A 57,671-nucleotide genomic window follows, 5' to 3' on the forward strand; every position below is an offset into this window, starting at 1 on the left:
ATACTACAGGCCTTTTATCAGGTCTGGCACATTTTATTCCTGTTGCCGCAGGAACAGAATAGCCTATCGAAAGCCACGATGCTTGCGCTATGAATCCGTTAGGTTCTGCAATACGGATGCCTTGAGCACCCAACAGAGGAAAACCCGCATCGGCAACCACTATGTGTCTCTCGTCTATAAAATTATTGATTCGCTTAAAAAATGTATCATAAGTAAGCACCGGTTTCCCTTTTTTTATTATCCTGTCATCAGCTACAAAAAACGATTCAGGTAACTTCTTCGCATCATACATTTCGTAAGCACTAAATTTAACTTTAGTAAGTTCGTCTTTCAGGAATAGCATAAAATCTCTTAGCGATACATTGGCCACATAAGAAGCACCAATCCTTACACCGCTGTGATTGGCAAGTACAGTATCTTCTTTCCAGACATCAAACCCTCCCAGATTTTTGCCGGTGGTCCATACGCCAAGGCCAATTTTTAACTGCGCTTTTTCGAATTGTTGCTTGACATCTTTTGGCGATGCCTTGCCATTAAAAACACCTTTAAACTTAGGATGGTTTTCGGATACGATTGATTTCCCGAGTATAGAGGTCACAAATTCAGTATCGGTACTTTCGATCAGGTCCAGGAATTCCTTTTGAATACCGTAGCGCTGGATTTCAATACCGCCCCAGAAAATAATTTCTTTTCCTCTTGCCATTGCAGCTACTCTTTGAGCGGCCTTGCGCGCACTTGTTTGACACTTAGACGCCTCTCTTTCTGCCAATGGAGTGACAGGCGGATTGCATTCCATTCGCCATATATCTTCAAAAACTTCAAGATAAACCGGTCTTCCATATAAAATACAGGCATTTAAAACTGCATCAATTTTATAAGGAGCATCTGATGAACCTGTGACTTGTTCTGCCGCAACGGTAACGTTTCGGAACACATTGATGTTACTGTACATATCACCCGTCATATGTGATGCCAACATGCCCTGAACGAGACTTCGTTGCTGGTCTTTGTTGGTCGGAGCTCCATTAATGACAAGCACGGGACAGTGCTCTACATAAGAACCTGCAACTGAATTGAGTAGTGTAAATGCTCCCACGCCATACGTTACCGCTACTGCAGCGAAACCGTTTAGGCGTGCGTAGGCATCAGTGCAATGCCCGGCGTTTATTTCATTGGTGTCGTTAACGATTTTAATTTTTGCATTTTTGTCTTCATGAATCGTATTTAAAAACGGCGCAGTATAATTGCCTGCAATTCCAAATAAATGCGTGAGCCCTAATTGTTCCAGTCGTATTTGCAGGTATTTTGCAACGGAGATTTTTTTCTGTGACATCTTAAATTGGGTTATTCAGGTTACCAGTATTTTCATTGACTTCGAGTGCAGTGCGAATTCCGGACTCGATGGCACCTTCGATCCAGGCATGTTTCAGAGAAGTATGCTCTCCCGCAAAATGTGCTTTTCCATTCCATTCAGTTGAGATGATATGACGCTGCAATAATTGTAACTGGCCGGGATTAAATATTGCCGCTTCACCATAAGCATACGGGTCGCGCATCCAGCTTTGTGTTGCGGCACCAATCAATTTTCCCGCTTTGTTTTTCCGGTCCTTAATGCTTGAGGTAATTACAGCAAGGTTGATAATGCGCTGCTGTTCCTTCTCGTCATCGGAGTGCATGATGGCGAGGTTTTTAAGCGCATAAAAATACCTGTCGTCGTCGTCCATAGAATCCCAACGGCTTGCTTCGTCAGACCAGCAATAAGACGCCAGCACGACACCATGTCCTTTACTCCCCAAATCATTGCTCGGATAATAGGTAAAACGATTTGAAAAATCAGTAATCGTACCGCCGCCAACAATATTATAAGGCGCTTCCTGCCACCATTTCTCACGAAATTCGAGCAATATTTTAGTAGCAGAATCGTAGTGCAGTTCGCGGATTGCTTTTCGTTTATGCTGCTTAAATTGTGGTGTTACGTACACATGTCGTAATGCCGAAAAGGGTATGGTGACAATCACTTCATTAAATTCCAAATCACCGACCGGCGTTTTTAATGCTTTGAACCCTGCGTCTTCATAAAACTGAAAGTCACGTTGCACTTCAATATCCACTTCTATCTTTACCTTGTCGTTAATGAGTGTCATTTTGGTCATCCTACAGTCAAAATAGGTATTTTCTTCGAGACTATGCGCTTTAAAGAACGCATTTGGCAGTACGTCGCTTCCGCCAACAATCTCTACAAACCGGGTAGAATCCTTGATGATATTTTGCTCAATAAAACTCTGGATAAAATCATAGGCCATCCTGGACTCCAGATTTTGCATGACCCCAATCATCTCGATGGCATTCTCTGAATACATCGAATTTTCCTTTAAGAAACGACGCATCGAATATTCTCCGTAGCGCTCGATTAACAAAGGCCAGTTTTTCTTAGGATCTTCTTTAATAAAATCCTTAAGCGGATTAATGAGATTAGCCATTAACTGGTCGGCACGCATGTTTTCGCTGCTACCGAGATGAAAGTCCAGTAGTTTGTTGACATCGACAGTCGTAGTTGTATTTTTTGGGATATATTCATTTTGAACAACACGTTTGCGGTTAACGTAGAAAAGGGAATTTCTGGTCACCTCCGGCTCCGGTTTAGTGGGGTCTGCCTGATGTGCAATTGCCTGCTCCTTATCGACAGACAGATAATAAAAAGGCTCGGTTTTGAGCCCGAGTTTATCAATGTATTTGAGCACCATATGGTGTATGGTTGGGATGCGCATCGCACCGGCTTCGCCATACACACTGTCGTCTTCAAAATATTTTTTGCTTTTAGAATTCCTGAAAGTCTTGATTCTGCCGCCAACACGTGTGTTTGATTCGACTATCGTAACATTATGGCCAGCCTGTTTTAACAGAGCTGCAGCTACCATTCCCGCCATTCCGGCACCAATGATTAATACGTCTTTTGGTTTATTCGTACGCGGGATTCCGTTGTCAATGTACTTTAAGTATTGCTGGACAATATGGTCGTCGTCTTCGTCGAGTAAGCCGTGTAAATAGTTTTCCATGATCAGGTGGTTTAGTTTATTGGTTTATTCTTTTAGCGAATGAAATTCTTTAACAAATAAAGTCAGTAAAATCGGAATTTTTAAGCGTAATTCTACCTGTTTTTATATTGTAGCATACGGTATTTTTAATTTTTACAGATCAAAAGCACTTTTTTTATGGCAGCAATCCTATTTTATTGTTTTACTCCATTTAAAATTGTAATCCAAAGGCGATACAATCAAAGATGGCTAACCTTCATTTGTATGATTAGGAGATCGTCTTTCTGCTATAACTATTTCAGAAACAAAGTTTATTAGTGGACTTTCTGGTTTGTTTGAAGAATAATAGTTAACTTACTATGTCTGTGCATGAATTTGAAAACTGCATATTTTTTTTAGAAAAAGCATGGGTTTTCTCCAGACCAGCTTTCTTAAAAAAAATAACATATAGGTCAGAAAAAATATTGTGAAATTCAAAAGGCCATAGGAAAACCGAACAATTGCAGTAAAAGCTAAAAAAATTGAATGATGGAAATAAATGTAATTGATCTATTAGGAAAATGGAATTTAGTTTCCTTTAAAATGGCTTTTGGTTCTATAAAGTGGAACTGGGGTAGAAATGCAAAGGGAGCAATTACTTATGAACCAAATGGAAAAATGTCTGTTGAAATCAGAGCGGAGAAATCTGCATTTCCTTATATCAGTAATTTAATTTTTAATAATATTCTTTCTTATAGTGGAAGGTACAGGATTCACGATAATCTGGTTATTCATAGTATTGAGTATTCTTCTCAAGAATCCTGGATTGGCACAGATTTAATCCGGGAGATTGAAGTGCTTAACAAGAAGACATTGGTTCTGCGAGGTCGTAGTAAAGTTTTTAGTGTTATCCTTTCGTGGACAAAACCTTAATCAGAGGAATTTGTCTGCCTTGAGTAAATATCATAAAGAAACAAGTTTAAAAAATGTACTTGTTTTTATATCGTAACATCTGTAGCCTGCAAGCGCTCCAGTTCAATTTGAGCAAGATAAAAACTATAAGTAGCAGTTATTAAATCTGATTCTGCAGTTCTTAAGGCATCTTCTGTAATATTGAGCTCTATTCTTGTTGAGGTTCCATTTCTATACTGTTTTTCTGTAATTTGATAGCTCTTTGTTGCAGCTTCTACTACCATTAATTGTTTTTTTACGCTCGTCGATGATTCCGTAATAAGAGCAATAACATCTGCTATATCTGACGCTAATAGTTTTTTAGCAACCTGTATTCTTAAGGTAGCTTGAGTATTTTCATATTTTGCTGTCTGTACTTTTGATTTTATGGCATTACCCAGCATTATTGGAATATTCATTTTTATTCCAATGTAAGATGTATTTGGATACAGAGATTTGTCATACTCTAAACTATTTGCTTGTGTTTGAATAGTATATTGTCCAACTGCCTTGATGGTAGGGAAGGCATATCGTTTTGCCATTTCTACATTTTTTGCCGTCATATCCTCATTAAACTGCAAAATTTTAATACCAGGCTTATTTATAGCCGCATCATTATAGATTTGCTCAGCATCTGGAATTATGGGAAGTTCAGTATTGGTATATCTTAAAGTATCGGTAAGTATGATATCCTGTTTTAAATGGGCTCCCATTAATAAATTTAAACGTGATTTACCGGATGTTAAAGTATTTTGCAGTTTTAGTATATCCGGTTCAATTCGGTAGTAGGATGCAAAGGCGCTCAAAGTGTCGGCTTCAGAAATTTTGCCTTTAGAAAAAAGAAAGCGGGCATCTTCTAATATTTTACGATTTCTTGTCAGGCTTTTATTCTGTAATTGTATCTTTTTTTCCAGAATGACAACTCTTAGGTAAACCTGTTCCACTTCTGTCCGCAGATCAATTTTACTGGCATTATATTTTAATTGGCTTTGTTTTTCCTCAAGCAGATTAATTTCGTGTCTTTTGTATTCTGGAAGATTTAATATTGGCATCTCCATTAGTAAGTCTGCATTAGACTGATCTTTTCCGGAAGGACGTGAATAGCCGACTAAATTGGATCCTGCAATAGTATTAAAAGCAGCTGGTTGTTGAAAATAATGATTGGTCTGAGTGTTAATTTCTACTCTTGGTAATAACGTGCTTTTTTCAAAAATTGTGTTTTGCTGAGCAATACCAATAGCAATAGAATCTACTTTTAGTTTTCGATTGTGTTGAATTGCAATTGCAATAGTTTCCTCAAGAGAAATCTCTTTTTGCGCTAATAGCGATTGCGTTCCAAATAAAATAAACGCGGCTACTATCAAAAATAAAAGTCTGAAAGTAAACTGGTAAAACTTTTGTGTGCTGTAATGTTTCATAACTTTTTGTGGTTACTCTAATTAATTTTTATAGATATGCTAGAAAATAAAGCCTGAAAAGTATCAGGCTTTACTCAGGAGACTAATTAGATGGCTGTCCAAAATCCATCATTCTTAGCACTTGGGATATATTCTTCAGCAAAAATATTGGGTTGATAGCCTTCTGCTTCAAACAGGTATCCTATAGATTCATCCACAAGCGTTTTTAACTGCTCCTGATCAATCCCTAAAAGTTTTCCTGCCGATTTTAAGATGCGTCCCCCAACCATTACTGTGTCTACATTACTTCTATCAGCAGCATGTACTACAGCTCCTATAGCATTTAATGCAGGATAAATATTGATGTCGTCTGTACGTAATAAAACGATATCTGCTTCTTTACCTGGTTTTAAACTACCAGTTTTGTCTCCTAATCCAGCTACAATAGCTCCGTTTATGGTGGCAGATTCAAGGATATCCTTAACACTCATATGATGTAGTGAACTTTTATCACCATTATATCTGCGATTTTGTCCAAAAGCACGCTGTAATGAAAAAGCAACACGCATTTCGGTAAACATATCACCGCCATAAGCGCTTTCAAGATCAGTTCCAATTGCTGGTTTTAATCCGTTTTGTATAGCTCTGTCATAAGGGAATACACCTTCCTCCAATGCATATTGTGCATCAGAACGCGGATCAATAATTACCTTAACTCCAGATTCACTAATTATTTGCCAGGCTTCGTCTGTTAGTCCTGTAACATGATTAAAGATATTGTCTGGTCCCAGCAAGCCTTCTTTTTGAAATGATGGTAATAATGCAGACATTTCGGCTCCAAGCATTTCAGTTATAATTGGCAGATTCAATTTTCTCGCAACACTCCAATTGTCTCTGTCGGGTTGAGAAAACATAGCCAATTGAACCAATTGGTCTTTTGATTGAAAACGTTCTTTCTGTAGGCGTTCCAAATCTTCTGGCCAATGGTTTTCCCAATCCCCCGCCAGAGGTTTTCCCGGAGCATACAAAGCTCTAATTCCTGAATCTTCCAAAGCATCAATAGAAAATTCACTATGAGCTGCTGTTCGGGCATTGTGCGAAGCATCAATTACAGTTGTAACTCCGGAATCAATACAACTTATCATATTTAATAGTGTACCGGTGTACATATCCTTTGGGCGATAGTGTCTTGCAAAAGCAAAGTGAATATCACTTACATAATCGGTTAAATTCTCTACATTAGGCATTAATCTTCTTAAAGAACCTTGCCAGGCATGTCTATGGGCATCAATAAGTCCGGGAATAGCAATCATTCCTGTAGCATTAATAATTGTAGCACCCTCGGCTTCCAGATTGTGACCAATAGCCTCGATTTTACTATCTGTAATCAATATATCCCCTTTAACGAAATTTCCGACAGCATCATCCATGCTAATAATTGTAGCTCCTTTTATTAATATTTGGCTATCACTACTATTTGTGATACTATTGTTTTTTATTCTTTTCATTTTATTTAATGTTATTGTTATTTTATTAATTAAGCGGTTTTTAATATTGCCATTTTTGTTGATTTTTTGCGCTCAATACTAATTCTGATCAGAGTCATAATTATGGCGACACACCCAAAGAAAAGTGCCACATAAGGCAATTCATTAACACCATAAGCTGCAATTACAGCTCCTCCCGTCAGTGTTCCAATCGTAATTCCGAAATTTGCAAATGAGGCTGCCATTCCATTGGAAAATTCCAAAGCACCAGGCGCAGCAGAGCTGATAGAAGAGGTCGCGATTAAAAATCCGGGAGCATAAGCCACTCCCCACAAGGTGATTAATGGGACAATCCAAAAGATTGAGATGCCGGACAGGTACAAAAAGATTGGTATAATAATATTACAAGCTGCAATAAATCCTATTGTTGTTGCAGGGATATTTCTGCTTAACACCTTTCCAGCCAGCCAGGTTCCTGCCAAACCTGCAATACCAAAGAGAAACATGAAATAGCTAATGGAAATTGCGTTAATCTTCTTTACATCATAAAGGTATCCGGCAAAATAGCTATAAAGTGAAAATTCTGCCGCAAACATAAATAGTATCATTAAAAGACTAAGTATTACAGATGGATTTTTAAGGATTTTTACCTGACTTCCAATTGTGGGCTTGACTTTTACAGGCATTGCAGGCATTACGCGATATACACATAGTAATGCCAGGAGACATATGACAGATTGGAAAACAAATGAATACTGCCACGTGAATAGGGAAGCTAAATAAGTTGCCAATGGTATGGTACTTACCGTTGCGATGCTAACACCGCTTAAAGCAATGGCCATCATTTTGTGCTGATCTTTTTCCTGGGCTACATTAATAACTGCTGCAATTGCTGCCGCATAATAAACAGAATGTAAAAATGCAGGTAATATTCTAATGGCTAGCAAAAGCCAAAATGGCGGTGAAAAGCTTGAAACAACAGAGGCTATCAAAAACAGGGTTAAACTTGCCATCATCACTTTTTTTCTATCGAAGCCAGAAGATAATAAGCTCATAAAAGGACCGGCAACAGCGACAACAAATGCAAAAGCACTCATTAGAATTCCCGCTTGATCCATTGTGATTTGATAATGTGCTGCTATCTGAGGCATGATACCAATTACAGCAAATTCTGCAGTAAGGATCCCAATAACTCCCAAACAACTGGCATAGGCTATTTTTTTCATTTTATTTTTATTTAATTAATTGTGTTTCTGCTAGAATTAGGCATAGGGAATCCGTATCCAAAAAAAATGGATAAATGAATACGCAAGTAATTCACAAAATAAATTGTATACCTACGGGCTAATAAGAGTGATTGATTTTTTTAGTATTGAACTTCTGCTGCGTCCTTATTGACAAATAAGTTCCAAAATTGTTCGGCCACCATATCAGGAGTATGTGTGGTGCTTTCAGCATTCATGTAATTATTTACAGTTAAAGTGCCTACATATATCCCGTCATCCTTCAAACGCTCATTTAGTTGAATTGCCAGATTACGAATACCTGCTTTCCCAATAGAAAGTGATCCATACATTGGATGTGGATAAGAAGAAAGTCCTCCGCCGGTAATTAATACGCTTCCCTTGTTTTTCTTTAAATCTTCGTATAAAAATTTTACGGCATCGAGAGCTCCGCCAACATTTACTTTAAAATCCTCAGATAAGGATTCAGAGGATGCTGTTAAGATATCTTGTTCTTTAAATAGTGCAGCATTGTATAATAATACATCAACACCTCCAAGTTTTTGTTTTAAGTCATTAATAGCAGATTCTAAAGAAATTTTATCGCCGGCATCTGCAGCAAAAAAGTAAGTTGTATAACCTAAGTTAGAAAGTATTGTAGAGAGTTTATTCCCGTTTTCAGCATTGCGACTTATTAGTCCGATTTGATACCCTTGTTCACCAAATTTTTTAGCCACTGAGATACTTAGACCTTTTCCGGCACCAATAATTACGATTGATTTTTTCATGATATTATTTGTTTAAATTTCTTAAGCAAAGTTACATCGGGTTAACCGTTGCTAAATTACACCAAACAAATAAAAGGATGCGAAATTCAATCAAATTCCGCGATAGCCTTTTGGCGTTTCTCCTTCGTTCTTTTTGAAAAAGTTGATAAAGTGTGGTAACTCTTCAAAACCCAAACTCCATGCAATCTCAGATATTGACCACTGTGTATGTTTCAACAGTATTCTTGCCTCCTGCATAATTCGTTCAGAGATTATAGTTGTTGTTGTTTTACCTGTGCTTTCTTTCATTACTTTATTTAAATGGTTTACATGAACAAGTAAGGATTGAGAAAAGTTTACAGGAAAACGCATATTGAGTCTTTGTTTGGTGGATTCTATTGGGAATTGGCGCTCCAATAACTCAGTAAATTGTGAGGAGATTCTTGCTGCACCACTTACAGCTTGTTTTACAATTGCAACCGACTGTATTTTTAATGCTGAATGTATGATCTCGAGAGTTAAATTACTTAAAACGTCATACTTATAATAATAATCAGACTCAATTTCAAGAACCATCTTATTGAAAATAGCATAAAATTGTTCATATTGTTCTTCTGTTAGCGGTACAACAGAATGATTGATATCTTTAAAAACAGGATAATCCTGAAAATACTGTACTGCAGAATTATGAAAAAAATCAGCGGTAAAGATGCTAAATACTCCGGATTGATTGTCGTCCATAGGTTCCCAATGATATGGGGTCTGAGGATTGGCAAAGACAAGAACATAGTCTTTTATATGGGCTATTTTATCGCCATAATAATACTTGTTATGTCCTTTCATCAGGCTTATTTTAAAGAATTCTTTACGTCCAAAAGAAGAACACTTAGACTTTGCTTCTCCAAGATCTTCTAATGGAAATACATTAAAATGCCCTGCCTGTTGTTTTATGTGGTGCGGTACAAGATTATTATAATAATCATAAAATCCGTTGATACTTTGTGAATTTTCCATGATGCAAAGTTATAAAAAACAAATATTATCAATTTCTTTTTTTAATGTTAAAATAGAAGTCGATAACAAAAACTAACCAAATTTTATTAGTTTAACTAAAAAAAATCGGGGTATGGAGTAGTAAATTATTTTTTATCTAAATAAATACATTTAAGTTGTTAACTGTCACTTTTCGAGTTTTTATTTAAAATTAAGAAAGAAGCCAATTGTGTGAATATGGATTAAAAACAGATTATTTTATACTAATGCCATATCTGTTTTCTTAGCAATATTAGTTCAGATTATACTTTTAATATAGAAATAAAAGTCTTTTAATAATATGGAATAGTGAGTAAAATAAGCTGTCTTTAGATTTCAAAAAGTAGTGAACGCACTTTTTTAAGATTTTTGTATTCTTTTAATTATAAGGGTTTATTTATTGTTATATTTGTTTAAGAAATCACAAAAAAATACCATAGCAAATGCAAAAGAATGTTTTAGTTGGCTTGAAGAAGCATGAAAGCAAATTATTAAATATCTGGACCAGACTTTTATTAGAAAAAGGGTCAACTGATGGTGCAACTGAAGAAGAAGAATCAAAAGAATTTACCTCTCTTTTATTAGACGCTCTTTCAAAAGAAAATGCTGAAGATCTTCATTCAAAAGAGTTCGACAAGGTTTATGACTTAATGATGGGTATTTCAAGTTCAAGAGCGAAACGCGGTTTCTCTCCTCGTGAAAATGCACAGTATCTTATTTCATTTAAGGAAGCAGCTTCTCAAATTTTATCAGAAATAGAGAAAGATGCTGCACGCTTATATGATGCAAATCTTCAATTAGGAGCTTTAGTAGATAATATGACCATCATGACGTTTGAAGCGTTTATGAGAGGGCGCGAAGATGTTATTTCAAGACAAATTGATGAGATCAGCGAGATTTCGACCCCGGTTATCAGAGTTTGGGAAGGTGTGGTAGCATTACCTATCATAGGAACATTGGATAGTTCAAGAACTCAGGTGGTAATGGAAAATCTTTTACAACAAATTGTGGATACAGGAAGCTCAATTGCCATACTTGATATTTCAGGCGTACCTGCTGTTGACTCACTTGTAGCACAGCACTTAATCAAAACAGTCAGTGCAACACGACTAATGGGGGCAGAGTGTATCATTAGTGGTATCCGTCCGGAAATTGCACAGACAGTGGTACATTTAGGAATCGATCTTACAGGAATTATTACAAAAACATCTCTTGCCAGCGCTCTTCAGACAGCTTTTGATATGCTTCAGCTTACTGTTGTGAAAAGAAAATAATTAATAAATATGGAAAGAATTCCTATACTTAAGATGGGAGATTTTTTGTTGGTTACGATACAAGTAGATTTGTATGACCAACTGGCAGAAAATCTTGAATCTGATCTAATAAATACTATCAATAAATACAGCTCAAAAGGGGTATTAATTGATATCTCTGCAGTATCAATAATTGACTCTTTTATGGGGCGTATTTTAGGTAACATAGCTGTAATGTCAAAAATTATGGATGCGCAAACAGTAGTAGTGGGTATGCAGCCGGCAGTCGCTATTACACTTGTTGAACTTGGGTTATCATTAAACGGCGTGATCAGTGCTCTTAATGTTGAAAAAGGCATGGATCTTCTTCGCGCAAAAATGTATAATGGCGATAACGACGAGTTTGCAGATGATAACAACGACTACTAAAGAAGAAGTACCAATTATAAAGGAACAGGATGTGGTACCATTGCGTAACCGCGTACGCGATTATGGTATTAAAGTAGGAATGAGTATTCTAAATCAAACCAAATTAATAACAGCAACTAGTGAACTTGTCCGTAATCTATTAAAATATGGCGGTGGCGGTAAAGTAATTGTAGAGGAAGTTAATAATGGGCGTGATTATGGGGTACGAGTAACTTTTATTGACAATGGACCAGGGATTGCAGATATTGATCTTGCTATGAAAGACGGATATAGTACCGGAAAAAGTTTAGGACTGGGATTACCCGGTACCAAAAGACTCGTTAATGAATTTAATATTCACACAGAATTAGGAAACGGAACAACTGTTACCATAATAAAATGGAAAAATGGATAATACTTTTTCCAGTTGCAAAATTGATGACCGTAGCCTTATTGCTTTTATAAAAAGGGAAATTCATAATCTTGCACTTCAAATAGGTTTTACTCCGCATCGCGCTGCTGAAACAGATATTATTGTTGCGGAACTTACCTCAAACATTATTAAATTTCCCGGAAACGGCGAACTTTTATATCGCAGTCATCAAACTGATGGTAAAAAAGAGATCGAGATATATTGTCTCGACAATGGAGCAGGAATTGAGAATGTGTTCAAAATAATGAGTGATGGTTACTCAACTTCTAATACTTTAGGACAGGGTTTGGGAGCTATAAAAAGATTGAGCAATGAATTTCAAATTTACTCCATGAAAGGCTGGGGTACGGTTCAATATATAAAAATTTGTGATCACGCTGATTTTAAGATTGCTCCTGCGGCTCCGGGACTGAATTTTTCTGCTCTTAGCGTAAATTATCCCGGTGAAAGAGTTTGTGGAGACGGTTATCATATTAAATATACGACAAAAGGGTTTCAAATATTTGTTGGGGATGGTTTAGGTCACGGATTAAATGCTCATGGAGCAGTTGAAATGGCGATAAATGCTTTTAAAGAATCCACATCAAATGAAACTACGACAATATTGAGAGAAATTCATGATGCGGTTAAAAAGAGCAGGGGACTTGTCGCTACAGTTGCCTCTGTAGATTATAAGACACAAACCTGGAATATTTGCGGAATTGGTAATATCAATACCCGAATTTACAATGGTCTTGAAAATAAAACCTATACGCCGTATAATGGTATTTTAGGACATAATATTCCAAGAACCCTTAATAGTACAATAGTTCCTTATCAAAAGCATCAAATAATTATCATGCATAGCGACGGCTTGAGAACAAGATGGAATCTTAATGATTTAGTTTCAATTATAAAACAGAATCCCAGCATAATTGCTTCCTCTTTGTTAAAGGACAATATCAGAGGTACGGATGATGCAACTGTTTTAGTCGGGAAAATAAATTAGGCAACATGAAAGAAGTAGTTAGAATAAATTTAGATAATGAAATGGACCTAATACTGGCCCATAAAAGATCTATGAAAATAGCTGAAATGTGCGGAATGCCAACTTCGGCTCAGACCAGATTTTCTACTGCAGTATCTGAAGTTGCGAGATGTTCAATAGCAAACGGAAAAGATTCTGTTCTTACGCTGGGTATCAATGTGATCAAAGCGACACAAAAAGAGATTGTTGCTATACTTACAGATTCGGTAGACTTAAAAAGATGCAATCCGGAAGCTTTTAAATATGCAGCAAAAATTTCAGGTAATATTGAATACAGCTTTGCAGATAATTATTCCATCACAACTTTAAGTCATCAGGTTACTTCACCCGGACTTTTATCAGATACAAAAATAAAAACACTTGCGGATTATTTTAAATACGAACCACCCGTTTCACCATATGATGAAATAAGAAAAAAAAATATTGAGCTTATTGCACTTTCTGAAAAATTGGGTGAAAGTGAAAATAGGTACAGGCAATTAGCCAATACTATTCCGGTACTGATTTGCATTGTAAATGACCGAAACAATATTTTACTGGCGAACGATTCGCTGAAACAAATTTTGGAAGCAGTATTTCTTAATTTTGATAAAAGAGAGATAAGTTCATTTATTCATCCTGATGATATTGATGTTATCATTGAGAATTGGAATAAGGTCAAGAAAAACCGATCGCAGTTTTCCGGTGAAGCAAGAATTAAAAAAGGTTCATCATACATATGGCATTTGATATCAATTGTTCCTAATTCTACAGAGGATGGAACTTTTAATAACTGGCTTATTTATTTTGTAGATATCAATGCCCAAAAAACGGTTGAAGAAACGCTTAAAAATAACTCGGAGCTGAAACTGATACAAAGTGAATTAGAAAATGCAAATTCTAAATTGGTATTCAAAAATAAAGAATTACAGCAATTTGCTTATATCGCTTCTCATGATTTGCAAGAACCTCTGCGTAAAATAATGATTATGTTGTCCCGGGCCGGAGAACATTTTTCAGAACAACAGAAGACAGAATATTATTTTGATAAAATGACCAGTGCGGCAGGACGAATGTCCAGCTTAATTGCTGATGTTTTAAATTATTCACGCGTAGATAATAGGGAATTAAAATTCACTGAAGTAGATCTTGATGAAATCGTCACGGAAACCATGAGCGATTTAAGTCTGATAATTGAGGAGAAAAATGCAATTGTAAACGTTGGCAAATTACCTGTTGTCTCAGGCTTGAATGTTCAGCTTAGGCAGCTTTTTTTCAATTTAATAAACAACGGACTAAAATTTAATAGTACACAGCCTATTGTAACTATTACATCTGGTGATGCTGCACACTCCGCTATTTCTATAGATACTTTCAGTCCCGAAGGCAAGTATCACATAATTACTATCGCAGATAATGGAATTGGTATGGATAGTGAATATTCTGGTCGTATTTTTGACATGTTCCAGCGTTTACATCAGCGTGATCAATATGGTGGTAATGGGATAGGTCTTGCACTGTGCAAAAGAATTATAGAAAACCACAATGGTATTATCAATTTTACCAGCCAGCCAGGTAAAGGGACTACATTTTTTATCTATCTTCCTAAATAATAGTTGTTTTCAATTAAATGCGGTTTAAAATTTGGCCGAGAAACAAGAACGTGCTAAAATATGTACTTTCAGTTCTTTAATACCAACAAAAACCCGACAGATTTTTATAGCCTGTCGGGTTTTATTTTTAAACAATATACTTTATTTATTCAGCCGCTACAATGTTTACGGCGTTTAAGGCTACTTCATTAAGGAGGCAATCTGCTTCTTTTTCTTCTGCCAGTGTTTGGGTTAAGAATTTGGCTGCATCGTTTTCTCCAAGTGTTTTGGCAAAAGCTACCAGTGTTCCGTAAGTAGCAATTTCGTAGTGTTCAATTTTTTGCGATGCGGCTATAATTCCTGCATCTCTTACAGCGCCGGGTTCTGTTTCCTCCAGAATGCTGTCTCCTTCCTTTAAAAGTCCCGCCATTGCTTCACATTTTTTTCCTTCTGCTTTTTCCCCCAAAAGATCAAAGACATTTTCCAGACGTGCCACTTGGTTCAGGGTTACGGCATGGTGTTCTTTAATAGTTGATGCGAGAGCTGCAGAGGTAGCATTGGCGGCCATTTTTGGCAAAGCACTCACCAGGGCATTTTCTGCCCAGTAAATATCTTTTAGACTGTCAATAAACAATTCCTTAAGTTCTTTTGCTGCACCGCTTACGGGTTGTACAATAGTTTGTTTGCTGCCTTTTACAGTAGTTTTTGTATCGTTTTGTTTTTCTGAATTTTTCATAAAAAATAGATTTTAGTTGTTTGTTAATTGTATAGGTTGGTTTCTCTTTCCCAGAATCGGTGCTTGCCCATTGCGGAGATAAATTCCTGCGCAAATTCTGCACTTGCAACCTCACTGGTAATGATAAGACCCTGATCTTCATTGGTGATTTTAGAGGCAAATGGTGCAGCATTCAACACGGCAGAAGCAGCTCCGTCGGCTCCTATTACCTTGCAGTGTTTATAAGCATCATTTAAAAACTCATTGACATCATCGCTGTCGGTAAGTACACTCAGGCCTAATCCGTCCGGAATATAAACAGCATCAAAAAGTACAGATGATTCGGTAAGAAAACTGAAATCTACATGAATCTCCCCATCAGCATCTGTCAGTATCGATCCAAGATGAGGGGCAATAATACAGCCTTTGGCATCTTGTTTTAATAAAGCACTTTTGATATTCATGACGGCGGCTTCAGAAACTCCGTCTGCTGCTATAATAGCCACTTTTCTCGAGGCAATTGTAGAGGAGTTGGTTGGGTTTTTAAGCATCGTTAACGCATTAGAAGAATCCACAGATGATTTTATTGTTTTTGGTTCCTGATTTCCATTTTCATTTTCAGGAGATACACCATGATTTAAAGGTGTTTCCAAAACAGGAGGAACTGTAGCGCCAAGGCCGATAGCTACTTTTTCAGCTAAATCCCTGTCTACCTGAGATAAGAGGCCAAGCATTCTGACGCGTATAGCGGTAGTTTCTACCTTACCCAATTCAAAACGCAATGCTTTGATGATATGGCTTTTTTCTGTTGATGTCTGACTGTTGAAGAATAATTTAGCCTGTCCGAAATGATCTGAAAAACTTTCACTTCTTTCCCTTACTTTATGAGCATCAATACGTTCTTCAAAACTTGAAAATCCACCTTCGGCAATTTTAGCCTGATATGGACATCCGCCTCCCAGAGAATTGGGATGATAACTTACACGGCCTGTGTTTATTTCCTGGCGCATGTGTCCGTCGCGTTGATTATTGTGTACAGGAGCTACACTTCTGTTAATTGGAATTTCGTGGAAATTTGGACTTCCCAGTCTGGATAATTGCGTATCAGTATAAGAGAATAAACGTCCTTGTAATAAAGGATCATTAGAAAAATCTATTCCGGGAACAACGTGTCCGGGGTGAAAAGCAATCTGCTCTGTTTCTGCAAAGAAGTTATCCGGATTTCTGTTGAGCACCATTCGCCCCACAATAGTGACTGGCACAAGTTCTTCGGGAACCAGTTTGGTAGGATCAAGCAAATCAAACTCATATTTGTTTTCGTCTGCTGAAGGTATGATCTGCACACCTAATTCCCATTCCGGAAAATTCCCCATTTCGATTGCTTCCCACAAATCCTGTCTGTGAAAATCAGGGTTTTTACCCGAAATTTTTTGCGCTTCATCCCAAGCGACCGCATGCGTTCCCAATTTAGGTTTCCAGTGAAATTTCACAAAAGTGGATTCGCCTGCTTGATTGATTAATCTAAAAGTGTGTACCCCAAAACCTTCCATCATACGATAGCTTCTCGGTATAGAGCGGTCTGACATTACCCACATAATCATGTGCATAGATTCCGGCATAAGGGATATAAAATCCCAAAAAGTATCGTGTGCTGATGCGGCTTGCGGAATTTCATTGTGGGGTTCTGGTTTTACGGCATGGATCAGATCCGGAAACTTGGAGGCATCCTGAATAAAAAACACAGGGATATTATTACCCACTAAGTCGTAAATGCCTTCCTGAGTATAGAATTTAACAGAGAAACCGCGAACATCACGTGCTAAATCTGTAGATCCACGTGATCCTGCAACGGTAGAAAACCTTGTAAAAACAGGTGTCTTCAGTCCTTTTTCCTGTAGAAAACCTGCTTTTGTCAATTCGGGAATTGGGTTGGTGACCTCAAAAAAGCCATGAGCTCCAGAGCCTCTTGCGTGTACAATACGTTCCGGAATTCTTTCATGGTCGAAATGTGTAATCTTTTCGCGAAGAATAAAATCCTCTAATAAAGAGGGGCCTCTTTCACCTGCCTTTAAAGAATTATTATCATCGTTAATTCTAACGCCCTGGTCAGTTGTTAAAAACTTGTTAGTACCGTCAGATTTGTTGATAGACAGATCTCTCTGCTTTTCATCTTGTAAATTTTCCATATTGTGAAGTGTTATTGGTTACAAATAAAGCCTGAATCAGAAGTTGATCATCTAACTTCTGTAAAAAAGAAGATAAATTCTTAGTTGTGTTTTTCAAGCAATTTCAAATGTACCTATTGAATATGTGATGAAGTTACATGATTATAATTCCTACATTACACAATTATCATTAAGTGGAGTTTCTTAATAAACAGCTAGTTATGTTTAGTTCACGATTTCTTAAATCAAATCAAATAATAATATAATAAAGCGGCGCAATCTTGTAAATTATTTACATATCGTCATATTACTTTTAAATTATTAAAATTGAAATGAAAATTTAATTAACCCTTAAGTATCAAAAATATGTTTAAGAAAGGTCAAAATGTACAGCAGGAATTTGGTAATCAGGTGATGAAAATAATTGATTTCGAACCGGATTTAATAGAAAACGTCATTACCCAGTGGGAAGATGAACAAGGTACAATTGTTACCGGGAAATTTATGGAGTCACAGCTTTTACCGGCAGACAACTGAGTGATAAAATTAAATATTTTTATACTTTAATATATAGTATACCAAAAAAAATTAAAACTGATTCACAACCCCAAAATATCCCGATGTTTTTGCCAAACAGTTGTACCATCATTGTAACGGCGCAGCAGCTGTACAATCGCATGCTAAAACCGAATAAAAATTTTTTTAAAACGAATGAATCATGCATACCATCTCACCTTGGGCAGCAACTGTGCATGCCGATTTAGAAAACAACTCCGCAATTTGGGAAAAGGATTTTCAAAACTATATTTTTCAGGTCTATAATACAGGCGATTCTTTATGGATCGTGGTCAATTGGCCGGATAAAGGAAAAATCGCTTTTCGGGCCGCTTTCGGTATGAACAGTTGTTTTGAAGTAACCAATTTATTTGATGATGGTGAAGTACTTATAATTGCTTTAGAAACAAGACTGGGTAAGTACAGTACTTCTATTTCATTTCCTAAATCTGATAGTACTTTACTGCATTATACAACAACTTTTAAGGCCAACCTTCCTTTGGTAATTCCGTTTTGGCCGAGGGATATTATTCCTTTAACACAGAGTGGAAATATTGAAAATTCACATGGACATATTCATGTGAACCAGGAAGGCTCCCGTTCAGGAATTGTTTTTGCGAGCATGACCAAACCAAAAACGGGCTCTATTTTCTATTTCCAGGATCTTGGTTCTCTCAGCGACTATTGTCAGGTGACTGAAACTTCACTGGATGATAGTGTGGGAGGAAGCTGGCCTGAAATTGGTTTCCAGTTACCGGTTGCGCAAAACAATCCATTGCCTTCGGATAAGTTGTATATAATTTCGGATGCTTATGTTTTATTTTCCGAAAAAATTATAGAAAATGAAATTCAGGAAACACTTCAATTTTTAAACCATTTAGCAGAAGTTTACTGTGTATTACCACATCCTGAAGTGATCTATCATAATTGGCCGGAAATTACCCAAAGATGCCTTGAAGATCTCCAACAAAACAAAGGCTGCTGGACCCAGACAAAAGGCACACCGTATCTCAATGCCTATATGTGCGATTACGATACGCCCGCAGAGGTTATGGTGCAGCTGGCTGTTTTGATGCCGCTTAATGAATTAAAGGACTGGTACGGCGAAACGCCTCCGGTTTATGATGATCTGCTTGATGGTCTTGATGCTTTTTATGATCCAAAAGTAAAAACTATAAACCGCTGGCTTCCTGAATTAAGTCAGAAACTCGACAATTCCGAGATACAAAAGCAGGAAATGGTCATGGATGCCTGGTATCTGCATCATCCGCTTATGAATCTTGCCCGACTTGCTTTGAAAGGGGAAAAGAAAGCAGAAGAACTGCTTTTAAAATCGGTAGAATTCGCCATCAAAGTCGCCCATCATTTTGATTACCAGTGGCCGGTATTTTATAAGATGGATACCCTGGAAGTAATAAGAAAAGAGACTGCGCCTGGAAAAGGAGGAGAAAAAGATGTGCCCGGATCCTATGCGCATCTGATGTTGCTGCTGTTTCATCTAACCAACGATAAACGTTATTTGAATGAGGCTGAGAAAGCCGTGAAAAAACTAACCGGACGAGGATTTGATATTTTTTATCAGGCTAATAATACAGCTTTCTCTGCCGGGGCTTTACTGGAATTATACAAGATTACCGGCAAGCAGGAATATCTGGATTTGAGTTATGCCTGTATTGCAGGGCTGTTCAAAAATATGCAGATATGGGACTGCCAATACGGATATGGAAAAAATTACCCGAATTACTTTTCTGTTTTCCCTCTTAATGATGCACCATACACAGCAGCATATGAGGAAATGGAAGTATATGCAGGGCTTTCAGAGTATTTGATACAGTCTTCCTCAATAGATCTGCTTCCTTCTCTTAAAATTTTAATACCGGAATTTTTAAAATTTGCCATAAGCAGGTTCCCGTATTATTATCCTCCAAAACTTCCGCAGGAAATGATATCAGAGGAAGTAAAAACAGGTGAGATAGGTAAAGAATTGTGGATTCCGCTGGAAGACCTGTATAATGGATGGAAAAAAAGCGGACAGGTAGGACAGGAGGTATATGGCGCCGGAGTAGGTTTTGGGGTCCTGACAAGACAATACCATAAAGTAAAAGGAGAAGAGTTTTTATTTTTTACCGATTACCCGGTCACCGGATGCAAAAAAGTAAAAAATAGTATTACGCTGACCGTTTTAGGTTGTGCTGATTTTGAATGCAATTTCAGTATTCTTTTTTCAGGGAACGATAAAAAAGACATCGAAGTATCGTATCAAAAGAATTTTATACTACCGGTAAAAAACACTGCCCGCGCAATGCATTACAAGATTCCGGGAAACAGCACCATTAAAATAAAATGGTAAGTAAAAGAATGCTAAAGAAAAAGATGAATTAAATCCATTTAATTTTGCGAAAGATACCAAAGCGATGGCAGCATCTTTGTTAAAAGCATCAAAGTAAATTTTGAATTAATGAAATGCAGGGTGAACAGAGCTGTAATTGAAACCTGTTTAGGCAAGAATATAGTATTGTTAATAATGGAGTTATGTTTATAATACGAAATAACTCTTAAAAAGTAAGTGTTTTGTATGTTTAATTGTATAAGATAAAGTATGAATATTGTAACCGACTGTAAATCAGTATTGGTACATTTGAATAAGTATGAATTAAAATCTAAATTATGAAAACACAATTTACAACAAAAATAGCACTATTGATTATGTTGGCAGGATTGGCTTTTTCATGTAAAAAAAATGAAAATGTACCTGCAAAGAATTACGATAATAAAGCTGATACCTCCGCCACAACAGTAGATACCGTTTGAACTATGGAGGATACAATAAACAGCAGCAGAAATGGCACCACTGGGGCGACCGGTGAAGGCTCAACAGGATCAGGCGCCGAAGGAACTACCCAAAAGGGCAATACTTCTGTCAGAACAGATTCAACAAGCAGTGCCAAAAGCACCAAGGGTAAATAATTTTGCCCTGGTAGGTTGATTATTTAATGTTTTTTACTGCCTGTAGCGCCTGATATCGCTACAGGCTTTTTTGTATTGAAACCCGGTAAAAACATTTTAAAAACCTAAATTTAATCCTGCGTTAGAAAAATTGCCTATTAAACTTCAAAAAAGTACAAGCGTCATAAGAATTTTTTGGCAAGTGTTGAGCCAAGTAATATTAACGAATTGCCAAATTGACATCATGACTCTGAAGTTCTGATGTATTTACAAGACCAAATGAGATTCACTATTAAAAATAAAAGTTATGAAAGCACTGCTGATAGGAGCCACGGGCTCAACTGGAAAATTTCTCTTAAATGAGCTCATACAAGATGATGATTATACTTCGGTAACTATTTTTGTAAGACGTCCAACAGGAAGAACTCACCCCAAGTTGTCTGAACACGTTGTTGACTTTTCTAATTTGAGTCAATACAGTGAACATATCACGGGTGATGTTCTGTTTTCTTGTTTAGGAACTACTCTGAAAGAAGCTGGTTCGAAGGAAAAACAGTGGGAGATCGATTTTGAAATTCCGGCCACATTTGCCGCAATTGCAAGACAAAACCGAGTAAATTCAATTGTTTTGGTTTCTTCATCTGATGCGTCGCCAAAAAGCAGAATCTTCTATTCAAGAATGAAAGGAGAACTGGAGACAGCGATTGCAGAACTTGATTTTGGGCAGTATATAATATTTAGGCCCGGACCTCTTCTGCGCGAAGGAAGTGACAGGACCGGAGAGAAAATACTGGTCAAAACATTAGGCTTTTTCAACGGAATCGGATTGCTGAAAAATTACAAACCTCTGCCGACAGAAGTACTGGCTATGAAGTTGGCCAAAGCACCCTGGAAATTACCGCAGGGAACTTCAGTTTTAAAACTTCAGGAAATTGCTGCGTTTTAAAATGGAAGTAATACAAAAAGAGTATACAAACATTACTTTGATTGATATTTGATAAACTGGATAAAAATATGGACGAGTTAATAGCGCAATTTGAAATGAATTTAAAAGCACATCTTGAAAGGACATTTGCAGCTTCCGCTGAGCAGGATTTGTTCTGCTATTTTCCGATACAGAAATTAACAGTCCAGTATTTACTTGGTGCTTAGATTATGTGGTACAAACTAAGTAAGAATCTGAACAAAATATTACAAACCAAAAACAAGCAAATTTTTGGACTACTTTTGAATTTTTCACATTAGTAGTACATATGAGTTTGTGAATTTCGTAAAACATTATTTTCAATATTATTTTTTTATTAAAAAAGTAAGATTGAAAGAAAAAGCTTAGAATTGTTTTCATGTTATTAATGTCTAAATTCAATGTTGTCAGAAAGTTAACAAAAAGTTTCGAAAAAAGATTATAAATAAACGGAAAAAAGTATTGTAAATACTGATAAACCAACTACTTTTGCACCCGCTTTGAGAAACAAGCGAAATTAAAAAAGAAGACACGTTCGTAGACATATTGAATTGACAGCCGCTTTAACAGAGATGTTAGGGCAAAAGAATAAAGAGTAAGATAATCGAGAGATTAGAAAAGAACCGATAGAGACTGATTCGAATAACAATACGATCTGATGCAAATCAGATCAACAATATACGATGAAGAGTTTGATCCTGGCTCAGGATGAACGCTAGCGGCAGGCTTAACACATGCAAGTCGAGGGGTATAAGTCTTCGGATTTAGAGACCGGCGCACGGGTGCGTAACGCGTATGCAATCTACCTTTTACAGAGGGATAGCCCAGAGAAATTTGGATTAATACCTCATAGTATAGCAGTTTCGCATGAAACCACTATTAAAGTCACAACGGTAAAAGATGAGCATGCGTCCCATTAGCTAGTTGGTAAGGTAACGGCTTACCAAGGCTACGATGGGTAGGGGTCCTGAGAGGGAGATCCCCCACACTGGTACTGAGACACGGACCAGACTCCTACGGGAGGCAGCAGTGAGGAATATTGGACAATGGGCGCAAGCCTGATCCAGCCATGCCGCGTGCAGGATGACGGTCCTATGGATTGTAAACTGCTTTTATACGAGAAGAAACACTACTTCGTGAAGTAGCTTGACGGTATCGTAAGAATAAGGATCGGCTAACTCCGTGCCAGCAGCCGCGGTAATACGGAGGATCCAAGCGTTATCCGGAATCATTGGGTTTAAAGGGTCCGTAGGCGGTTTAATAAGTCAGTGGTGAAAGCCCATCGCTCAACGGTGGAACGGCCATTGATACTGTTAGACTTGAATTATTAGGAAGTAACTAGAATATGTAGTGTAGCGGTGAAATGCTTAGAGATTACATGGAATACCAATTGCGAAGGCAGGTTACTACTAATTGATTGACGCTGATGGACGAAAGCGTGGGTAGCGAACAGGATTAGATACCCTGGTAGTCCACGCCGTAAACGATGGATACTAGCTGTTGGGAGCAATTTCAGTGGCTAAGCGAAAGTGATAAGTATCCCACCTGGGGAGTACGTTCGCAAGAATGAAACTCAAAGGAATTGACGGGGGCCCGCACAAGCGGTGGAGCATGTGGTTTAATTCGATGATACGCGAGGAACCTTACCAAGGCTTAAATGTAGATTGACCGTTTTGGAAACAGAACTTTCGCAAGACAATTTACAAGGTGCTGCATGGTTGTCGTCAGCTCGTGCCGTGAGGTGTCAGGTTAAGTCCTATAACGAGCGCAACCCCTGTTGTTAGTTGCCAGCGAGTCAAGTCGGGAACTCTAACAAGACTGCCAGTGCAAACTGTGAGGAAGGTGGGGATGACGTCAAATCATCACGGCCCTTACGCCTTGGGCTACACACGTGCTACAATGGCCGGTACAGAGAGCAGCCACTGGGCGACCAGGAGCGAATCTATAAAACCGGTCACAGTTCGGATCGGAGTCTGCAACTCGACTCCGTGAAGCTGGAATCGCTAGTAATCGGATATCAGCCATGATCCGGTGAATACGTTCCCGGGCCTTGTACACACCGCCCGTCAAGCCATGGAAGCTGGGGGTGCCTGAAGTCGGTGACCGCAAGGAGCTGCCTAGGGTAAAACTGGTAACTAGGGCTAAGTCGTAACAAGGTAGCCGTACCGGAAGGTGCGGCTGGAACACCTCCTTTCTAGAGCCTCGAGTGTTAGCAGTAATGCACGCTGAGGAAAAAAGAAGAAGCTTTAAAGGTTTTGATTTTAAGACTATTTTACTCTTGCTGTTAGTTCAAATAATAAATTTTAAGAATAAGAGTGTCTCGTAGCTCAGCTGGTTAGAGTACTACACTGATAATGTAGGGGTCGACAGTTCGAGTCTGTCCGAGACAACTATTTTGCTCTTAAAAAAAGGAAATTCTGGAAGTTGGAATTCACCAAAAGAGATTAGAGAAGAATTCAAGAATCTAAAATCTGAATTCTACAATCTAAGATTGAAAAATGGGGGATTAGCTCAGCTGGCTAGAGCGCCTGCCTTGCACGCAGGAGGTCAACGGTTCGACTCCGTTATTCTCCACAAATTTAGTCGAAAGACTAAAGTCTGAAAGTCAAAAGTATGACTTTATGACCTTAGGCTTTACAACTTTCGACATAAATAAAGTTCATTGACATATTGAGATAAGAAAATAATAAAAAGTAGAAAGCGTTTTTTGTTATTGTAGTAATACAAAGAACAAAAGACAAAAAAAAACGGTCATATTAATTTATGATTGGTACAATAAGCAAAATAAGGGCGTATGGGGGATGCCTTGGCTCTCAGAGGCGATGAAAGGCGTGATAAGCTGCGAAAAGCTGCGGGGACGGGCACACACCGATTGATCCGCAGATACCTGAATGGGGCAACCCACTATGTTGAAGACATAGTACACCGATAGGTGGGCAAACCCGCTGAACTGAAACATCTAAGTAGGCGGAGGAGAAGAAAACAAAAGTGATTCCGTAAGTAGTGGCGAGCGAACGCGGATTAGCCCAAACCAATGATGTTACGGCATTGTTGGGGTTGTAGGACCACGATATTTTATGCATGCAGAACCGGAAGTTACTGGAAAGTGACACCATAGAGGGTGATAGTCCCGTACGGGTAATAAATGTAATAGATAGTGGTATCCTGAGTAGGGCGGGGCACGTGAAACCCTGTCTGAATTTGGCGGGACCATCCGCTAAGGCTAAATACTCCTGAGAGACCGATAGTGAACCAGTACCGTGAGGGAAAGGTGAAAAGAACCGTGAATAACGGAGTGAAATAGATCCTGAAACCATACGCTTACAAGCGGTCGGAGCCCTTTCGTGGGGTGACGGCGTGCCTTTTGCATAATGAGCCTACGAGTTAACGTTGCTGGCAAGGTTAAGTGGTTCAGCCACGGATCCGTAGCGAAAGCGAGTCTGAATAGGGCGCTTTAGTCAGTAGTGTTAGACGCGAAACCGTGTGATCTACCCATGGGCAGGATGAAGCTGTGGTAACACATAGTGGAGGTCCGAACCGGTTGACGTTGAAAAGTCTTCGGATGACCTGTGGGTAGGGGTGAAAGGCCAATCAAACTCGGAAATAGCTCGTACTCCCCGAAATGCATTTAGGTGCAGCGTTAGTTATAAAGTTATATAGAGGTAGAGCTACTGATTGGATGCGGGGGCTTCACCGCCTACCAATTCCTGACAAACTCCGAATGCTATATAATGTTCACTAACAGTGAGGGCTTGGGTGCTAAGGTCCAAGTCCGAGAGGGAAAGAACCCAGACCATCAGCTAAGGTCCCCAAATATATACTAAGTTGAAAGAACGAGGTTTGTCTGCCCAGACAGCTAGGATGTTGGCTTGGAAGCAGCCATTCATTTAAAGAGTGCGTAACAGCTCACTAGTCGAGCGGACGAGCATGGATAATAATCGGGCATAAGTATATTACCGAAGCTATGGATTTAGAGTTTACTCTAAGTGGTAGGGGAGCATTCTAACAGGGTTGAAGGTGTGTCGTAAGGCATGCTGGACTGGTTAGAAAAGAAAATGTAGGCATAAGTAACGATAATGCGGGCGAGAAACCCGCACACCGAAAAACTAAGGTTTCCACAGCTATGCTAATCAGCTGTGGGTTAGTCTGGTCCTAAGGCGAACCCGAAAGGGACAGTCGATGGCTAACGGGTTAATATTCCCGTACTACTAATTACTGTGATGGGGTGACGGAGTGATGAAAGCGCCGCGAACTGACGGAATAGTTCGTTGAAGTACCTACCTATAAGATGCGCAGGCAAATCCACGCGTCTTGGGGAAATACGATAGTACTCGGAGTCTTCGGACAAAGAGATAGTGCGCCTAAGGGCTTCCAAGAAAAACCTCTAAACTTCAGGTAATTAGTACCAGTACCGTAAACCGACACAGGTAGTTGAGGAGAGAATCCTAAGGTGCTCGAGAGATTCATGGCTAAGGAATTAGGCAAAATAGACCTGTAACTTCGGGAGAAAGGTCGCCAGCGCAAGCTGGCCGCAGTGAAGAGGTCCAGGCGACTGTTTATCAAAAACACAGGGCTCTGCAAAATCGTAAGATGAAGTATAGGGCCTGACACCTGCCCGGTGCTGGAAGGTTAAGAGGAGATGTTATCTTCGGAGAAGCATTGAATTGAAGCCCCAGTAAACGGCGGCCGTAACTATAACGGTCCTAAGGTAGCGAAATTCCTTGTCGGGTAAGTTCCGACCTGCACGAATGGTGTAACGATCTGGACACTGTCTCAGCCATGAGCTCGGTGAAATTGTAGTAACGGTGAAGATGCCGTTTACCCGCAGTGGGACGAAAAGACCCTGTGCACCTTTACTATAGCTTAGTATTGACCTTGGATAAATGATGTGTAGGATAGGTTGGAGACTGTGAAGTGGCGTCGCCAGGCGTTGTGGAGTCATTGTTGAAATACAACCCTTTGTTTATCTGAGGCCTAACCCCGTTTTGCGGGGGACATTGCTTGGTGGGTAGTTTGACTGGGGTGGTCGCCTCCAAAAGAGTAACGGAGGCTTCTAAAGGTTCCCTCAGTACGCTTGGTAACCGTGCGTAGAGTGCAATGGCATAAGGGAGCTTGACTGAGAGACATACAGGTCGATCAGGTACGAAAGTAGAGCATAGTGATCCGGTGGTTCCGCATGGAAGGGCCATCGCTCAAAGGATAAAAGGTACGCCGGGGATAACAGGCTGATCTCCCCCAAGAGCTCATATCGACGGGGGGGTTTGGCACCTCGATGTCGGCTCGTCACATCCTGGGGCTGGAGAAGGTCCCAAGGGTTGGGCTGTTCGCCCATTAAAGTGGCACGCGAGCTGGGTTCAGAACGTCGTGAGACAGTTCGGTCTCTATCTACTGTGGGCGTTAGAAATTTGAGTGGATCTGATTCTAGTACGAGAGGACCGAATTGGACAAACCTCTAGTGTATCTGTTGTTCCGCCAGGAGCATCGCAGAGTAGCTACGTTTGGAAGGGATAAGCGCTGAAAGCATATAAGCGCGAAACCCACCACAAGATGAGATTTCTTTTAAGGATCGTGGAAGATGACCACGTTGATAGGCTATAGATGTAAAGGCAGTAATGTCATAGTCGAGTAGTACTAATAATCCGTAAGCTTATGTACACCCTTTCCCGATAGCCTAGGCTATCGGGAGAAAACTTTCTAAAAATAGTAAATAAAAGTACTTTTCTTTATCTCAGTATGTTAAGATATTTGCCCGTCGCGGGCAGTCTTTTAGTCAAAAGATAAAAGTCATAAAGTCGAAAGGCTTTATAACTTTAAGACCTTTGACTTTAGACTAACAACCTTAAGGTGGTTATTGCGGCGGGGCTCACCTCTTCCCATCCCGAACAGAGTAGTTAAGCCCGCCTGCGCAGATGGTACTGCAGTTATGTGGGAGAGTATGTCGTCGCCTTTCTTTTAAAGAATCCTTCCCGATTTATCGGGAGGGATTTTTTATTTTACAAATACTGCAGTTATGCGGGAGCCCCGATAGCTATCGGGGGTCGTCGCCTTTCTTTTAAGAATCCTTCCCGATTTATCGGGAGGGATTTTTTGTTTTACAAAATACTGCAGTTATGCGGGAGCCCCGATAGCTATCGGGGGTCGTTGCCTTTCTTTTAAAGAATCCTTCCCGATTTATCGGGAGGGATTTTTTGTTTTACAAAATACTGCAGTTATGCGGGAGCTCCGATAGCTATCGGGGGGTCGTTGCCTTTCTTTTAAATAATCCTTCCCGATTTATCGGGAGGGATTTTTTGTTTTACAAATACTGGACTTATGCGGGAGCCCCGATAGCTATCGGGGGGCGTCGCCTTTCTTTTAAGAATCCTTCCCGATTTATCGGGAGGGATTTTTTGTTTTATATGGGTTGGTAGTTTAACCGCAAGGATCGCAAGGAAGTTTTAGAATCTACTGAAAACCGCAAAGTTCGCAAGGCTTAATTTTAGATCTTTGCGAACTTTGTGTTTTTATTTTGCGGTAAAAAAACTATTTATCAGGTTTTTTTGTTTTTATATGGGTTGGTGATTGAACCGCAAAGTGCGCAAGGGAAAGCTTATAAACCAGCCTTTATAAATTATATCATTATAATTCAAGTTTACCTCATTTTTTTGTAGTAAAAAAGACACTCTCTCCATCAATCACATTGGAGATGGATTGATAGCCACAATAAGAGAAAGTTTCCTGAAGATCCGGAAGACAAATAAGATAGGATCAATTCATATAAAATAGACTAAACTATCCTAAGTAGCTTATTAAAACAAAACTACTTTTTTTGACACTTCTTTTTCGCGTCCAATGAGGCGGAAATATAACATATCAAGTATATAAATAGCTAATTTAAATTTTAGCACCTTACTATTTCTTTATACAAAAACTCATAGCCTGTTTTATCTGTCCTGTATCTAAAAAAAGCTTACTCATGACATTTTTTAATGGCATAATGCTATGATAAATTAGATTTACTTGAAAATTATAATAAAGCAGATTTATTTCTGAATAGTTGTTTTTATTAATCTCTAAAAAGATAAAAAAAATGTCATATCCAAACGTTCCGGTTCTGACGCATCAGGGGATAACTTTTAGCTTTAGAATTTTAAAAACATCGAAAAATGAATCCGAAAGGTGGTTGCTTTCCAAAGTCTATTATACTGCAGGCAGTATGTTTTGAGCTTAGGTTTACATTAAGCTATCGGGATATGAAGAGATCATGAAAATGAGAAGATTGCATGTTGATCATGCTACCATTTAGCGCTGGGCATATAAGTTTGCATCTTTAGGCCCAAGAGTAATAAACATTGATAAAAGTGATTCTAATATAGCCGCGATCCAAGTTTATAGCAAGCGTTCGTTTTCAAAGATTAAAATCCGACAATATAAATATCTTAATAGCATACAAGAACAGGATCATCGTTTTATTAAGTAACGTATGCAAAACGGATTCGGCTTTATAAATTTTGAATTTGCAAAGAGAACTCTAAGCGGTATTGAGGTTGTTTATATGCTTAAAAAGGATCAGATGGTTAAACCAGGGATATCTATGATTAGTTCATTCTGTGAATTAGGGGATAACTTTAAAATTGCTAAAATTCTTATATTTTATTCTGGCAAATGCGACAGAATCAAGTAAACCAGTTATCAAGTAAAATCAATTATTAACAAACTAAATTTATAAAAAAATGGCAAACATTAATGGTAAAATTCAGACCGACGTCATTATCCTGGATGACACTTATGACGTGTCCGTTGCGATTCCGACAAGTACACCAGTTGTGGGAGTTAATCCTTACACCTTAACAATTTATAATGAAGCAGAAGTTGCTCTGACCCCAGCAACAGAAAACGTGGCTATGTTAGCCCATGTTGCAGCATCTTACAATGTTGATTCCAAAGAGACATTTCCTGATAATTTTTATCTGGAGCTTAGTCCGCCGGCATCTATCCTGCCCAATATCAAAGACAGTACTGACCCTACGAAGACTACATTTGCAATTAAAAATATTGCAATTCAGTTTGCTACAGGTGCTTATGTAGATGCAAAGGAAATACCTGGTTCAGTAAAGGGTACCAAAGCATAAGCAGAATACTGTTTCTTAAGGATTTCCAAAAAGTGAACCGAAAGGCTACTTGTTTTCTAATAATAGCAAGTCACTTTTTGGAAATCTTTTTTATTAGTAATTCATTTATCCATTTTTATTTGATCTAATCTCTAGTTATGAATTCAGATACGCAAAATATCGGAATTGGCACCACAATCATAGCTGATGATATTCCTATAGTTTTTCAGGCATCGTTTAACAGTACTACTTTATCTATTGAGGTAAAGAGCTGTAAATTTGACCTTGTCGAGACTGTAAAAGAAAGGTTTAACAGCCTTAACGTCATCATACCTGAAGGTTCCAGTAAACTTTCCGTCGCTAAATTTAGCGGTGCGATATCCAGAACAGATCAGAATAAGAAACCAAATACAAATGGAGAATACCGCCTGATAAAATTTGCAGGCGAAATGGAGGAGATAACCATTCCTATTCCCATTCTGAGTGACATTAGCATAGATAAAGCTTTTTTCTATTATTTGTATCTTAGTCCAAGTGCTGCAAACAGTCAGTCCAACTTTAAAGATCAGATCATATTCCTTGGTTGTAATCTTTCGATAAAACAAAATACAAAACTTTTTGAGGTTCTCACAGATGCGAAGCTAAGAGCAGCTTATTTCTTATCCAACAATGCATCGGTCATATACTTTGCTTTTTCCGGAAAAATCAATGTAGGCAAAATTATAGAAGCAATATTTAGTGTTAGCACACTAAACCTGACGATTGATGTTGAAAGTGCAGGGATATTCAGGGTAGCTAAAACAGCTGCTAAAAAAACGATTCCCGGTAAGGAAGGAGCCCCGGATACAATTGTTCCCGAGGTTACTTACCTCGACGCTTTGCGCCAGATTGCAAGTCTTCAAAATAAGTCTGAAGGACCTGCCGGCGATTCAGATGTTACGAGGTACATGCCTTCTACGTTTCCGCTGGCTGAAAAAACAATAATTGAAAACGGAACACAAATAACAAAAGTTGGCATACGTGCCGGCAATGAAATAGATACTGATTTTACGGCTCAGTTTACCGCAGCATTTTCAGGCGAAGATGTTACGGGTATTTGTTTCTGGGTAATGATTAATTTCAATCAGATATCATTATTCGGGTCCCTGATTACGATCGGCTACAAAAACGACCAGGTAAATTCATTAATTCTATATGGATTTAAAACGGAAAATAAAAAAAGTGGTACTCCCGAACCTGTTACAGCTGCCTATTTTTATGCACAGCTGCCGGCCATAACATTCCTCAACTTTTTAACATTAGAAGGGCTGAAGGGAAGACAGGGAATACTTTTTAAATATACTTCAAATAAAAACCAATACGAACTGAGCGGCAGCATAACCTTTACTGCTTTTGAAAAATCATTCGTATTTGGTGGCGACTTATTGGTCAATGATGACAAGCTCGTTGCGACCGTCGATATTACTATAGATTCGCCAAATCAAAGCATCAATAAGCCTTTGGGGATGACCGGAATTAATTTCGGGAGATTGTATCTGTGCATCAATAAAACATTTGCTAAAAAAGCAGAAGGCACACAACAGGAAGTCAAAGAAAAACTGGATCTGGCTATAGGCGGCTATATAGATTTTAATTTCAGCGACGTAAAACTTCAGCTGCAGGGGAATGTGGTGTTTGAAGATAAAGAAGCCCGTTTGGTACTGGTATCGCTCAATGCTAAACCGCCATTAACCCTAAATCAATTTGTTAGAGAGGTAATACAAAAGCCTTGGGAATGGGTTGATCAGGTCACTAAACAGATCGGATTTATTTCCGGTACGATGTATTATCTGAGTGTGCCGGAATCCGTAAAAGATAAAAAAGATTATACTTTTTCCTATACTAATCCCCTACAACTCGACCAACCCCAAAATTTAGATGGTTCTACTGGTGCAGGAATCCCTAATGCATTAACCGTATTTAAGCCCGGCTATAATATACATGCCGATTTATTGCTGTTTGAAAAATATGTGTTTGTAATTGATCTGTCTGTACAAACTACTGGAATTACTCTTTCAGGTTCTTATGGAGGTACTTATGAGAACGGTAAGGTTACAAGTGCTACAGTTATAACAGCCTTTTTTATATCGCTGGAATCTCCGGTACTTTCAATAGGTACAGTAGGAGGGAATAATTTTGAAATAAGTATAAGTAATCTCAAACTCTTTGGAACTACGATTGGCAACAAAATCATCGCCAAATATCAAAATGGAATTTTTACAGGAACTTATAGTCTTAATAATCCAAGATTTGGGTTTGCATGGCAATGGACAAAAAAACAAGGTTCTGGAGGATTTTCCATTACTAAAATTGATGGCATCGATACTCAAAAATTGGATTCTATCGCTGCGTTAGTCCAAAAACTGAACAACATGACAGGTAGCGGAGGCTGCGAAAGCATTGTAGATAATATGTTTGCAGAACTCAAATCCAGTTTCAGTCCTGCATTGCAGGAAGGAAAAAGTCCTACTGACAATGGTGATGGAACTATGCTTATGCCGTTGCAAATAAACTATACCTTTTCTGTTGGTGATACAACTATCATGAGCGACAGTATCAGGATGGATTTAAATGTGACAATACCCACATCAATTGGCAGCTTGCCAGGGGCGATGATCGAAACGCTTGTTTTAAATATGGCAGACATCGTTGAACAGCTGCTAAAAAGCCCTACATTTTACAAAGCTATTGCTCTTGAGATGGCTAAAAAGGGCGCAGCCAAGCTGGCAGCAAGGATGCTCTGCAGAGCCGCCGAAGAAGTTGCAAAGGATTTGGCTCAGGCACTTTCAGAAGCTTTAGCAGAAGGACTTATAACAGCAGGACTTGAAGGATTAGTTGAACTTGGTGCAGGAATTACCGCAGTATTCGCTGCAGGGATTGCCGGAGCTGTAGGAGGACTTCTGGGTATTCTTGAAAAAGTGTGGGATGCAATCAAAAAAATATTTGGAGGTGACGATGGAAAACAGGAGGCTCAGGATAAACTGAATACTATTAAAGTACCCGTACAGCAGCTTATATCATCTCTCGATTCCAGCCTTGAGAAAATGGCTGCTACGATACAGGTAAAATCGTTAGAAGCTGGCATTAACAATCAGGGTGATTACACGTTGAGTTGGGATTTCCCTGTTCCTTCAGCAGATTTAGGAGAAAACCCGCATATCGTCTATCAGTTAAATTTTTTAGGAGGAGAAATAGGTTCCAGAGGTATACCTTCAAAAATACCGCCGACAGGTTTCGTATCAATGCAAAGCACTTCATATAATAAAGCGTGGTCAGAAATGTTACAGGAAGACCCTGATTTCAGGATGAATGCATCAATTCAAACTTCTATAACCGGATATACCTTCATGACCCCACAGGCAGAAAGTAATCTTCAAAGTACTATTAACACATTAAACCAGATTGGTGACAGCCTCGATGGGGCAGTAGCATTCAATAATGAGCTGAAAGCATTTGTAGAGAAAATGAGAGGCTACAATAAAAATGGTTTGACTTCTAAAGTAATATATGCTACCCAGACCGGCACGAATACCGAATTTAGAATTGGGAAAGCAGTAATAGGGATAAATACCAGAATTACATAAAAATTATCATCGTGCGCAACCAAAGATATGCGTCATTAAAATATAGAAATCATGGCTGATATTATACCATCTATCATCGAACAAATGTATTACGCGGGGCAGCTGCTTCAGGTTGACGATTTCAACCGGGAGCAGGATTTTCATATCCAGTACCGCAATTTTGGCAATCAGCAACTGCTCTCTTCAGGGGTGCTTTCGGGTTTGACAGTCAATACAAGCGGTTCGGCTATTAACGTAAGCTCTGGTGCGGCGATTGATATAAATGGAGCTTACATATTGCTTACAGCGGACAAATCCTATGCAGTAACTTCGGCTGATGGAGACTATCAGTTTGTTATAAGTTATCAGACAGTTCCTGTACCAGGCACCGGAAATCAGCTGAAAAGTGATCCGGTATTAAGCCTGATTGCTACCGGAAAACCAATAAATAGCGGTATACTACTTGCTAATGTGACAATTACCAATAAGGTTATATCTAAACTGGAAGGTGCTGCATTGGCAGTACAGATACTCTCTTCAAGAGTTCCTGAACAATCGATTCAGAATCTGGATGCTTCAGTAATAACAAAAGGTATTTTCGACAAAAATCGTATTCCGGATCTTCAGAACCTGAAAGGACAATTAACCCTATCACAGCTTCCTGTCATACCTAATAACGACAATGCAATAGTACAAAACTCTTTTACAGCAGGAGTACTTACCGGATTAACCGTCAGTAATACAGATAAGATCGTACAATTGACAACTGGAATTGCTATAGATGCTACGGGAAACCAGATTATTCTTGATAATACTGCAACCTATAAGAACAGCGTTATAACAGCCCAAAATGGAATTTTTTCGATGGCTATGAGTGATGCAGTTTTTCAGGATAAAACATGGTTGCTGCTGATTTCTCCAAACACAGCCAATTCAGGTTCACCAATTCTGGAATTTGTCGAAAACAAAACCAAAGATAAGATTGTTCTCGCTACAGTTAAAGTTACCGGAGGACTGCCTGCAGTAAATAGTAACGATAGGGAAAGTGTGGAACTTAAAACAAACAGATTACCTGAGCTGACTCCTGATATCCTGCCTGATATTAAGGATTTGAAAGGTAAGGTAGCCATAATACAACTACCAGGTCTTGGAGAGATGACAGGCAAGCTAAATCCTGGACAAGTACCTCAAATTCAAGAACTGCAGGGACAGCTTACTGTAGCGCAATTGCCGCCGGATATAGTTGGAACTAAAGAGTATCTTACTTTTTTTGTCGATCAGGCAGTAGTGGGTGAAGGGGCTAAAATTCAGTTTTCCTGGAGCACAGATAAAGGCGTTGACAGTGTCTCACTATCTTATTTTTCAGAAGTTGGGATCAACAATCTTAGCACGGGAGATAATGCTATAAAACTTACAGACGAAAGTTTTCCTTATACTATTCTGGCGACTACAACATTTACCCTTACAGCTTTGATAAAGGGTATTATAGTAAGCCAGAAGCAATTAACGATTACCGTATTTACCTTGCTGGAACTCGCCCGGCTACAGTTTTCAAACAAAAAATCAGCCAACGATTGCATTGCTCTTATCCTAAAACAGTTTCCATCGGTCACTGCTAATGATTCGGCTGTAGCATTGGCAAAAGCGGGTTACAAATCCACTGAGACGGCAGGTGCTTTAAAAATTGGTTTCCCTAAGCTTACACCGGCACAGGTCGCGGAGGCACTTTCGGCAGCCTTTGGGAAAACAACACCCGCTGACCTTGCCAGATCAGACAAAGAGAAGGGACTGACAAGTATCGAAGCAGGAGCAAATCTGGTATTGCAATTTCCAGGAATAAGCGCTATAGATTTTGGTGTTTCTCTTGGACAGGCAGGCTATAATGCAGAACAGCTTGGCCCGGCATTAAAACGATATTTCCCGAAACTCTCCCCTGCGGAAGTAGCTAATATTTTTCGCCAGAGTTATAAATAAATAAATCATTAAAACCAATCAATTATGGAAAATCTTAAAATTTTAGAGGAGCAATTACTCGCTTACAAAGAAAGCGGTCTGGGACTTCAAAAAGCTGTAGAAAAATTAAAGTCCGGCGGTTTAGGTGCAGGTATCGCAGCAACAGCTACAATCACAATAAGTCCTCAATTGCTGGCGACTGCCTTAAGCGTAATATGGAAGGGAGTAACACCTTTGGAGATGGCTCAGGGACTAAAAGCTTACCAAAACGATCCGAAATTTGTTGCCGAAGGACTCAAGTCAGAATTTGGGTTTCCGGATTTGACAGCATTGGAGCTAGGAAAGATATTGCTGGATCCAACGATATTCCCCAACCTTTCCAAAGAAGATATGTTTGTGGTGCTCACCGCAGTAAATTTTACTCCCGATGTCATAAATGCTGCGATTGCAATATTATATAATATTACAACAAGTTATGCATTGAACCTTACAAGCAATCCATCGTACCTGAGTGCACCGGCCAATCCGGCCTATAATTTCAGGACATCCGACTTTTCTCTTCAGGTATGGGTTAGAACTAAAGGAACGGGTACAGTGATTTCAAGGAAATCAACTCAGGGAGGCCCCGGAAACGGAGGATTTCTTTTGGTTATAAAAGCAGATACCTCTATTAAATTTGCAACCGACAATGGTTTTGGATTTTATGAAATAAATTCAGTTCCTTCAGGAATAAATGATGGCAACTGGCATTTCCTGACCGCTGTGAGACGTTCAAATGTATTAGAACTTTATGTAGATGGTAAGCTGATACCGTCTAATCCGCGTTCTAATATTTCCCCTCCAATTGATGTAAGCAATAATCTTCCGTTGATGATTGGTAATGTTGCCCAGTCACAGGAGCCATTCCGTCAGTTCACAGGAAGTCTGGACGAGGTAAGGGTTTGGAATCGTTCGTTATCTGCTGCTGAAATTGTAGCAAATATGAATAAGCCGCTTGCAGGAAATGAAGCAGGACTAGTAGGCTATTATACTTTCTCTGCCCAAAACGGCAATGATAGCTCACCAACAAAGAATAGCGCTACACCAACAGGATCTGTTTCCTATGTTTCTCCGGGTGCTATCTCATAAATTGCCGCTACGACTAAAATTGAACCAAAAACGATAGAACTATGCCATCAGAATTCAGGATATATACAATCGATACTTTCGGGGATTACATAATGAATACCGACTTTTCCCGTAAAATATGGTTTTTACAGAACCATCATACCTGGAAACCCGGTTATAGTCACCTTATACCAGGTCGTGATGAGCGCTATTGGCTCGAATCTATGCGAACGAGCCATATTAGGGATAGAAAATGGGCTGACATTGGGCAAAACATTACTACATTTCCTTCAGGAAAAATAGCCGTGTGCCGTCCGATAAATAAAATTCCGGCAGGTATTACCGGTGCCAATACGGGAGCTATATGTATGGAGCATTTTGGGAATTTTGATCAGGGCGGTGATGTCATGACCCAATTGCATCGTGATGCTATAATCGCTGTAAATGCGATCTTGTGCATGAAGTTTGATCTTGTTCCTTCGACATCTTCAATTGTTTATCATCATTGGTTTAATAGTTCAGGAAAGAGATTTAGTCCGGAGACGATAAATTCTGGAGAGGTGCAGCGAAAAGCTTTGCAAAAGAGTTGCCCTGGTACTAATTTCTTTTTGAAGGAGGGTAATGACTTTAAAGGCAATACGCTACTGTCGGCGGAAGCTAATTTTTATCCTCTCATTCGTGAACGTATGGCTGCAAGAAATACTGAACATTCCTCGCTTGTAAGAATGCAGGTAGATGCTTCGGGGCTCAACGTAAGGAAAGGCCCGAGTACCGAATTTGCTGCTATAAGAGCATTAAGGCGAGGGAGTATAGTGCAGGTATACGAGAGTGTGAATGGATGGAGCAGAATCAACCAAAGCGAAGAGGAATGGGTACGCTCGGCATATCTAAGCAATTTCTAAATTATCGGTTTTATCTTTGTTTGCCATAATTTCGCCCAAAATCAATCATAAAAAGAAGTAATCAAGACAATATGAAAAGAAATGTCGCATATTTGAATTCCTGGCTTTTTCGGGCGGATGTCTATATTTAAATCATTCTGTAAATTAGAGGGTTAACTTTAAAAATTACTTGAATTCTTACATTTGATTCTGATAGATGCGACAGAACCAGATCTCATGTTTCTGTGTCCAATTTTAGGGATGAACTCCATTGTCTAAGCGTGCCATAATTTGGCCAAAAAAAAAATTTGTACCTCAAGATTCTGAAGTACAAATTCATGCAGAACATCGCATAAAATCCAAAAGAAAAGTAAATAAAAAACTAGTTAAAATATTGATTGAAGATATTTTAACTAGTTTACTTGTAGTTATTTTGTTCTGCTATTTCAATCTCTTTTTATATGGCAGAGGCGACAGAGCCCATTTTAGCACGTAATGATCGATTAAACTGATTTTTTCAATTAAAGATTTCATCTAATAATATATTTTGTATAATTAAATTGTGCGCAATTTAATTATGCTGTATCTTTGCATTATTATTATGATTCAAATAATTTTAATAATCGAATGTTTAATTTATAAAATAATAACAATGTCGCTAATAGAAGATTTAAACTGGAGACATGCCGTAAAAGCGTATGACTCAACAAAAAAAGTATCAGAAGAGGATGTAAATAAAATTTTGGAAGCTGCAAGATTAGCTCCTACATCATCTGGTTTACAGCCTTTCCGTGTGATTGTTGTAGAAAATCAGGAATTGAAAGAGAGGATGGTTAAAGGTGCATTAAATCCGGAAGTTATGAGAGATTGTTCTCATGTATTGGTTTTTGCAGCATGGGAGAGTTATTCTAATGACAAAATCGATAAAGTTTATGATCATCACTCTGATGTTAGAGAATTACCAAGAGGTCGTTTCAGCAGTTACACTGATCAGATCAAGCAAATCTACGGAGCTCAAACTCCTGAACAACATTTTGCGCACACAGCAAGACAAACCTATATTGCATTAGGCTTGGCAATGGCTCAGGCAGCCGAACTGAAAATTGATTCTACTCCGGCTGAAGGTTTCAGTAATGAAGTGGTAGATGAGATTTTGGATCTAAGGGAATTAGGTCTAAAAAGTGTTACGCTTTTATATCTGGGATACAGAGACACCGAAAAAGACTGGCTCTCTCAAATGAAGAAAGTTAGAATTCCTATAGAGGAATTTATTATCAGAAAATAGTCCTTTAATTGTACTTTTTTGTCATTAGATTATGGAAAATTACCCCCCACCCCAATTGGAAGATCAACTTTGTTTTCCGCTTTACGTTATCGCAAAAGAAATTATCAGTCTGTACCGACCATTTCTCGATGAGATTGATATTACCTATTCGCAGTATCTTGTGATGATGGTGCTTTGGGAGAACGATGGCTTGACTGTAAACCAAATTGGCGAAAAACTATATCTTGACAGCGGAACCTTAACACCGCTTCTGAAAAGACTTGAAGTTAAGGGATTTGTTATCAGAAAAAGAAAAAAAGAAGACGAAAGAGTAGTGCAGGTTTTTTTAGCTGATGAAGGAAGAAAATTACAGCAAAAAGCGTGTGAAATTCCTGTAAAAATGCAGGAGAAACTGAATCTAACAACAGAAGATCTATTCGAACTCAAAGGAACTGTTCAGAAAATTTTAAATAAAATTAAGAAATAAAATGAAAACATTATATACAACGAGTGTAACTGCAAAAGGCGGAAGAAACGGACAAGTAAAAAGTGAAAACGGAATTTTGAACCTTGAGGTAAGAATGCCCAAAGCTTTAGGTGGAGCCAATGATGACTTTGCGAATCCGGAAATGCTTTTCGCAGCAGGATATTCTGCATGCTTTGATAGTGCACTGAATCGTGTCATCAGTTTATCAAAAACTCAAACGGGGGAAACGTCGGTAGCTGCAAAAGTAAGCATCGGGCAAAATGAAGACGGTGGCTTTGGCCTGGCAGTAGAATTGGATGTTAATATTCCGGGAGTTTCTATTGAAGAAGCTCAGGAACTGACGGAAAAAGCTCATCAGATTTGCCCTTATTCAAATGCGACAAGATCTAATATTGAAGTTAAGCTTTTAGTAACGAATCACTAAGATTAATTTCTTTAAATTATATAAATCTGCTTCTTTTTCGATGCAGATTTTTTTATTTAATGAGGATTTGAGTAAAATAGTTGTGGGATATTAAGGAATGAAAATATTGACTTGTTAATAGAAAAGTTATCAATTCCAAATTTATGCAACTCAACATCCAATCCAGTATTTTTCTAATCCGTCTTAAATTTTTTTTGGTACAATTGGAGTCAGCTCCAAATTTAAATTGGCTGCTCAAAATTACATAAGAAAAAAAGTTACATCAATTTTGGCAGTATGGAAATCATGCAGAAGAAATTTATACAAATAAATTTATGTGGTCAAAATTAAATTACAAACATTTAAATCCTGAAGAGCAGGCTTTGTTTATAAAACATCAGAATATATTTATTCCAGTGCAAGCACTTATGTTAATAATTCAAGATTGTTGATTATAGAAAAAGCCGACAACCCTGTAATTAATGTTTTAGATTCAAAATCACGTATAATCTTTATTAGTATCGTCTTAAGTCACGTATTTTTGATGGATTTAAGGTTTTAAGACTTTTAAAAAATCGCTAAGTCGAAGACATTTGCCAGCGATGTTGAGGAACACTTTGCATAGCGGGAAGCATTGTATAAGGTGAAAAAATATTCTTACTTTTACTTCATTCTCATTTCATGTTAGTGTTAATACTTATTCATCAGTAAAACAGGTAGTTATGTTTGTTTTTTATATATTAAAAGATTAAATTTGTAGGAGATAAAATATATTTAATAATTCAGATTAATATAATTTATTAGAGAACTACATCCTAGCCAAAGATATTTTGAATAGTAAAATAAAGTGTATCCGATCTTCAAAGACATTTTTATTTTAAATTACAAAATCAAGTTATACTCCTTTTTAGTTTACAAGCAGATAACCAGAACAATCTATCAATTTGTTTTACCATTTAAAATAAATGAAATGCAAACAATTGCGTGTAAAGTTTTGGTCTTTTTCTAGTCATATCTACTTTATTAATTAATTCTACTTTTTAATAATTATAAAAAATCTTTACCATGATTGACAAAACTAAACCCGTGCACAATTATTTGACAGACAAAGAGATTGCGCCAATACTCAAACTATCTAGAAAACAATTCGTTGATAGCTTAAAAAAAGATTACAAAATCGTTAATGATCAAATTCAAACAGCTCTCAAGCACATTAATGAATCAGACGATTACGCCAAGATTATTTGGCGTGTGCAGCAAGATAACTTGCATGATAAACAATTTTTTGACACAGAATATTTAGTACGCGGTATAACAAATCTTAAGATGTTTTACTCCTTAGAAGTAATTGATGGGAAAAATTTGCATTCGTTGTCCAAAACCTTAGATGTGTTTTGGCACGCTCATCAAAATTTTAGTTTTGACTATATGAACTTTTGCGATAAAGTTTTTGGTCCAAATCAATTTCTTCATCACTTGCCAACCGATAAACGTGACAGATCCATACAAGAAGCAATGGAAAGACGTTATACATATACTCAAGCTATAATGGATAAAGTATACAGTGTTGATAAAACGTTTTGGGGTAAAGATATTATTATATGCTGTAGTTATTGGTCTCCGATTCCGGAGGGTTTTATCTTTTGGAAGCCAGCGTTAATAGCAATGGAGCCACCATGCAATATTTATGCTGATAGAGTTTTGAACGAAGAATTGAAGAAGAATACAAATTTTGTTTTAGATGGTTTTTCATCGATGAAAAGAGGTATTTGAGATTTAGGCCGCTTCTTGAAAATTTACGCTCCAAATAGTTCTCTTGAAAAGCTGCGCAAAGTCTAGTCTGGACTTTGCGCAATTTTATTGCTTCTTATAAATTGCAAACCTTATAAAAGTCTTTGAATTTTTCTATGCGCAAGAATAACCTCGCTCTCCGAAGAGCTCTTATGGAAAGCTGCGGCAATATGGGGGAATGAAAAATCTATCTATTTAAAAAATACTGACTCATAACCTTAGATGGTCAATAACTTACAGTTTGTTTAATCATTCATTCCATCATAATAAACATGTATTTTTGACTAGAATTTCCTGAATTTATTCATATTGTTTTTTGGTAAATCCAGTTTCGTTTAAGAAGAAAAATCCTTTCCATTTTATTTTTTTAATAGAAATTTCTCAAAATACCGGTGAATCATAGGTGTTGGGCAACGTTTATTTCTATCGCTTTTTTTTAAGTAAATTGTTAAAAACAACGCTCACTTATTAGGTCCACGGATTTTTTACCATTAATTTACCTAATTCGTTTATATCAAATTTCACTTAAATTCTATAATAAATTACCGTTATAGTAAATGTAGTAAACATTTATGGTCTAATAGTTTTTAGTATTTTTACAGTATAATTCAAATTTAGAAAATATATGCTGATCCATGCTAAAATCCCGATTTCCTATCTTTTTAATAAAGTAAAATATGAAATTTTCTATGTATTAATAATTGGAAGCCTGGTTCATTATCTTACCACTCAATTTAAAAATATTATTCCGGTAATGCCAATTACAGTGCCTGCATTTATCGGAACAGCCATTTCTGTTATTCTTTCATTCAAACTTAGTCAGTCTTATGAACGGTGGTGGGAAGCGCGCAAAATATGGGGAAGTATTGTAAATGACAGCCGCAGTTTTGTATTGCAGCTACAGTCCTTTGTAGCCAAAGAAAACCAAAATGAGGTTAAAGAAATTGCCTTTAGACATATTGCGTGGTGCTATAGCCTGGGACAGAACCTTCGCGGTCTTGACCCTATTGAGAATTTAGCGAATTTTATCTCTCAGGAAGATATAGAGGAAATAAAAAAACAGAGCAATAAACCTTTGGCGTTATTGCAATTAAATACACTTCAAATATTGAAAATGAAAGAAAAAAGAGCCATGAATATCTTTTCACAAATTCAATTAAGTAATAGTATATCCAATTTTTCAAACGCTATGGGAATGGCTGAGCGTATTAAAAACACTGTTTTTCCTGTAACCTATCGCATATTTTTACATTTTTTTATCTATATTTTTATTGTCACCCTCTCCATTGCGTTACGGGATATAAAAAGTTATTTCGAAATCCCCCTGCTTTTGACTATCTCAACAATGTTTTTTCTTTTGGAAAGATCTGCAACTCACATGCAGGACCCTTTTAGAAACCGACCTACTGACACCCCTGTGACAGCCATAGCCAGAACAATTGAGATTAATATTAAAGAGCTGTTAAAAGAATCGGAAATACCTAAACCGCAAGAGCCGGAAAAATTTTATTTATTATAAACATTTAAAACCAATCACAAGTGAAAACGTTAACCAAAGAAATGCAGGCCGCAATAACTCCTTCTAAGGCTTTAGAGCTTTTAAAGGAAGGAAACCAGAGATTTGTAAACAATCTGAAAATAAACCGTAATCTTTTACAGCAGGCCAATGAAACTTCAGATGGACAGCATCCTTTTGCAGTAATTCTGAGTTGTATAGACAGCCGAACTTCTGCGGAATTAATTTTCGACCAGGGACTAGGTGACATTTTCAGTGTGCGTATTGCCGGAAACATCATCAATGAGGATATCTTAGGTAGTATGGAATTTGGCTGTAAAGTTGCGGGTTCAAAAATTATTGTTGTATTAGGTCATACAAAATGCGGGGCTGTAAAAGGCGCATGCGACCACGTCGAAATGGGCAACCTGACAGCGCTGCTAACAAAGATACGACCTGCAGTTGACGATGAAACCCAGACAAAAGAAAATCGTAATTCAGCAAATGCTGCTTTTGTTGAGAATGTGTCGGCCATTAATGTTAAACGTACCGTTAGATCAATAATGGAACGCAGTCCAATCTTAAAAGAAATGATTGAAAAGGGTGAAATTGGAATTGTTGGCGGATCGCACGATATCACTACAGGTGAAGTGACTTTTTTTTCTGACACTATTAATTTTGGATCATAAAAAGCAGCGGCATATTTTTTCTATGCTAGAAAAGTACATTTTTTATAGATTAAACATATTAAATAATAATAACGCCAGTGAACTTCTATTGGCGTTATTTGTCTTTTAACAGTGAGCTTTGCATTCAATCTCACACGAGCAAGCTCTTATCAAAGCTACATTTTTAAAGTTTAAAATTTTAGTTCTGTCGCATCTGGGAACAACTTTTATTTTTCGAATTTTAAACCCCTCAAATAATGAATATCAAAGATTAAAATCCGTCAGTGTAAATATTTCAGTAATAGCACACAACAGGATCACTGTTTTATTAAGTGGCGTTATACTAAATAGATTAGGTTTTAAAAGTTTGAATCGGCCAGACAAACATTGAGCGAAATTGAAGTTGTGCAGATGTTGAGAAAGAATCAAATCGCTGGACCAGGGATTTCTATGTTTAAATCTTTCCGTAAATTGACAGATTAACGTTTAAATGACTTAAATGTTTATATTTGATTCTGACAGATGCGACAGAACCGTGTTTATTCTATATAGCCATTATTTCGTGTTTTTTGTATGTATTTTTCATATATATTTTGTAGCTCTATTGCTTTTGCTTCATCTTTAATTTAAATGTTCAAGATAATAAATTATTACTTTCTTGATATTAGTTCAAATTATAAATTAAAGAACGACAAAATTTCTTTATCATTATCAGCTAACAACTTATTTAATACTAAAACTTTTAGACAGCGATGTTCTTACTTCAACAGAATACAGAATTTTGCCTCGCTATATTCTTTTCAAAATTGATTATAGATTTTAGTATTCTTTGAAAGAATAAGTATACTCAGAAAACAATTTAATAAAGTTTCGAGCCTAAAGTTTTTAGAGGCTTATTTCACTAATTTTTAAATCATAGTTATTGGATAATCAATAAGTTATTGAACCGATACTTACAGCCGACATAAATTGTAGATCCATCATTTTATTTTTAAAAGAAACTTTTATAAACATTAAATAAGATTTAGTTTTGATGTATTTAAAAATAAATTTTGTTTATAAAAAAATATTATATTTGTCATATGTATGAACATATGAACAAAATACCTTTATTGGATCACGATAGCAAAATTCCTTTACATAAACAGGTTGAGGAATTATTGCGTGAACTAATTAAACATCCCGATTTTAAAAGCGGAGAGTTGTTTCCAAAAGAAGTTGATTTGGCTAAGCGTTGGGGGATTTCCCGGAACACATTACGTCAGGCAATTGCTATTTTGGTAAATGAAAAATTATTAATACGAAAAAAAGGTTCCGGAACACGTGTTTCTCAAAATAGAATCACTACTAATCTGAACAATTGGATGAGTTTTACTCACGAAATGGAGGATATGGGATTGGAGTTTAAAAATCTTTCTGTGAATGTAGAAATGATTAAGGCCGGTGCTAAAATAGCCAAACATTTGCAAATTAATGAGGATGATGAAGTCTTGCTTTTGCAGCGTACTCGAAGTATCGATGATAGTCCAATGGTATATTTTGAATCCTATTTTCATCCCCGGATAGGGCTTTCTATTGATGAAAATTTTGAAAATCCATTATATGAAATTCTCGGTAATAAGTACAATGTTGTTCCCGTTTATTCGCAGGAAAAACTTAAAGCTATTGCTGCAGGTAGAAGGATTGCCGGTCTTTTGAAGATTGAAAAAGGTCAACCTGTTCTGGAAAGAAAAAGGTTAGTTCTTGATACCGCAAGAAAACCTATTGAGTACAACATTTGTTATTATAGAAATGATTGGTTTACATATACAATTGAAATAAAACGTACGATTTAAAAAATGACAAAAACAGAAATTGATTCAGGCAGAAGTCGCCATTAGTTTTGATATGCCAATAATTTTTGAATCTACATCTTACAAAAAAACAATATTTATCTACATATGAGAAAAATTATTTCTTTACTAGCCGCTATTGCATTTGCATCTACTGCAGCAGCTCAACAAAAAATAAAAATCGACAAAGAATTATCAGAGAAAATAAAAAATGATCAGTACATGCCTTTTGTAAAAAGCCGGGCTTTAGAAGTTATAAAAACAGGGATTAATGCTGGAGATGGTTATCGTGAAGTATGGATTCGTGATTACAACACTTTTATAGAGTTGGCATTACAAGTCACTAAAAAGGAAGATATAAAAGAAAATCTTTTAGTTTTTTTTAGAATGCAGGGTGAGGATGGAAATATTATTGATGGTTATACACCTAAAGAAGAAATTGGGGCCGGAGAAACAGATTTCTCTTATTCAAAATTAGAGCCTAGATATGCAGCTCACAAAAATACTGTAGAAACGGATCAGGAAACATCATTGGTACAAGCAGTTTATAAATACATTATGTTAACTGGAGATAAATCAATTTTGAGAGAAAAAGTTGGCGATAAAACTGTTGCAAAAAGATTAGAGTGGGGGATGGAGTTCTTAATGGAAAATCGCTACACTAAAAGATATGGCTTAATTACTGGAGCAACAACTGCTGACTGGGGAGATGTACAACCAGAAGATTATGGTATCGATATAAGTGAAAATACACATTTTGCCTGTGATATTTATGACAACGCTATGTTTATTGTAGCTTTGAATAACATGATGGAAATAATTCCGGCAACAAGAATCAAATGGAGTAAAATTAAAACGGATGTAGCAAAAAACACTCGAACTTATCTTTGGGATGCCAAAAAACAAAAATATATTCCGCATTTATATTTGAATGGTTCACCTTTTTCTGCTGATTTTGATGAAAATAATATTTTCTATTTCGGAGGTACAACTGTGGCAATGGAAGCAGGATTACTGACTAAAAAAGAAATAAAAGCTTCCTTTGAGGAGATGGTAAAAAGAGTAAAAGAAGCTGGAGCACCTTCTATAGGCCTGACACTTTATCCTCCTTATCCAAATGGTTTTTTTAAGAATAAAATAATGAATACAATGTATAGTTATCAAAATGGAGGCGACTGGACTTGGTTTGGAGCAAGAACAATTCAACAACTAATTAAATATGGTTTTGTTAACGAAGCTTATAGAGAAGTACAGCCAATGTTGAAACGTGTAAAAGATAATAATGGTTTCTACGAATGGTATTCTATAAAAAATGAACCAAGAGGATCAGGAACTTTCAGAGGCGAAGCAGGTGTTTTGTATACGACTATTACAATGTTCGAAAATCTTAATAAATAATAAAATCTATAGATGTCTATTTTTTGTGAAATCTTAAGATTTTTATCGTTTTAGGAAGATGAAAATGAAGAAAATAATTTCGTATTTGGAAGTGCTTTGCCTATTTTTATAATATTAAATATCATTTTTTAGCTCTTTATTTTTCATTAGATTATGGTTCGACAACTCTTCTGTACTTAAAAAAAATATTACCCCTTGTAATTAATTTACACATTTATAAAGAAATATGACAAAACACTTTTTATTAAAATTCACAATATTCTTTGTAGGTATTTTGCATACCATGGCTCAAGAGACTTTAGTTCAGCAAAAAAACGGATCATTAAAGTTGGAAAAAGTTAAAGGTGTAAAACCACGAAATATTATTTTTATACTTTCTGATGATCATAGATATGATGCAATGAGCTTTTTAAAAGATAAGGCACAAGCATTCATTAGTACTCCGAATATGGACAAGATGGCTGCTCAGGGTGCATATATGCAAAATGCTTTTGTAACCACTTCTTTATGTTCGCCTTCAAGAGCATCCATACTTACTGGACTTTATGCTCACAAACATAAAGTAGTTGATAATAATAATCCAGTATCCGAAAATCTTATTTTTTACCCGCAATACTTGCAGGATATAGGTTATCAAACAGCAATGATAGGAAAGTGGCATATGGGAGGAGAGTATGATGATCCCCAGCGTGGATTTAATTACTGGGTTTCTTTTAAAGGCCAGGGAACATATTTACCTAATCCAAATGGTTTAAATGTTAATGGCAAAAATGTCCCGCAGAAAGGATATATCACAGAGGAATTAACAGATTACGCTATCGACTTTCTTAAAACTCGTAAAAAAGACAAACCTTTTATGCTTTATCTCTCCCATAAAGGAGTACACGACAATTTTACCCCTGCAGAAAAGGATAAAGGAAAAGCGAAGGATTTTCCTTTTGTTCCTCCGGCAAATATGGAATCAAATTTACATAAAAATGCACCTATATGGCTAAGGAATCAACGTAATTCCTGGCATGGGATAGAATTCCCTTATCACAGCAATCTGGACATCGCAGAATACTATAAACGCTATGCCGAAACTTTGCGGGGAGTTGACGAATCAATAGGTTCGATTATAGCATATTTAAAAAAAGAAGGATTGTTAGAATCTACCTTAATTATTTATATGGGTGATAATGGTTTTCAATTTGGCGAACATGGACTTATAGATAAACGTGTTGCTTATGAGGCTAGTATGCGAATACCAATGCTTGCTTTTTGTCCTGAGGTCATAAAACCTGGAACAGTAATAACAGACGTTGTTGCAAATATTGATATTGCTCCCACTTTGTTGGAGGCGGCAGGTCTAAAGTCTCCATCATATATAGATGGAATGAGTTTCTATAGCCAACTCAAAGGTCACAAAGCTGAAAATTGGCGTACGGGATTACTTTATGAATATTATTGGGAGCGTAATTTTCCACAAACTCCTACCATGCATGCATTGAGAGGTGATCGCTTTAAATATATTCATTATAACGGAATATGGGATACTGACGAATTGTATGACCTTCAGGATGATCCATATGAATTGGATAATCTTATTGACGATGCTAAAAAGCAAGATATAGTAAAGCAAATGAATAAGCAGCTATTTGATATATTAAAAGAAACGGGAGGTATGTATATTCCGTTATTTAAAGACAACGGTAGTCCCTTGAATCAGCGATATGAGTTTGGTTCGGGTAGCGCAGAATTTCCGTCAAAATTTAGAAAGACTATAAAGTAAAAATAAATATCCTATAGGTCTCGAACACTTTTTTTTAAGTCCATTGTTGAGTATGTTTTATCGCTTTTTAAAAGTAAGTAGTAAATTGTGCCATGATGCTGCCACAAAACTTTTAAAATGTTTTTATAAAGATTTAAAACTCCCTTAAATCAATGTTAATAAGGTATTCTATTTTAAGCACTTGAGAATGAAAATGAAAATGATTCTGAATAGGTATCTTATTATTTTTAATCGCTTACTTCCATTTTTCCATGAATATCTGGTCCAGAGACGTCCGCTCTCCAATCCTGACCTCTGTATTCCTGAACCACTTCAATTCTAAGAATCCGGCATGCTGATACAATTTCCATTTGTATCCGGTCATGCTTTCTGATGTTAAGGAATGAACCATTTTACATTTTTGTGTGGCTAAGTTGACGTAAACGATTAGACAAATTTAATCCCGAAACTACTACATATTCCGAAAACTTTTTCAAGATCCGGCGGCCCTGCAGGAAGCTGGCTTAGTTGCTCGAACATGTGTTCGATCCCAGATGGGATTACCGTTACTATTGCCTTTGCATTTCTCTCCCCTACAACTTTAAAGGCATGCGGCACCTGCCGAGGCAGAAAAATAGTATCCCCGGCTTTAAGTATCCTTGTTTTTCCTTCCACTATAAATTCTATTTTGCCCTCCAGTATCCTGAAAACCTCGTCTTCGTTTTCATGCACATGCATAGGTATTCCGACTCCAGGTGCATTGTCATTTTCAACTATTGTGAACATCCCATTAGTATCCTTTCCTGTCAGTTTGATAGTCTGGACATCACCCAATACATTTTGAGCCAAGCCTTCCCCTGAAACTATTATTTTAACAGCATCCAAGACATTTTCATTTAAAGGAGCATTCTTTTCCATTTGTACTATTGATTAAACTTGTTATACTTATTTGTTGGCTGCTCTGGCGGTCGTTATGCAAGTGCTATTGGCAGGTTGAAACCCTAATAGTTTTTTAGCTAAAAAATTATTTTATCAATACTGCCAGTGTTTTTTGATAATATTTTTGGTGGCAAAGAGAAAGAAAATCTGCCTGTTTTAAGAGTAGCATAAAATGTATTAAAATTACTTTTTGAACGATAACTTAAGAAACTGAACTAAATTTTAGGCGTTAAAATTCGAAAAAAATAGCATATATTTCTTAAAGACTATGTTCCATTGATTTATCATTTTTTTTTAAACAAGTTATTATAGGCTCTTAGTTAAATTATGGCTAAAATTTCATTGATAATATCATTGCCTCTATTGGAATTATAATAATTATGTAAATCTGTAAGAAAGGCTTCTTTATTAAATTTTTCAATTTCTTTTTTGTGGTTTAATAAGATTTCTGTGCCAGCTTTAGTGCGCGGACCCCAATGAGAAATAACATCATTTTCTTCACTAATAAAAATAACAATAGGAATTGCTTCATTACCATCTGTTAAAAAATTTTGCATGAGATCAGGATTTTCATCTCGAAATAAAATTTTAACAGGGTTTTTGTCATGAAAAAAAATATTGATTATTGGTATTGATTGGCTACAGTCTCCACACCATCCTTCTGCAATAATTAAAACTTTACCTTTAAACCCTTTCTTCTGAAATTCTTTCACTTGAATATCACTAAGTATATAGTTGTCGATAATGTTTTTTGAGCGACTAAGAGACAGAAGATATTTATTTTTTATCTCTTCATTCGGTTCTGATGCTATTTTTTTTTGAATAGTATCAATATAGACTTCAAAAGTATGTGCCTTATCCCAATATTTACCTATCATAATATTTAATTTAGTTTTGTTCTTTTCATAGGTAAATAGATGAAACCACTATATGTAGAGATTCGTAATTATTTTTAATACATTATAATAATTAATTGAATTGTGCTGTATTTACTAAGCTGGCCTATGATTCATTGATTTATCGTTGCAAAGTTATCTTTGTGAACCAACTGTGCCAATAGCTAAATCAAGCCATTTTTTCACTTAAACTTTTTCTGAACTTTCCGATTAGTTAGCAATTTTAATTACTTAGAACAATAATTATAAAGAGGAAACTAATGCTGATCTCTTTTATTTAGCTATTAGTGTGCTCATAAACTCGCTGGTCCACATTAAGTTAGGTGCTACGGAAGGACCAATTGCAGGAGATACCGTTACCGGTGCGGACAGCAATACTTGGTTCTTTTATCCTATTGCCGGAATCTGCATTTAAGATTGGTCATCCAGTGGTAGAAAAAAATCTTCAAAACAGACCAAAATAAAAAGAGGAGACACCAAATGGTAATTAAATAAATATGCCTTGATGAAGAGTGTTTCGCTTTCATAAGGCTTTATTTCGATTTGTGCTAAATAGAGTTCTTTTGTTGCTAGTAAAAAAGGAGTTGTTTAATGTCCCGGGAAATCATCGTAAAATGACACTATTTAGCTATTGGTTTGCACGGCGTGGGGAAATAATTTTGTAGTATAAATTTATTATAATAATTAAATAAAATTAAGGACTGATTATGAGGGTTTTAATTTTATTGCTATACTAAAATAGACCTTCTGATCAAACTTGTCTGTTTCCCGAAAATTAAAAATAGCCCTTTTTAGCTATTGTGGTACGTGGATAGGAAAAATACTTTTGCGGTTTAAATTACGGTTTGTTTAATCTATTAGAAAATTGATAGTTAGTTTAAGAAACGATAAGAAAACGAGAAGTATAAAAACACTAAAATCTAACTACAAAATGTTAAATAAAATGGTGGTCAAAGTTTCTATAGAAACTACTAAAGATTACGCTCTCATATTTAGAGAAAAGAGGAATGAATTATGGAATTTAATAGAGGGTATAAAACAATTTAAATTGTTATTCATATTATTTGTATTTACTTCCTGCAGCGTTTATTACCCAACAAATTTTCGGATAAAAGATTTAGAAACAGGAAAATACTATTACGCAAACACAATAGAATGCAGAGATAATTGCATAAACTTTACAGAATATAATAAAAATAAAACTATTCGACATTCTAAAACTATTTGTAAATATAAAATCGATTAAGTAATTAGCTTTTTACTTAAAATTGTTTTGTTTAACTAGATTAAAAATAGCATTATTTAGCTATTGCAATACCACGTTAGGAAAAATACTTTTGCACTTTAAAATTAAAAAAAATCAATTAAAAAAAATCGTTTATTTCCAACCCCAATATAAGATACCTCAAATAAATTTAGACATTTCAGGTTTAGCTATGAAAACTGTTTGGAGTGCTTTTTCATAGTAAATTCAATTTTTAAATCTTTTTGCTAACGATAACTTTTCTCAAATTAATTAAGGGAATATGAAAAACGATTGCTTTAAATTTTGTCTGATTTTTTATTATTTCCAATGCTTTATTAAAAATTACATTATATGGAGAATGAAAGTCAAGAGGGCACATTCAAAAGAGAACTAGGACTACTGGATGCTACTATGCTTGTGGCAGGATCAATGATCGGTTCTGGTATATTTATTGTCAGTGCAGATATTGTCAGGCAAGTTGGATCGGCCGGTTGGCTCATTATGATTTGGGTGCTCACAGGATTCTTTACTGTGATTGCAGCAGTCAGCTACGGTGAACTTAGCGCCATGTTTCCTAAAGCAGGAGGACAGTACGTTTATCTTAAAGAAGCCTATAATAAACCGATTGCTTTCCTGTATGGTTGGAGCTTTTTTTCGGTAATACAAACAGGATCTATCGCTGCTGTAGGAGTCGCTTTTTCTAAATTCGCGGCTTATTTATATGAACCACTAAGTGATGCCAATGTCCTCTGGCAGTTGAGAACAGAAACATCTGAATATTTTTCGTTGAATACTGCACAAATAGTATCTATTGTCACAATTGTTTTTCTTACTTATCTCAATAGCAGAGGTATAAAAGACAGCAAGATTCTGCAAAATTTTCTAACTATAATTAAAGTCTTATCCCTTGTTGGTTTAATCATCTTAGGTTTTACACAAGGGGCAAAAGCAGAAATATGGAATGTTAACTGGTTAGATGCCTGGACTCTTAAATCAATGAATGTAGAAAATGGTTCCTGGATGACTATTGGTGGTTCGGTTGTTTTTTCGGCTATTTCCGCCTCTTTAGTGGGGTCTTTATTTTCAAGCGATGCTTGGAACGGGGTAACTTTTATTGCTGGAGAGATTAAAAAACCAGAACGAAACGTTGGACTCAGCTTATTATTGGGTACTTCTATTGTCAGTGTCATTTATGTGTTGGCCAATTTAATGTATTTGGCAGTGATCCCAATGAATGACATTGCAAATGCCGAATCTGATCGTGTAGCAGTAGTTGCTGCCCAGAATATTTTTGGACATACTGGAACCATTATCATAGCATTAATGATTATGATTTCAACTTTTGCTTGTAACAATGGTATGATTATGGCGGGACCAAGGGTCTATTATATTATGGCGAAGGATGATCTTTTTTTTAAAAAAGCAGGGAGATTAAACAAAGCAGGGGTACCAGCCTGGGCGTCATGGATTCAGTGTTTATGGGCTTCGGTATTATGCCTTACAGGTAAATATGGTACACTCCTGGATTTTTTAATGATCATTGTAGTTTTTTTTCATGTTTTGACCATTGCGGGTATTTTTATTTTAAGAAGAAAACTACCCGATGCTGAACGTCCTTACCGTGCTTTTGGCTATCCGGTTTTACCATTGTTATATATTATTTTTTCCACGATTTTTTGTGTGTCGTTATTCATCACTAAGATGAGTACCTGTGGATGGGGAGTAGTCATTATGCTGGCTGGGATTCCGTTGTATTACCTGATAAAAAAGAAGGATACAATATGTGATAGCCCTATAAAGTAAAGAATATCTTTGGATGGTTATCAAAAATAGATAACCTTCGCTTTAATCTAGTATAAGTCAATGTGTATACATTGAAACTACAAAAGTATTTTAAAAGATTCAAGTTAATTATAAGATCAAAAAAGGCTGTTTAAAAACAGTCCATTTCTTGATAAGTGAAAGTGACAGCATAGTTAATTGTTAGAATAATATTAGTCGTTTACTTGTGATTTTTGACCAATAATACTCTCCGACCACTTTTAGTGAGTAGTTTAATATTAAGATCGTTTTTTTTGTCCAGAGTAAAATAAGCAATACCAGAATTATCGACACTTGACGAGACTTTAATTTTTCCAAAGTGTGAAGAAACAAATTCGTAAGTATAAATGGATTGTACAGAATTAATTGAGAAGGTCATTTCTCCTTTCGGACAAAAGGTTATCGCAATGTTAGGTTGTACTGATTTATCCGAAATCCATTCTCCAATTATCGAATCCGTCTTAGTTTCTTGTTTACCTGTGACCAGATAGGTAATTAATGAAGACATTAATGTTGTAATTTTCATTGAAATGTGCTTTTAAATAGTAATGCTTGATAGCATAAAATGGGGTGTTAATGTATTTTATAGTTGTCAAAAAAAACTTATAGCTCATTTTGAAATGTTTTATAATTTGGCAATAATTCAACGTAAGATTTAGCTTTCTTTCTGTTTGTTTTTGATGCAAATTTGCGAGAGATTTTCATACTCGACAATGGCTTAAACAAGCTATTTTTTTTTAATAAAGTATATAAATTATCTTTTAAAAATGTATTGACATAAGGTTGAAAACCATTTGATAATGTTCCCCAGATAAAAAATTTATAATTAAACTTATCGGAATTATAATTTTATGCTGTCCGGACAAACTATACGTAAGAAAACAGGCATAGTTGTATATTTTTAAGTAACTCCAGACAGATATTTAAATTTGCCCTTTTTAATTTATACTTACCTCTATAAAATTGAGGTCAAAAAACTTCTAAAATTTGCTCTTCTTTGACATCAGCCAGAGATACAATAGCATAATAAACTAAATATTAGTCTATTAATTATACTATGAAAAAACTGTTTCGTCAGCTATAACAGGAATAAACACCTAAACAACACCTTTATATTATAAGCTATAGTTGCTTATTTTCATTGTATAAAAATAGCGTCATTTAGCTATTGTGGCATATAGCCCGGAAAAATAATTTTGCGGTTTAATGTTAAAAAAAACAAAAAAAAATATTTAGTAACTGTCACAAAATTAATTTCGAGCAGAACAGTAATTAATCAAAGATTTATGAAAAGAGGATTTGTACGCATTTTGTTTGAAGTTTTTATTAGCTCTCGTGCTTAACATTATTTTAGTATGAGTGCATTATCTACAAAAGGAATTTGGAAAGTAATTATAGCTTCCTCTGTTGGAACATTGATTGAAGCGTATGATTTCTTGATTTTCGGTAGCTTAGCTGTTGTTATTTCAACTAAATTTTTCCCCGAGGAGAATCCTAATGCTGCCTTTTTATCAACATTAGCCACTTTTGCTATAGGCTTTATTGTACGTCCCTTTGGAGCTTTTTTTTTTGGGCGATTAGGTGACCTGATTGGTCGTAAATATACTTTTCAGCTAACATTACTGCTAATGGGAGGTTCAACCTTTTTGTTAGGATGCATTCCTGGTTATGAAAGCATCGGTTTTATGGCTCCGCTGTTAGTCGTGGTTTTGCGCATTCTTCAGGGATTAGCATTTGGAGGTGAATACGGGGGCGCGGCAACTTATGTCGCTGAACATTCGCCAATGGGACAACGTGGCTATTGGACTTCCTGGATTCAGGTTATGGGAACCTTCGGATTATGCATTTCTCTGATGGTTGTTTTTTTGACAAGAAATGTATTGACTCCCAATCAGTTTGAGGATTGGGGCTGGAGGGTTCCTTTTTGGTTATCTATTTTGATGGTCGTGGTCTCTTATACTATTAGAAAAAAGATGAACGAATCACCTGTTTATGCCAAGGCCAAAGCAGAAGGTAAAATAAGTGCAAATCCCCTGAAAGAAAGCTTAGGAAATAAGTATAACTTAAAATTTATTCTACTGGCATTGTTTGGCGCAGTGATGGGACAAGGGGTTATATGGCATACAGGGCAAATTTATGCTATGAGCTTCATAAAGACTGTTATGTTAGTAAATTCTTCCCAAGCTGATAGTATTCTTGTTATTGCCTTATTGTTTGGAACACCTTTTATCTTGTTTTTTGGGTGGCTTAGTGATAAAGTGGGACGAAAAACAGTTATGATGCTCGGAATGCTCAGTGCAATTCTTCTTTACAGGCCAATTTACAGATTAATGTATGAGACCACCGACGTAAGTCTAAAAACGGAAATTACTGATAAAGCAAAATTAACTGCCATAACTAAAGAGAACAGTCAGCAGCAATTAGATTCTATTTATACCTCTACAAAAGAATATGAAGACGGAACCAAATGGACACAAATAAAGACAGTTCCTCTCTTTAAAGGGCAGCCAGTTCTTGCTGACAAAGGAGTTGCTAAATTAGACCCGAAAGTCACGGTGATCATTAATGATAAAGACAAATGGATTCTTATTTTTCTTGTTTTTATACAAGTCATTTTCGTTGCAATGGTCTATGGTCCAATTGCTGCTTTCCTGGTAGAAATGTTCCCCGTTAAAATTAGATACACCTCGATGTCAGTGCCCTATCATATTGGAAATGGTTTTTTTGGAGGGCTACTACCGGCAATATCGACCTATTTTGAAACTAATGCTAAAGACGGGGGTGACCCGGAATTCTATCTGGAAGGACTATGGTATCCTATTTTAATTGCCGGTGTCAGTTTCATTATCGGAATGGTTTATTTAAAAAGAAAAAATAATATTGAAAACGAATAAAAAACATGAATATATTAAAAAGATTTCTCGGAATACTGTGGCTGATTTTATCTCTGGCAGCAGGTTATTTTTGCATTTTTGAGTTTGGTTATCCAAAGCTGGTTTCCGGCAAGCAGGAAGATTTAATTTTTGGAATCATCATTCTTTTCATTCTTACTCCGCTAATTGTAATAGGACTTGGGACATTTGGATATTATGCCATAACAGGGGAATATGATGATAAATAATTTTTTTGATAAGTTGATACCCTTTGAAACTTATTAAGGATTCTCTCTTTTTTTTTTGCTAATCTAAGAATACTTAAATAGTAAGTTAAACAAAGTCTGTTCAATCTTATTATTGCTAATACTATATTTCAATTTTAATACTTCTTATTAACTGGTTAGGAAGCGGTTTAATAGCTTGTCATTTACTGTATTCCCTAAGTATTTTTATTAATTCCCTTCTTAATAAGACTAAAAAAAATACAATAAACCTTAGTTTTTCTTGCTAAATTAAAAATAGCCTTTTTTAGCTATTGTGGCTCATTCGTAGGAAAAATACTTTTGCGGAGTAAAACTTGATTCTTTTAATGTGTTGAAAGAATGATAGTTAAATGTAGAACCAATAATAAAAAACCAGCGTGAACAAAACAAAATTAAATTTATCCAATTGCGGCTATGGCTACAATGATATTACTTTAAGCACTCAGACAGCAGTTAAATTTATGTTTAGATCTTTTTGTCCTAAATATATTATGGACTTTCAAGAATAGACTTTTACGAAATTAATCAAATAAAATATGAAAAAAGAAATACTGTGCATTTTAATTGGAATTTTTATATTCCCTATAAGCTCTTTTGCACAAAACATTATAAAAGGTAAGATTACGACAATAAAAGGTGAAGGAATTATGGCAGTTTCTGTTTTGGAAAAAGGAACAACTAACGAAACTGTTACGGATCAAAATGGAGATTTTCAGTTTTCAGTTTCCGATAAAGGAACTTTAATAATTAGTGTGATAGGTTACGAAACCAAAGAAGTAGAGGCAACAGCTGAATTTATGACGATAATCTTATCAGAAAGTATCACAAATTTAGAGGGTGTAGTCGTGGTTGGAACGCGTGGTAAAGCCCGTTCTTCAATTTTGACACCGGTTCCGGTTGATGTGATCAGGGTTAATCAGGTAAACATGCCTACGGCAAAAATGGATTTAACTTCAATTTTAAACTCTTCATCACCATCTTTTAATTTTACTAAACAAAGT

Annotated in this window: 44 protein-coding genes, 2 tRNA genes and 3 rRNA genes (2 of these 49 cut by a window edge); 36 read left to right on the forward strand and 13 right to left on the reverse strand. The window is 36.7% G+C overall.

Translation table 11 applies throughout. From position 1 onward, the window contains the following. Together ACQY44_RS23055 and ACQY44_RS23060 are read right to left on the reverse strand one after the other, a co-directional pair. Positions 1 to 1,333: the 5' portion of an alpha-keto acid decarboxylase family protein gene (locus tag ACQY44_RS23055; RefSeq protein WP_428232626.1), read on the reverse strand. Its footprint begins 428 nt before the window's first position; the window shows 1,333 of its 1,761 coding nt (coding positions 1-1,333); it begins with the start codon at positions 1,331 to 1,333; its stop codon lies off the left edge, out of view. A 1-nt stretch (position 1,334) separates the two neighbouring features. Continuing rightward, a complete protein-coding gene (locus ACQY44_RS23060; protein ID WP_428232627.1) occupies positions 1,335 to 3,056 on the reverse strand; it encodes a flavin monoamine oxidase family protein in 1,722 nt (573 codons plus the stop codon). A 504-nt stretch (positions 3,057 to 3,560) separates the two neighbouring features. Between ACQY44_RS23060 and ACQY44_RS23065 the strand changes: the two genes are divergently transcribed. Beyond that, complete coding sequence (locus tag ACQY44_RS23065; protein WP_428232628.1) at positions 3,561 to 3,947, forward strand: lipocalin-like domain-containing protein; 387 nt, start codon at positions 3,561 to 3,563, stop codon at positions 3,945 to 3,947. A 65-nt stretch (positions 3,948 to 4,012) separates the two neighbouring features. On the opposite strand, the gene ACQY44_RS23070 is transcribed toward ACQY44_RS23065, so the two are convergent. From ACQY44_RS23070 to ACQY44_RS23090, 5 genes are all read right to left on the reverse strand, one after another. Then, positions 4,013 to 5,383 (reverse strand): TolC family protein, encoded by a 1,371-nt coding sequence (locus ACQY44_RS23070; protein WP_428232629.1) that lies wholly within the window; start codon positions 5,381 to 5,383, stop codon positions 4,013 to 4,015. Positions 5,384 to 5,469: 86 nt separating this feature from the next. After that, positions 5,470 to 6,870 (reverse strand): amidohydrolase family protein, encoded by a 1,401-nt coding sequence (locus tag ACQY44_RS23075; RefSeq protein ID WP_428232630.1) that lies wholly within the window; start codon positions 6,868 to 6,870, stop codon positions 5,470 to 5,472. A gap of 29 nt (positions 6,871 to 6,899) precedes the next feature. Next, on the reverse strand, positions 6,900 to 8,075 hold the full coding sequence (locus tag ACQY44_RS23080; protein ID WP_428232631.1) for an MFS transporter: 1,176 nt from the start codon (positions 8,073 to 8,075) through the stop codon (positions 6,900 to 6,902). Between the two features lie 140 nt (positions 8,076 to 8,215). Continuing rightward, positions 8,216 to 8,860, reverse strand: coding sequence for an SDR family NAD(P)-dependent oxidoreductase (locus tag ACQY44_RS23085; RefSeq protein WP_428232632.1), 645 nt, complete (start codon positions 8,858 to 8,860; stop codon positions 8,216 to 8,218). A 90-nt stretch (positions 8,861 to 8,950) separates the two neighbouring features. Further along, positions 8,951 to 9,853 carry a helix-turn-helix domain-containing protein gene (locus tag ACQY44_RS23090; protein ID WP_428232633.1) on the reverse strand — a complete coding sequence of 301 codons (903 nt, stop codon included), beginning with the start codon at positions 9,851 to 9,853 and terminating at the stop codon, positions 8,951 to 8,953. A 461-nt stretch (positions 9,854 to 10,314) separates the two neighbouring features. On the opposite strand from ACQY44_RS23090, the gene ACQY44_RS23095 reads away from it, so the two are divergent. Genes ACQY44_RS23095 through ACQY44_RS23115 form a run of 5 tightly spaced genes read left to right on the forward strand, consistent with a single transcriptional unit; the run spans position 10,315 to position 14,584 of the window. Next, complete coding sequence (locus ACQY44_RS23095) at positions 10,315 to 11,145, forward strand: STAS domain-containing protein (protein WP_428232634.1); 831 nt, start codon at positions 10,315 to 10,317, stop codon at positions 11,143 to 11,145. A gap of 9 nt (positions 11,146 to 11,154) precedes the next feature. Further along, positions 11,155 to 11,553, forward strand: coding sequence for an STAS domain-containing protein (locus ACQY44_RS23100; protein WP_428232635.1), 399 nt, complete (start codon positions 11,155 to 11,157; stop codon positions 11,551 to 11,553). After that, the gene (locus tag ACQY44_RS23105) at positions 11,534 to 11,947 is read left to right on the forward strand and encodes an anti-sigma regulatory factor (RefSeq protein ID WP_428232636.1); all 414 of its coding nucleotides are present in this window, start codon (positions 11,534 to 11,536) and stop codon (positions 11,945 to 11,947) included. The genes ACQY44_RS23100 and ACQY44_RS23105 overlap by 20 nt, the downstream gene beginning before the upstream one ends. Beyond that, the gene (locus tag ACQY44_RS23110) at positions 11,940 to 12,953 is read left to right on the forward strand and encodes a SpoIIE family protein phosphatase (RefSeq protein WP_428232637.1); all 1,014 of its coding nucleotides are present in this window, start codon (positions 11,940 to 11,942) and stop codon (positions 12,951 to 12,953) included. Before ACQY44_RS23105 ends, ACQY44_RS23110 begins: the two co-directional genes overlap by 8 nt. 5 nt (positions 12,954 to 12,958) lie before the next feature. After that, positions 12,959 to 14,584, forward strand: a complete 1,626-nt coding sequence (locus ACQY44_RS23115) for a sensor histidine kinase (RefSeq protein ID WP_428232638.1) — start codon at positions 12,959 to 12,961, stop codon at positions 14,582 to 14,584. 145 nt (positions 14,585 to 14,729) lie between these two features. Here the strand turns inward: ACQY44_RS23115 and ACQY44_RS23120 are convergent, their stop codons facing one another. Further along, positions 14,730 to 15,299, reverse strand: a complete 570-nt coding sequence (locus ACQY44_RS23120) for a ferritin-like domain-containing protein (RefSeq protein WP_428232639.1) — start codon at positions 15,297 to 15,299, stop codon at positions 14,730 to 14,732. Positions 15,300 to 15,322: 23 nt separating this feature from the next. Then, on the reverse strand, positions 15,323 to 17,464 hold the full coding sequence (locus ACQY44_RS23125) for a catalase (protein ID WP_428232640.1): 2,142 nt from the start codon (positions 17,462 to 17,464) through the stop codon (positions 15,323 to 15,325). A 345-nt stretch (positions 17,465 to 17,809) separates the two neighbouring features. Between ACQY44_RS23125 and ACQY44_RS23130 the strand changes: the two genes are divergently transcribed. From ACQY44_RS23130 to ACQY44_RS23250, 25 genes are all read left to right on the forward strand, one after another. Continuing rightward, on the forward strand, positions 17,810 to 17,980 hold the full coding sequence (locus ACQY44_RS23130) for a hypothetical protein (RefSeq protein WP_428232641.1): 171 nt from the start codon (positions 17,810 to 17,812) through the stop codon (positions 17,978 to 17,980). Between the two features lie 181 nt (positions 17,981 to 18,161). After that, a complete protein-coding gene (locus tag ACQY44_RS23135; protein WP_428232642.1) occupies positions 18,162 to 20,348 on the forward strand; it encodes a hypothetical protein in 2,187 nt (728 codons plus the stop codon). 317 nt (positions 20,349 to 20,665) lie between these two features. Next, the gene (locus tag ACQY44_RS23140) at positions 20,666 to 20,809 is read left to right on the forward strand and encodes a hypothetical protein (RefSeq protein WP_428232643.1); all 144 of its coding nucleotides are present in this window, start codon (positions 20,666 to 20,668) and stop codon (positions 20,807 to 20,809) included. 3 nt (positions 20,810 to 20,812) lie between these two features. Further along, complete coding sequence (locus ACQY44_RS23145) at positions 20,813 to 20,965, forward strand: hypothetical protein (RefSeq protein WP_428232644.1); 153 nt, start codon at positions 20,813 to 20,815, stop codon at positions 20,963 to 20,965. Between the two features lie 286 nt (positions 20,966 to 21,251). Continuing rightward, complete coding sequence (locus ACQY44_RS23150) at positions 21,252 to 21,890, forward strand: NAD(P)H-binding protein (RefSeq protein WP_428232645.1); 639 nt, start codon at positions 21,252 to 21,254, stop codon at positions 21,888 to 21,890. A gap of 68 nt (positions 21,891 to 21,958) precedes the next feature. After that, the gene (locus tag ACQY44_RS23155; protein ID WP_428232646.1) at positions 21,959 to 22,096 is read left to right on the forward strand and encodes a hypothetical protein; all 138 of its coding nucleotides are present in this window, start codon (positions 21,959 to 21,961) and stop codon (positions 22,094 to 22,096) included. A 492-nt stretch (positions 22,097 to 22,588) separates the two neighbouring features. Beyond that, positions 22,589 to 24,102 (forward strand): 16S ribosomal RNA (locus tag ACQY44_RS23160). 122 nt (positions 24,103 to 24,224) lie between these two features. Continuing rightward, positions 24,225 to 24,298: transfer RNA gene (locus tag ACQY44_RS23165), tRNA-Ile, on the forward strand. Between the two features lie 110 nt (positions 24,299 to 24,408). Continuing rightward, a tRNA-Ala gene (locus ACQY44_RS23170) sits at positions 24,409 to 24,482 on the forward strand. Between the two features lie 199 nt (positions 24,483 to 24,681). Then, a 23S ribosomal RNA gene (locus ACQY44_RS23175) occupies positions 24,682 to 27,563 on the forward strand. 185 nt (positions 27,564 to 27,748) lie between these two features. Further along, positions 27,749 to 27,858, forward strand: a 5S ribosomal RNA gene (gene rrf, locus ACQY44_RS23180). Together the 16S, 23S and 5S rRNA genes with 2 tRNA genes alongside form the textbook arrangement of a ribosomal RNA operon. Before the next feature lie 1,762 nt (positions 27,859 to 29,620). Continuing rightward, complete coding sequence (locus tag ACQY44_RS23185; protein ID WP_428232647.1) at positions 29,621 to 30,019, forward strand: hypothetical protein; 399 nt, start codon at positions 29,621 to 29,623, stop codon at positions 30,017 to 30,019. 137 nt (positions 30,020 to 30,156) lie between these two features. Continuing rightward, positions 30,157 to 33,621, forward strand: a complete 3,465-nt coding sequence (locus ACQY44_RS23190; protein ID WP_428232648.1) for a hypothetical protein — start codon at positions 30,157 to 30,159, stop codon at positions 33,619 to 33,621. A gap of 51 nt (positions 33,622 to 33,672) precedes the next feature. Then, a complete protein-coding gene (locus ACQY44_RS23195) occupies positions 33,673 to 35,574 on the forward strand; it encodes a hypothetical protein (protein WP_428232649.1) in 1,902 nt (633 codons plus the stop codon). Between the two features lie 24 nt (positions 35,575 to 35,598). Next, on the forward strand, positions 35,599 to 36,681 hold the full coding sequence (locus ACQY44_RS23200; protein ID WP_428232650.1) for a LamG domain-containing protein: 1,083 nt from the start codon (positions 35,599 to 35,601) through the stop codon (positions 36,679 to 36,681). A 41-nt stretch (positions 36,682 to 36,722) separates the two neighbouring features. Beyond that, complete coding sequence (locus ACQY44_RS23205) at positions 36,723 to 37,562, forward strand: SH3 domain-containing protein (RefSeq protein ID WP_428232651.1); 840 nt, start codon at positions 36,723 to 36,725, stop codon at positions 37,560 to 37,562. 631 nt (positions 37,563 to 38,193) lie between these two features. Beyond that, entirely contained in the window at positions 38,194 to 38,826 is a 633-nt protein-coding gene (locus tag ACQY44_RS23210; RefSeq protein ID WP_428232652.1) for an NAD(P)H-dependent oxidoreductase, read from the forward strand. Between the two features lie 31 nt (positions 38,827 to 38,857). Continuing rightward, a complete protein-coding gene (locus tag ACQY44_RS23215; protein WP_428232653.1) occupies positions 38,858 to 39,292 on the forward strand; it encodes a MarR family winged helix-turn-helix transcriptional regulator in 435 nt (144 codons plus the stop codon). Position 39,293: 1 nt separating this feature from the next. Further along, the gene (locus ACQY44_RS23220; protein WP_428232654.1) at positions 39,294 to 39,716 is read left to right on the forward strand and encodes an organic hydroperoxide resistance protein; all 423 of its coding nucleotides are present in this window, start codon (positions 39,294 to 39,296) and stop codon (positions 39,714 to 39,716) included. Between the two features lie 1,044 nt (positions 39,717 to 40,760). Further along, positions 40,761 to 41,468: a hypothetical protein gene (locus ACQY44_RS23225; protein WP_428232655.1), complete on the forward strand. Its 708-nt coding sequence runs from the start codon at positions 40,761 to 40,763 to the stop codon at positions 41,466 to 41,468. Positions 41,469 to 42,111: 643 nt separating this feature from the next. Beyond that, entirely contained in the window at positions 42,112 to 43,005 is an 894-nt protein-coding gene (locus tag ACQY44_RS23230) for a bestrophin family protein (protein WP_428232656.1), read from the forward strand. A gap of 20 nt (positions 43,006 to 43,025) precedes the next feature. Next, the gene (locus tag ACQY44_RS23235) at positions 43,026 to 43,670 is read left to right on the forward strand and encodes a carbonic anhydrase family protein (RefSeq protein ID WP_428232657.1); all 645 of its coding nucleotides are present in this window, start codon (positions 43,026 to 43,028) and stop codon (positions 43,668 to 43,670) included. A 1,073-nt stretch (positions 43,671 to 44,743) separates the two neighbouring features. Continuing rightward, complete coding sequence (locus tag ACQY44_RS23240) at positions 44,744 to 45,484, forward strand: GntR family transcriptional regulator (RefSeq protein ID WP_428232658.1); 741 nt, start codon at positions 44,744 to 44,746, stop codon at positions 45,482 to 45,484. A 105-nt stretch (positions 45,485 to 45,589) separates the two neighbouring features. Further along, a complete protein-coding gene (locus ACQY44_RS23245) occupies positions 45,590 to 46,879 on the forward strand; it encodes a GH36-type glycosyl hydrolase domain-containing protein (RefSeq protein WP_428232659.1) in 1,290 nt (429 codons plus the stop codon). A gap of 226 nt (positions 46,880 to 47,105) precedes the next feature. After that, the gene (locus ACQY44_RS23250) at positions 47,106 to 48,650 is read left to right on the forward strand and encodes a sulfatase family protein (RefSeq protein WP_428232660.1); all 1,545 of its coding nucleotides are present in this window, start codon (positions 47,106 to 47,108) and stop codon (positions 48,648 to 48,650) included. Between the two features lie 235 nt (positions 48,651 to 48,885). Here the strand turns inward: ACQY44_RS23250 and ACQY44_RS23255 are convergent, their stop codons facing one another. From ACQY44_RS23255 to ACQY44_RS23265, 3 genes are all read right to left on the reverse strand, one after another. Next, entirely contained in the window at positions 48,886 to 49,041 is a 156-nt protein-coding gene (locus tag ACQY44_RS23255) for a hypothetical protein (RefSeq protein WP_428232661.1), read from the reverse strand. Positions 49,042 to 49,076: 35 nt separating this feature from the next. Beyond that, positions 49,077 to 49,547, reverse strand: a complete 471-nt coding sequence (locus ACQY44_RS23260; RefSeq protein ID WP_428232662.1) for a quercetin 2,3-dioxygenase — start codon at positions 49,545 to 49,547, stop codon at positions 49,077 to 49,079. A 341-nt stretch (positions 49,548 to 49,888) separates the two neighbouring features. Then, positions 49,889 to 50,446 (reverse strand): thioredoxin family protein, encoded by a 558-nt coding sequence (locus ACQY44_RS23265; protein WP_428232663.1) that lies wholly within the window; start codon positions 50,444 to 50,446, stop codon positions 49,889 to 49,891. Positions 50,447 to 50,753: 307 nt separating this feature from the next. Between ACQY44_RS23265 and ACQY44_RS23270 the strand changes: the two genes are divergently transcribed. Then, the gene (locus tag ACQY44_RS23270) at positions 50,754 to 50,879 is read left to right on the forward strand and encodes a hypothetical protein (protein ID WP_428232664.1); all 126 of its coding nucleotides are present in this window, start codon (positions 50,754 to 50,756) and stop codon (positions 50,877 to 50,879) included. Between the two features lie 1,182 nt (positions 50,880 to 52,061). Further along, a complete protein-coding gene (locus ACQY44_RS23275; RefSeq protein ID WP_428232665.1) occupies positions 52,062 to 53,513 on the forward strand; it encodes an APC family permease in 1,452 nt (483 codons plus the stop codon). A 199-nt stretch (positions 53,514 to 53,712) separates the two neighbouring features. Here the strand turns inward: ACQY44_RS23275 and ACQY44_RS23280 are convergent, their stop codons facing one another. Further along, the gene (locus ACQY44_RS23280; RefSeq protein WP_428232666.1) at positions 53,713 to 54,057 is read right to left on the reverse strand and encodes a hypothetical protein; all 345 of its coding nucleotides are present in this window, start codon (positions 54,055 to 54,057) and stop codon (positions 53,713 to 53,715) included. A gap of 829 nt (positions 54,058 to 54,886) precedes the next feature. Between ACQY44_RS23280 and ACQY44_RS23285 the strand changes: the two genes are divergently transcribed. From ACQY44_RS23285 to ACQY44_RS23295, 3 genes are all read left to right on the forward strand, one after another. Beyond that, positions 54,887 to 56,425, forward strand: coding sequence for an MFS transporter (locus ACQY44_RS23285; RefSeq protein ID WP_428232667.1), 1,539 nt, complete (start codon positions 54,887 to 54,889; stop codon positions 56,423 to 56,425). 5 nt (positions 56,426 to 56,430) lie between these two features. Next, a complete protein-coding gene (locus tag ACQY44_RS23290; RefSeq protein ID WP_428232668.1) occupies positions 56,431 to 56,652 on the forward strand; it encodes a DUF6814 family protein in 222 nt (73 codons plus the stop codon). A 554-nt stretch (positions 56,653 to 57,206) separates the two neighbouring features. Next, positions 57,207 to 57,671: the 5' portion of a TonB-dependent receptor gene (locus ACQY44_RS23295; protein WP_428232669.1), read on the forward strand. 2,271 nt of this gene lie beyond the right edge of the window; only the first 465 of its 2,736 coding nucleotides appear in the window; the start codon lies at positions 57,207 to 57,209; its stop codon lies beyond the right edge, outside the window.

The sequence above is a fragment of the Flavobacterium sp. genome, assembly GCF_965277525.1.
In the GTDB taxonomy this organism is placed as follows: Bacteria; Bacteroidota; Bacteroidia; order Flavobacteriales; family Flavobacteriaceae; genus Flavobacterium.

Coding starts and splice junctions, on each gene's coding strand:
- ACQY44_RS23060 (WP_428232627.1), bottom strand. CDS start 3,056: ATGGAAAACTATTTACACGGCTTACTCGACGAAGACGACGACCATATT.
- ACQY44_RS23065 (WP_428232628.1), top strand. CDS start 3,561: ATGATGGAAATAAATGTAATTGATCTATTAGGAAAATGGAATTTAGTT.
- ACQY44_RS23070 (WP_428232629.1), bottom strand. CDS start 5,383: ATGAAACATTACAGCACACAAAAGTTTTACCAGTTTACTTTCAGACTT.
- ACQY44_RS23075 (WP_428232630.1), bottom strand. CDS start 6,870: ATGAAAAGAATAAAAAACAATAGTATCACAAATAGTAGTGATAGCCAA.
- ACQY44_RS23080 (WP_428232631.1), bottom strand. CDS start 8,075: ATGAAAAAAATAGCCTATGCCAGTTGTTTGGGAGTTATTGGGATCCTT.
- ACQY44_RS23085 (WP_428232632.1), bottom strand. CDS start 8,860: ATGAAAAAATCAATCGTAATTATTGGTGCCGGAAAAGGTCTAAGTATC.
- ACQY44_RS23090 (WP_428232633.1), bottom strand. CDS start 9,853: ATGGAAAATTCACAAAGTATCAACGGATTTTATGATTATTATAATAAT.
- ACQY44_RS23095 (WP_428232634.1), top strand. CDS start 10,315: ATGCAAAAGAATGTTTTAGTTGGCTTGAAGAAGCATGAAAGCAAATTA.
- ACQY44_RS23100 (WP_428232635.1), top strand. CDS start 11,155: ATGGAAAGAATTCCTATACTTAAGATGGGAGATTTTTTGTTGGTTACG.
- ACQY44_RS23105 (WP_428232636.1), top strand. CDS start 11,534: ATGATAACAACGACTACTAAAGAAGAAGTACCAATTATAAAGGAACAG.
- ACQY44_RS23110 (WP_428232637.1), top strand. CDS start 11,940: ATGGATAATACTTTTTCCAGTTGCAAAATTGATGACCGTAGCCTTATT.
- ACQY44_RS23115 (WP_428232638.1), top strand. CDS start 12,959: ATGAAAGAAGTAGTTAGAATAAATTTAGATAATGAAATGGACCTAATA.
- ACQY44_RS23120 (WP_428232639.1), bottom strand. CDS start 15,299: ATGAAAAATTCAGAAAAACAAAACGATACAAAAACTACTGTAAAAGGC.
- ACQY44_RS23125 (WP_428232640.1), bottom strand. CDS start 17,464: ATGGAAAATTTACAAGATGAAAAGCAGAGAGATCTGTCTATCAACAAA.
- ACQY44_RS23130 (WP_428232641.1), top strand. CDS start 17,810: ATGTTTAAGAAAGGTCAAAATGTACAGCAGGAATTTGGTAATCAGGTG.
- ACQY44_RS23135 (WP_428232642.1), top strand. CDS start 18,162: ATGCATACCATCTCACCTTGGGCAGCAACTGTGCATGCCGATTTAGAA.
- ACQY44_RS23140 (WP_428232643.1), top strand. CDS start 20,666: ATGAAAACACAATTTACAACAAAAATAGCACTATTGATTATGTTGGCA.
- ACQY44_RS23145 (WP_428232644.1), top strand. CDS start 20,813: ATGGAGGATACAATAAACAGCAGCAGAAATGGCACCACTGGGGCGACC.
- ACQY44_RS23150 (WP_428232645.1), top strand. CDS start 21,252: ATGAAAGCACTGCTGATAGGAGCCACGGGCTCAACTGGAAAATTTCTC.
- ACQY44_RS23155 (WP_428232646.1), top strand. CDS start 21,959: ATGGACGAGTTAATAGCGCAATTTGAAATGAATTTAAAAGCACATCTT.
- ACQY44_RS23185 (WP_428232647.1), top strand. CDS start 29,621: ATGGCAAACATTAATGGTAAAATTCAGACCGACGTCATTATCCTGGAT.
- ACQY44_RS23190 (WP_428232648.1), top strand. CDS start 30,157: ATGAATTCAGATACGCAAAATATCGGAATTGGCACCACAATCATAGCT.
- ACQY44_RS23195 (WP_428232649.1), top strand. CDS start 33,673: ATGGCTGATATTATACCATCTATCATCGAACAAATGTATTACGCGGGG.
- ACQY44_RS23200 (WP_428232650.1), top strand. CDS start 35,599: ATGGAAAATCTTAAAATTTTAGAGGAGCAATTACTCGCTTACAAAGAA.
- ACQY44_RS23205 (WP_428232651.1), top strand. CDS start 36,723: ATGCCATCAGAATTCAGGATATATACAATCGATACTTTCGGGGATTAC.
- ACQY44_RS23210 (WP_428232652.1), top strand. CDS start 38,194: ATGTCGCTAATAGAAGATTTAAACTGGAGACATGCCGTAAAAGCGTAT.
- ACQY44_RS23215 (WP_428232653.1), top strand. CDS start 38,858: ATGGAAAATTACCCCCCACCCCAATTGGAAGATCAACTTTGTTTTCCG.
- ACQY44_RS23220 (WP_428232654.1), top strand. CDS start 39,294: ATGAAAACATTATATACAACGAGTGTAACTGCAAAAGGCGGAAGAAAC.
- ACQY44_RS23225 (WP_428232655.1), top strand. CDS start 40,761: ATGATTGACAAAACTAAACCCGTGCACAATTATTTGACAGACAAAGAG.
- ACQY44_RS23230 (WP_428232656.1), top strand. CDS start 42,112: ATGCTGATCCATGCTAAAATCCCGATTTCCTATCTTTTTAATAAAGTA.
- ACQY44_RS23240 (WP_428232658.1), top strand. CDS start 44,744: ATGAACAAAATACCTTTATTGGATCACGATAGCAAAATTCCTTTACAT.
- ACQY44_RS23245 (WP_428232659.1), top strand. CDS start 45,590: ATGAGAAAAATTATTTCTTTACTAGCCGCTATTGCATTTGCATCTACT.
- ACQY44_RS23250 (WP_428232660.1), top strand. CDS start 47,106: ATGACAAAACACTTTTTATTAAAATTCACAATATTCTTTGTAGGTATT.
- ACQY44_RS23255 (WP_428232661.1), bottom strand. CDS start 49,041: ATGGTTCATTCCTTAACATCAGAAAGCATGACCGGATACAAATGGAAA.
- ACQY44_RS23260 (WP_428232662.1), bottom strand. CDS start 49,547: ATGGAAAAGAATGCTCCTTTAAATGAAAATGTCTTGGATGCTGTTAAA.
- ACQY44_RS23265 (WP_428232663.1), bottom strand. CDS start 50,446: ATGATAGGTAAATATTGGGATAAGGCACATACTTTTGAAGTCTATATT.
- ACQY44_RS23275 (WP_428232665.1), top strand. CDS start 52,062: ATGGAGAATGAAAGTCAAGAGGGCACATTCAAAAGAGAACTAGGACTA.
- ACQY44_RS23280 (WP_428232666.1), bottom strand. CDS start 54,057: ATGAAAATTACAACATTAATGTCTTCATTAATTACCTATCTGGTCACA.
- ACQY44_RS23285 (WP_428232667.1), top strand. CDS start 54,887: ATGAGTGCATTATCTACAAAAGGAATTTGGAAAGTAATTATAGCTTCC.
- ACQY44_RS23290 (WP_428232668.1), top strand. CDS start 56,431: ATGAATATATTAAAAAGATTTCTCGGAATACTGTGGCTGATTTTATCT.